Origin of the sequence: Lysinibacillus sp. A4 (assembly GCF_024919535.1) — a bacterium.
Lineage (GTDB): Bacteria > Bacillota > Bacilli > Bacillales_A > Planococcaceae > Lysinibacillus > Lysinibacillus capsici.
This window is the reverse complement of record NZ_JANWTB010000010.1, coordinates 115,343-168,509: the sequence shown is the minus strand read 5'-3', so window position 1 is coordinate 168,509 and position 53,167 is coordinate 115,343. Positions and strand designations below refer to the sequence as shown.

At 38.0% G+C, this 53,167-nt stretch carries 53 protein-coding genes, 1 pseudogene and 1 riboswitch (1 of these 55 only partly in view); of the genes and pseudogenes, 42 read left to right on the top strand and 12 right to left on the bottom strand.

Annotation, left to right across the window (positions count from 1 at the left end; translation table 11 throughout):
- Positions 1-140: 140 nt before the first annotated feature.
- Positions 141-1,298 carry a Ger(x)C family spore germination protein gene (locus tag NY607_RS19120; RefSeq protein ID WP_131520283.1) on the bottom strand — a complete coding sequence of 386 codons (1,158 nt, stop codon included), beginning with the start codon at positions 1,296-1,298 and terminating at the stop codon, positions 141-143.
- Between the two features lie 155 nt (positions 1,299-1,453).
- Between NY607_RS19120 and NY607_RS19115 the strand changes: the two genes are divergently transcribed.
- Complete coding sequence (locus NY607_RS19115) at positions 1,454-2,248, top strand: PhzF family phenazine biosynthesis protein (protein WP_259420172.1); 795 nt, start codon at positions 1,454-1,456, stop codon at positions 2,246-2,248.
- A 285-nt stretch (positions 2,249-2,533) separates the two neighbouring features.
- On the opposite strand, the gene NY607_RS19110 is transcribed toward NY607_RS19115, so the two are convergent.
- On the bottom strand, positions 2,534-3,913 hold the full coding sequence (locus tag NY607_RS19110) for an MATE family efflux transporter (protein ID WP_259420171.1): 1,380 nt from the start codon (positions 3,911-3,913) through the stop codon (positions 2,534-2,536).
- 17 nt (positions 3,914-3,930) lie between these two features.
- Positions 3,931-4,410, bottom strand: a complete 480-nt coding sequence (locus tag NY607_RS19105) for a DUF6530 family protein (protein WP_016994140.1) — start codon at positions 4,408-4,410, stop codon at positions 3,931-3,933.
- 243 nt (positions 4,411-4,653) lie between these two features.
- Here NY607_RS19105 and NY607_RS19100 point away from each other — a divergent pair, with 243 nt between their 5' ends.
- The 11 genes and pseudogenes from NY607_RS19100 to NY607_RS19050 all read left to right on the top strand — a co-directional run bounded on the left by NY607_RS19100 (position 4,654) and on the right by NY607_RS19050 (position 15,238).
- Complete coding sequence (locus NY607_RS19100) at positions 4,654-6,285, top strand: diguanylate cyclase (protein WP_259420170.1); 1,632 nt, start codon at positions 4,654-4,656, stop codon at positions 6,283-6,285.
- 23 nt (positions 6,286-6,308) lie between these two features.
- Positions 6,309-6,671 (top strand): response regulator transcription factor, encoded by a 363-nt coding sequence (locus NY607_RS19095; protein ID WP_048392951.1) that lies wholly within the window; start codon positions 6,309-6,311, stop codon positions 6,669-6,671.
- Positions 6,664-9,459: an ATP-binding protein gene (locus NY607_RS19090; RefSeq protein ID WP_259420169.1), complete on the top strand. Its 2,796-nt coding sequence runs from the start codon at positions 6,664-6,666 to the stop codon at positions 9,457-9,459. Before NY607_RS19095 ends, NY607_RS19090 begins: the two co-directional genes overlap by 8 nt.
- Positions 9,460-10,139: 680 nt before the next feature.
- A complete protein-coding gene (locus tag NY607_RS19085) occupies positions 10,140-11,825 on the top strand; it encodes a methyl-accepting chemotaxis protein (RefSeq protein WP_131520279.1) in 1,686 nt (561 codons plus the stop codon).
- 204 nt (positions 11,826-12,029) lie between these two features.
- Positions 12,030-12,368 (top strand): hypothetical protein, encoded by a 339-nt coding sequence (locus NY607_RS19080; RefSeq protein ID WP_131520278.1) that lies wholly within the window; start codon positions 12,030-12,032, stop codon positions 12,366-12,368.
- Positions 12,355-12,981, top strand: a pseudogene (locus tag NY607_RS19075) (histidine phosphatase family protein). The gene NY607_RS19080 and the pseudogene NY607_RS19075 overlap by 14 nt, the downstream one beginning before the upstream one ends.
- Positions 12,982-13,221: 240 nt before the next feature.
- Positions 13,222-13,365 (top strand): hypothetical protein, encoded by a 144-nt coding sequence (locus tag NY607_RS19070; protein WP_237900727.1) that lies wholly within the window; start codon positions 13,222-13,224, stop codon positions 13,363-13,365.
- A gap of 143 nt (positions 13,366-13,508) precedes the next feature.
- Positions 13,509-13,676 (top strand): hypothetical protein, encoded by a 168-nt coding sequence (locus NY607_RS19065; protein ID WP_259420168.1) that lies wholly within the window; start codon positions 13,509-13,511, stop codon positions 13,674-13,676.
- Between the two features lie 117 nt (positions 13,677-13,793).
- Positions 13,794-14,330 (top strand): TlpA family protein disulfide reductase, encoded by a 537-nt coding sequence (locus NY607_RS19060; RefSeq protein ID WP_259420167.1) that lies wholly within the window; start codon positions 13,794-13,796, stop codon positions 14,328-14,330.
- 99 nt (positions 14,331-14,429) lie between these two features.
- Positions 14,430-14,768: a hypothetical protein gene (locus tag NY607_RS19055; protein ID WP_048392945.1), complete on the top strand. Its 339-nt coding sequence runs from the start codon at positions 14,430-14,432 to the stop codon at positions 14,766-14,768.
- 221 nt (positions 14,769-14,989) lie between these two features.
- Positions 14,990-15,238, top strand: a complete 249-nt coding sequence (locus tag NY607_RS19050; RefSeq protein ID WP_233436400.1) for a hypothetical protein — start codon at positions 14,990-14,992, stop codon at positions 15,236-15,238.
- 47 nt (positions 15,239-15,285) lie between these two features.
- Here the strand turns inward: NY607_RS19050 and NY607_RS19045 are convergent, their stop codons facing one another.
- A complete protein-coding gene (locus NY607_RS19045) occupies positions 15,286-15,798 on the bottom strand; it encodes a GNAT family N-acetyltransferase (RefSeq protein WP_259420174.1) in 513 nt (170 codons plus the stop codon).
- 415 nt (positions 15,799-16,213) lie between these two features.
- Here NY607_RS19045 and NY607_RS19040 point away from each other — a divergent pair, with 415 nt between their 5' ends.
- Both NY607_RS19040 and NY607_RS19035 read left to right on the top strand, forming a co-directional pair.
- Positions 16,214-16,429 carry a hypothetical protein gene (locus tag NY607_RS19040; protein ID WP_259420166.1) on the top strand — a complete coding sequence of 72 codons (216 nt, stop codon included), beginning with the start codon at positions 16,214-16,216 and terminating at the stop codon, positions 16,427-16,429.
- A 31-nt stretch (positions 16,430-16,460) separates the two neighbouring features.
- Positions 16,461-16,655, top strand: a complete 195-nt coding sequence (locus NY607_RS19035) for a hypothetical protein (RefSeq protein WP_237900731.1) — start codon at positions 16,461-16,463, stop codon at positions 16,653-16,655.
- A gap of 11 nt (positions 16,656-16,666) precedes the next feature.
- On the opposite strand, the gene NY607_RS19030 is transcribed toward NY607_RS19035, so the two are convergent.
- Positions 16,667-17,542, bottom strand: coding sequence for a DMT family transporter (locus NY607_RS19030; protein ID WP_259420173.1), 876 nt, complete (start codon positions 17,540-17,542; stop codon positions 16,667-16,669).
- Positions 17,543-17,748: 206 nt separating this feature from the next.
- Between NY607_RS19030 and NY607_RS19025 the strand changes: the two genes are divergently transcribed.
- From NY607_RS19025 to NY607_RS19015, 3 genes are all read left to right on the top strand, one after another.
- On the top strand, positions 17,749-18,237 hold the full coding sequence (locus NY607_RS19025; protein WP_259420165.1) for an Lrp/AsnC family transcriptional regulator: 489 nt from the start codon (positions 17,749-17,751) through the stop codon (positions 18,235-18,237).
- Between the two features lie 329 nt (positions 18,238-18,566).
- The gene (locus tag NY607_RS19020) at positions 18,567-18,845 is read left to right on the top strand and encodes an ArsR/SmtB family transcription factor (RefSeq protein ID WP_054548639.1); all 279 of its coding nucleotides are present in this window, start codon (positions 18,567-18,569) and stop codon (positions 18,843-18,845) included.
- 51 nt (positions 18,846-18,896) lie between these two features.
- Complete coding sequence (locus NY607_RS19015; protein WP_054548625.1) at positions 18,897-19,280, top strand: VOC family protein; 384 nt, start codon at positions 18,897-18,899, stop codon at positions 19,278-19,280.
- Between the two features lie 47 nt (positions 19,281-19,327).
- Here NY607_RS19015 and NY607_RS19010 read toward each other — a convergent pair whose 3' ends face one another.
- Positions 19,328-19,501, bottom strand: coding sequence for a hypothetical protein (locus NY607_RS19010; RefSeq protein WP_175400719.1), 174 nt, complete (start codon positions 19,499-19,501; stop codon positions 19,328-19,330).
- Positions 19,502-19,592: 91 nt separating this feature from the next.
- The gene (locus tag NY607_RS19005) at positions 19,593-20,438 is read right to left on the bottom strand and encodes a copper amine oxidase N-terminal domain-containing protein (RefSeq protein ID WP_259420164.1); all 846 of its coding nucleotides are present in this window, start codon (positions 20,436-20,438) and stop codon (positions 19,593-19,595) included.
- A 221-nt stretch (positions 20,439-20,659) separates the two neighbouring features.
- Between NY607_RS19005 and NY607_RS19000 the strand changes: the two genes are divergently transcribed.
- From NY607_RS19000 to NY607_RS18990, 3 genes are all read left to right on the top strand, one after another.
- The gene (locus tag NY607_RS19000) at positions 20,660-20,824 is read left to right on the top strand and encodes a hypothetical protein (protein WP_004230164.1); all 165 of its coding nucleotides are present in this window, start codon (positions 20,660-20,662) and stop codon (positions 20,822-20,824) included.
- 99 nt (positions 20,825-20,923) lie between these two features.
- Positions 20,924-21,415 carry a GNAT family N-acetyltransferase gene (locus tag NY607_RS18995; protein WP_259420163.1) on the top strand — a complete coding sequence of 164 codons (492 nt, stop codon included), beginning with the start codon at positions 20,924-20,926 and terminating at the stop codon, positions 21,413-21,415.
- Between the two features lie 5 nt (positions 21,416-21,420).
- Positions 21,421-22,359, top strand: a complete 939-nt coding sequence (locus NY607_RS18990) for a DUF2268 domain-containing putative Zn-dependent protease (RefSeq protein ID WP_237900737.1) — start codon at positions 21,421-21,423, stop codon at positions 22,357-22,359.
- Between the two features lie 23 nt (positions 22,360-22,382).
- Here NY607_RS18990 and NY607_RS18985 read toward each other — a convergent pair whose 3' ends face one another.
- On the bottom strand, positions 22,383-22,862 hold the full coding sequence (locus NY607_RS18985) for a DinB family protein (protein WP_259420162.1): 480 nt from the start codon (positions 22,860-22,862) through the stop codon (positions 22,383-22,385).
- 86 nt (positions 22,863-22,948) lie between these two features.
- The gene (locus NY607_RS18980) at positions 22,949-23,566 is read right to left on the bottom strand and encodes a LysE family translocator (protein ID WP_004230157.1); all 618 of its coding nucleotides are present in this window, start codon (positions 23,564-23,566) and stop codon (positions 22,949-22,951) included.
- Between the two features lie 212 nt (positions 23,567-23,778).
- On the opposite strand from NY607_RS18980, the gene fabZ reads away from it, so the two are divergent.
- The 5 genes from fabZ to NY607_RS18955 all read left to right on the top strand — a co-directional run bounded on the left by fabZ (position 23,779) and on the right by NY607_RS18955 (position 26,239).
- Positions 23,779-24,204, top strand: a complete 426-nt coding sequence (fabZ, locus tag NY607_RS18975) for a 3-hydroxyacyl-ACP dehydratase FabZ (RefSeq protein ID WP_048392930.1) — start codon at positions 23,779-23,781, stop codon at positions 24,202-24,204.
- A gap of 17 nt (positions 24,205-24,221) precedes the next feature.
- Entirely contained in the window at positions 24,222-24,404 is a 183-nt protein-coding gene (locus NY607_RS18970) for a hypothetical protein (protein ID WP_131520265.1), read from the top strand.
- An 88-nt stretch (positions 24,405-24,492) separates the two neighbouring features.
- Positions 24,493-24,987 (top strand): hydroxymyristoyl-ACP dehydratase, encoded by a 495-nt coding sequence (locus tag NY607_RS18965; protein WP_259420161.1) that lies wholly within the window; start codon positions 24,493-24,495, stop codon positions 24,985-24,987.
- A complete protein-coding gene (locus NY607_RS18960) occupies positions 24,971-25,429 on the top strand; it encodes a DinB family protein (RefSeq protein WP_259420160.1) in 459 nt (152 codons plus the stop codon). The genes NY607_RS18965 and NY607_RS18960 overlap by 17 nt, the downstream gene beginning before the upstream one ends.
- Before the next feature lie 63 nt (positions 25,430-25,492).
- Positions 25,493-26,239, top strand: coding sequence for a polysaccharide deacetylase family protein (locus NY607_RS18955; protein ID WP_259420159.1), 747 nt, complete (start codon positions 25,493-25,495; stop codon positions 26,237-26,239).
- A gap of 43 nt (positions 26,240-26,282) precedes the next feature.
- On the opposite strand, the gene NY607_RS18950 is transcribed toward NY607_RS18955, so the two are convergent.
- Positions 26,283-26,561 carry a translation initiation factor 2 gene (locus NY607_RS18950; protein WP_131520261.1) on the bottom strand — a complete coding sequence of 93 codons (279 nt, stop codon included), beginning with the start codon at positions 26,559-26,561 and terminating at the stop codon, positions 26,283-26,285.
- Positions 26,562-26,692: 131 nt separating this feature from the next.
- Between NY607_RS18950 and NY607_RS18945 the strand changes: the two genes are divergently transcribed.
- From NY607_RS18945 to NY607_RS18905, 9 genes are all read left to right on the top strand, one after another.
- Positions 26,693-27,466 (top strand): GNAT family N-acetyltransferase, encoded by a 774-nt coding sequence (locus NY607_RS18945; RefSeq protein ID WP_259420158.1) that lies wholly within the window; start codon positions 26,693-26,695, stop codon positions 27,464-27,466.
- Between the two features lie 300 nt (positions 27,467-27,766).
- Positions 27,767-29,281: a lmo1851 family serine protease gene (locus NY607_RS18940; protein WP_048392917.1), complete on the top strand. Its 1,515-nt coding sequence runs from the start codon at positions 27,767-27,769 to the stop codon at positions 29,279-29,281.
- Between the two features lie 68 nt (positions 29,282-29,349).
- Entirely contained in the window at positions 29,350-30,252 is a 903-nt protein-coding gene (locus tag NY607_RS18935) for a CobW family GTP-binding protein (RefSeq protein WP_131520259.1), read from the top strand.
- A 443-nt stretch (positions 30,253-30,695) separates the two neighbouring features.
- Entirely contained in the window at positions 30,696-31,385 is a 690-nt protein-coding gene (locus NY607_RS18930) for a CAP domain-containing protein (RefSeq protein ID WP_048392912.1), read from the top strand.
- A 102-nt stretch (positions 31,386-31,487) separates the two neighbouring features.
- Positions 31,488-31,799: a helix-turn-helix domain-containing protein gene (locus tag NY607_RS18925; RefSeq protein ID WP_259420157.1), complete on the top strand. Its 312-nt coding sequence runs from the start codon at positions 31,488-31,490 to the stop codon at positions 31,797-31,799.
- A 162-nt stretch (positions 31,800-31,961) separates the two neighbouring features.
- Positions 31,962-34,916 carry an EAL domain-containing protein gene (locus NY607_RS18920; RefSeq protein WP_259420156.1) on the top strand — a complete coding sequence of 985 codons (2,955 nt, stop codon included), beginning with the start codon at positions 31,962-31,964 and terminating at the stop codon, positions 34,914-34,916.
- Positions 34,917-35,037: 121 nt separating this feature from the next.
- The gene (locus tag NY607_RS18915) at positions 35,038-36,471 is read left to right on the top strand and encodes a spore germination protein (RefSeq protein ID WP_048392906.1); all 1,434 of its coding nucleotides are present in this window, start codon (positions 35,038-35,040) and stop codon (positions 36,469-36,471) included.
- Positions 36,468-37,496 carry a GerAB/ArcD/ProY family transporter gene (locus NY607_RS18910; RefSeq protein WP_259420155.1) on the top strand — a complete coding sequence of 343 codons (1,029 nt, stop codon included), beginning with the start codon at positions 36,468-36,470 and terminating at the stop codon, positions 37,494-37,496. Before NY607_RS18915 ends, NY607_RS18910 begins: the two co-directional genes overlap by 4 nt.
- Complete coding sequence (locus NY607_RS18905) at positions 37,486-38,562, top strand: Ger(x)C family spore germination protein (protein WP_259420154.1); 1,077 nt, start codon at positions 37,486-37,488, stop codon at positions 38,560-38,562. The genes NY607_RS18910 and NY607_RS18905 overlap by 11 nt, the downstream gene beginning before the upstream one ends.
- 43 nt (positions 38,563-38,605) lie before the next feature.
- On the opposite strand, the gene NY607_RS18900 is transcribed toward NY607_RS18905, so the two are convergent.
- The gene (locus NY607_RS18900) at positions 38,606-39,952 is read right to left on the bottom strand and encodes an MATE family efflux transporter (protein WP_259420153.1); all 1,347 of its coding nucleotides are present in this window, start codon (positions 39,950-39,952) and stop codon (positions 38,606-38,608) included.
- A gap of 171 nt (positions 39,953-40,123) precedes the next feature.
- On the opposite strand from NY607_RS18900, the gene NY607_RS18895 reads away from it, so the two are divergent.
- Positions 40,124-41,200, top strand: coding sequence for an undecaprenyldiphospho-muramoylpentapeptide beta-N-acetylglucosaminyltransferase (locus NY607_RS18895; protein ID WP_048392899.1), 1,077 nt, complete (start codon positions 40,124-40,126; stop codon positions 41,198-41,200).
- 80 nt (positions 41,201-41,280) lie between these two features.
- Here NY607_RS18895 and NY607_RS18890 read toward each other — a convergent pair whose 3' ends face one another.
- On the bottom strand, positions 41,281-41,829 hold the full coding sequence (locus tag NY607_RS18890) for a GNAT family N-acetyltransferase (RefSeq protein WP_004230128.1): 549 nt from the start codon (positions 41,827-41,829) through the stop codon (positions 41,281-41,283).
- A 542-nt stretch (positions 41,830-42,371) separates the two neighbouring features.
- Between NY607_RS18890 and NY607_RS18885 the strand changes: the two genes are divergently transcribed.
- The 7 genes from NY607_RS18885 to NY607_RS18855 all read left to right on the top strand — a co-directional run.
- Entirely contained in the window at positions 42,372-44,399 is a 2,028-nt protein-coding gene (locus tag NY607_RS18885) for a diguanylate cyclase domain-containing protein (RefSeq protein ID WP_259420152.1), read from the top strand.
- A gap of 112 nt (positions 44,400-44,511) precedes the next feature.
- Positions 44,512-45,186: a response regulator transcription factor gene (locus NY607_RS18880; RefSeq protein ID WP_048392894.1), complete on the top strand. Its 675-nt coding sequence runs from the start codon at positions 44,512-44,514 to the stop codon at positions 45,184-45,186.
- Positions 45,183-46,568, top strand: coding sequence for a HAMP domain-containing sensor histidine kinase (locus NY607_RS18875; protein ID WP_259420151.1), 1,386 nt, complete (start codon positions 45,183-45,185; stop codon positions 46,566-46,568). Before NY607_RS18880 ends, NY607_RS18875 begins: the two co-directional genes overlap by 4 nt.
- Before the next feature lie 232 nt (positions 46,569-46,800).
- Positions 46,801-49,626 carry a 2-oxoglutarate dehydrogenase E1 component gene (locus NY607_RS18870; protein WP_237900757.1) on the top strand — a complete coding sequence of 942 codons (2,826 nt, stop codon included), beginning with the start codon at positions 46,801-46,803 and terminating at the stop codon, positions 49,624-49,626.
- Positions 49,627-49,716: 90 nt separating this feature from the next.
- On the top strand, positions 49,717-50,979 hold the full coding sequence (odhB, locus tag NY607_RS18865) for a 2-oxoglutarate dehydrogenase complex dihydrolipoyllysine-residue succinyltransferase (RefSeq protein ID WP_237900759.1): 1,263 nt from the start codon (positions 49,717-49,719) through the stop codon (positions 50,977-50,979).
- Between the two features lie 340 nt (positions 50,980-51,319).
- A riboswitch (Lysine riboswitch) is annotated at positions 51,320-51,506 on the top strand.
- Between the two features lie 119 nt (positions 51,507-51,625).
- Positions 51,626-52,483 (top strand): transporter substrate-binding domain-containing protein, encoded by an 858-nt coding sequence (locus NY607_RS18860; RefSeq protein WP_259420150.1) that lies wholly within the window; start codon positions 51,626-51,628, stop codon positions 52,481-52,483.
- Positions 52,484-52,653: 170 nt separating this feature from the next.
- A protein-coding gene (locus NY607_RS18855; protein ID WP_259420149.1) for an amino acid ABC transporter permease crosses the window boundary here: on the top strand, positions 52,654-53,167 show its 5' portion. 212 nt of this gene lie beyond the right edge of the window; only the first 514 of its 726 coding nucleotides appear in the window; it begins with the start codon at positions 52,654-52,656; its stop codon lies beyond the right edge, outside the window.

Sequence of the window (53,167 nt, the reverse complement as noted above, 5' to 3'; positions counted from 1 at the left end):
ATTCATTTTTATAATTACTATCGTTATCAGAAACGATTAAGCGGTTTAAGTCCGTTAGAATTCAGGACTCAAGCCGCTTAATACATTTTTTATTATTTCAACTGTCTACTTGACGGGGTGCAGTTCATAAGGACATCTGGTCATTTTTTTATTGTTTCTGTAAAAGTTTTTCGACCTGGATTGATTTTGGCTACATCCACATCAATTTTACTAATCGAATCCTCTGATAATGGGATTTTTCCATCTTTCTCAAGCTTTTTCCAAGCCTTGACGTTATCGCGGTAGAGATATTCTGACAATCGATAGATATCCACATCTAATTTTAGGCCTTCTTTAAAGGTTTCCTGGATTTCCTTTTTCACTTCTTTTACAATAAGCTCTTTCAGCTCCTGCTCGGTTACTTTTCCTTTAAAACCATTGATGGTCGCATTGATTCTCAATTTGACTTCAAATGTAACAGCCTCTTGTTTGACAAATGGTTCCACATCGACATGTATTTTCTCAATACTGACCGTTAGTTCTTCCTGGTCACTTGTGTTTAATTGAAAGGTAATCTCCCCACGATTTGTATAGTTATGCATCCATTGACTGCCGCGAGCCGCAGTGTCTTGCACGAACCCCTTAAAGCCATCTTTCGATAGGACACCAACCCCTGAAAAATAGGTTTCCTCAACTTGCTCCTCATCTGTTTCCCAATCGTCTTTAATGGACACATAAGGAATTGTTACTTCATGACTTGGTTCATTTAAGCCAATGACAACATCTCTTAAGTCTTTTGGTTCAATAAATGTTTCTTGTTCTGTTGGGTTGATTGGGTTACTTAATTTTGATGAGGATAACGAATTTCTTAAGATAGGTGTGACAAGCAGTATGTCTTCTACTGGGTTTTTTGTACAATACACCCAAATTTGATACCTAGTATCGCGAAAGCGTATGAATGTATCGATGACAGGAATAATCCGTTCATTTTCCATAGCCTGCTCTGAAAAGACCATATATCGCATATGCCCCCAAAAAATTTCTTGATCCGAGGAGCGATATAATTTGTAAATGGCCTCTTCTACTGTTTTACCAGTGGCACGTCCTACTTCAGCAGGCGCCACCGTTGCGCTAGGTTGTATAGATTTCGCGACATCAGCGAAATTAATCACTTGTAAATAGACAATATACTCGTCGTTTTCATAGTCTACACCTACTGCATTTATATAGTACATTCTTTGCGGCTCTGTAATATCCCAGCATCCAGCGAGTAAGGTCGTCAATCCGATGATCATTATAAATTTGAAATAAGTTTTCATGGTTTCTCCACTCGAATTGCTCTTCGGTTGTATTTTATAGTGTTAGCTTAGACAAAAGATGGCTTTTTTATAAAGTGCTAGCTGAGGAAATGGGACTTGGAAAATTATATCCAATAAGACGATTTTTAGGTATGATGAGGTAAGGAGGGAAGAACGTGACTAGTATTTCATATTGTCTAATTAATACATTTACGAATGAACTATATAAAGGGAATCCTGCAGCAATATGTCTATTAGATGAAGAAGTTTCTGAGGAGGCCATGCAAAAAATTGCACAGGAGATACCTGTCCCGACAACAGCCTTTATTGAAAAAAAACAGGTTGATTTTTCGCTGAAATGGTTTTCACCAAATAGGGAAATACCCATTTGTGGTCATGGCACCCTTGCTAGTGCCTTTGTGCTTTGGCAGCAAGGAATTGTGCCAAAGGAGCACACAATTACATTTCATACAGCAAGTGGTCCTTTACATGCCAAGTGGCAACATGATCGAGTGGAAATCGCCATCAAAACGTATCCAATTGCTGAAATGGAATGTCCTTCAGCATTGGAGGAATGGTTAGGATGTAAGCCCATCTTTGTAGGGAGGACCGAATTGGATTATATCGTGGAAGTAGGCAATGAAAGCCTAATTGCACAGTTTAAACCTGACTTTTCTGCGATGAAGCAGTTTCCTGTTCGAGGTATATGCCTAACTAGTCAATCGAAGGAAGTAGGTATTGATATCGTATCTCGCTTTTTTTCTCCAGCACAAGGCATTGATGAGGATCATGTAAATGGATCAAGTCATGGCGCACTAGCACCTTATTGGTGTGAGAAATTATCTAAACAACAGCTTGTCAGCAAGCAGCTTTCTAAACGTGGAGGTGTAATCTATGTGACCCCTCATCACAACAAGGTATTAATTGCAGGCGCAGCAGTTACAGTATTGCATGGGGAATTAAACATCTAGATACGGTTTAGAAGGAGATTTGTATTCAAAGTAAATAGTTCGTTTCCTATATTTTTTCCTTATTTTGGTTATTACTATGATTGCGAAAAGCGAGAGAAAAATTTGAAATTTGTTGTAACCTTTTTCAATGGTAAACGACTACTCTATTAGTAGAATACAAATTAAACTAAAGCAAGTAGTAACATTCACTTTTCACAAAATGACCAGGGCTCAATTTTGAGTGCCTGGTTATTTTGTTGCCATAATAAAAAGAGGGCACGCACATATGGCATGCCCTCTTCCATTTTATTCGCTCAACATAGCTTTTAATGTTCGTTTTTGCCAGCCTAGCTTGAAGTATGCATATTGCATAATGAAGTGGACGCAGAAGGTGATTGGATAGGCTAACCAAACGCCATTTAGTTCTAGTGACGTATGGTGAGATAATAGGAACGCCAATGGTACCTGTACAACCCAAATCGTAATGACTAAGAAGATAGTTGGCCATAATACGACACCAGTGGCACGCATTGTAGCAGAAACAGTTTGTGTGTGTCCAAAAATTAAATAGCTCCAAAAGGCGATATATAAATAATTCTTGGCAATAAGTACAGTCTCATGTGAATCGATAAAGAAAGCCAAAATAGGCTCTGCAAACAGATACATAATGAGTATGATCGCGCCACCTAGAAGATAATTAATGCGCACACCCATTTGTCGGATTTTTTTAATCATCTCTGTAGAATTAGCCCCTAACGCCTGTGCTACAAAGACAGATGTTGCAATGGCAATACTCATTGCTGGGACTTGTGCATAGCTAGCTACCTGATTGACAACGCCATAAGCGGCAGTAGCATCCGAACCATAGCCATTCACAAAGCCAATAACGGCAATTTCGGCTACTGAAATGGCAACCATGCTAATACTGGATGGAATGGCTAGCTTTAATAAGGACGTTAAAATATCTTTCTTTAATTTAAAATGCTGTAAGATTGTTTTATCAAAACGTAGTAAATGCTTTGTCTTATGCAAATAGGCTAACAACAGCATCATTGTCACCAGGTTTGATAACACAGAAGCATAGGCAGCCCCATTTAAGCCGAACGCAGGCAACCCCAACCATCCGAATACTAAAGGGGGGAGGAAGGCGATATTTAACACAACACTAATTACTAAAAATAGAAAAGGTGTTTTGGAATCGCCGACTCCTCGCATAAAGGTTGTATACACCAAATACCAAAACATAATCGGTAACGTGAAGAAAAGTATTTGGGCATAACTAATACTCATGTCTAAAATATTCGCAGGTGTCTGCATAAAACGTAAAATCCATTCGATGAAAAAGCCACCAAAAATCGCGACAGCGATGGATAAAATAGTTGTAAAGGCGAGTGTTACACCAACAACCTCTTTCATTTTGGCATGATTACCAGCCCCAAATGTTTGCCCGACTAAAATAGAGCTTCCTGAACCAATGCCAATTGCAAAGGCCATTAAAAAGAAGAAAAATGGAAAAAATGCCGAAATGGCTGCTAGGGCATCGACCCCTAAATTGCGTCCGACGATAAACATAGCAAAAACTTGGCCAACAGATTGCAGCACATTCGCTAGCATCACGGGAATTAAGAAATTAAAAAAAGCTTTGCGTAGCTGTTGATCATCCTGTAACATTTGTTCGTTCATCATTAAGTTCCTCTTGAGTTTTAATAACCCATTTCTTTTAAGATTCTTGATAGTGTGCGTAGGCGTTCACCAATGAGCTCACCATCATTATTAAGTGCTTGCTGAAAAAGCTGAATATCCTCTTTAATCTGTTCATTTTCTGTGCAAACTTCCACTGTCATGGCATCTCCCTGTAGGCCTACACGATTAATTACAGGGTTTTCTTCATCATATAAATGCTCATGACGATAAGCCTCCTTAAAATAAAGTTCCGTTTCACACACTAAAATAGCGAGATCAAGTACGCGGTGTAGGGGAAGTTCTTCTGATTGGCGAGACCACTTGCCACCTGTATGCCGCCAAACCTTCGCAGAAATATCAACCTTTCCTCGATCATTCCATTGTGCCAGACCAAGGGAAAGCCCTTGTGCATCTGTTTGATAAGCTGTGCGCCCATCAATATTGGCATAATTTTCTGCCACGATGACAGGTTTATGTTTTAAATGTGTTGGAATTTTCATGTATCCGTACTCCTTATCATTTCGAATTTAGTAATTTAGTAAATTACTGCTTTAGTAAATTTAGCATTAAACGCTTCCATAAGTCAATCGAAAAGGGCAAAGTTTGAACCCTTTCTTTTAAGACCAGCTAAAGATGGGCTTAGAGTAAGGGATTCATTACAATAAACGTTCAAAATCTGCCGTGGTTTTTACAAAATAGTAAGTTATAATTTATAGAAGTATGATTGATTGGAGAGAAATAGGATGGAAACAGCTAAATATCACCGAATGGTTTATACACGTATATGTGAAAATTTACAAAAATGGGCTAATAGTGACTTTGTTAGAGAAGACGAGCTCTATTCATTTTTACATACGTTAAAAGGCACCGCTGGATCAATCGGTTTACATGAATTAATGTCGATTGCTCATGAAAAGCTAGAGCTTTTGAATGAAGACAGCAACAAGCAATGGACCCAATCAGAATGGAAAAAGTTTCTTGCTCCATTTATTGAAAGCGTCCATTTTTATAAAGAAAATGATTCAATGACACAACATATGGAACATCCTACAACCATCATTAAAAATCCAGCAAAACAAAATTTTATTCTGATAATAGATGATGATGTTGTATTTATTTCCTATTTAAAAAATGTTTTAGAGAAAAAGGGCTACTCTGTCATTGCAGCTCATAATGGTAAACGAGGATTAGCGTTAATTTATGAATTGCAACCATCCATCGTATTTCTAGATATCATGCTTCCAGATTCTAATGGCTTTTCTATTTTAGACAATATTAAAAAGACGAAAAAAGAGCTCATGTTTGTGACAGTGATTAGTAGTAATGATTGTAAAGAAAATCGTATTCGCACATTGGAGATGGGTGCTATGGATTTTATGGCAAAGCCCATTGATGAAGAGGTATTAATCGCTTATGTTTCCAATCGCTTAGCCTATAAAAGAGAATTAGAACAGGCTATCGTCATTGACGAATTAACCCAAATTTATAATCGTAAATTTATGGAATCGCAAATGAAGCTTTTCATTAAACACCATCAGCAAAACAAAGAACATTTTTCAATTGCGATGATCGATTTAGATTATTTTAAAAAAGTAAATGATACATATGGTCACCTAGTGGGGGATGAGGTGCTCAAGGGTTTTGCTTCATTGGTGAAGGAGCTAAAAGGGGCTGACGAAATTGCTTGTCGCTATGGTGGAGAAGAATTTGTGATTTTAATGCCTCGTACAACTAAAAAAGAGGCATTTATTTTTATTGAAAAACTTCGTACCTCCATGGAGGTAAAAACATTCATAGCAAATGAAAATAAATTCCATGTTACATTTTCGAGTGGAATTACGGAAGCCACTTCTACCAATTTACATCCTAAAAAGATGCTAGAAGAGGCAGATCAAGCACTTTATACGGCCAAGCAACTAGGGAGAAATCAAACGATCATCTTTGATAACGTAGCTGCTGTGGAGAAAAGAAAGGTGAAAATCAAGGTCGTTGTCATTGATGATGTGTATATTATTCGTGATCTGATTACCAATCATTTTAAGCATTTGGAGGAAAAGGACGATTATAGGATTGAAACACTGGCATTTCCTGATGGCATTAGTTTTCTAGAATCCAATTGGTATGACCCTACATGCAAATACATTATCTTATTAGATTGGATATTGCCGAAAATGGACGGCATCGAGGTGCTGAGTAAGATAAGAGAGCAGCATGCTTCAAGTAATGTAATCGTCTCCATGCTAACTTCACGTGTGGGGGAAGAATACGTCATGAAGGCTTTCATTAATGGGGCGGATGATTATATTGTGAAGCCGTTTAATGTGGCTGAAGTATCAGAACGTATTGTTCGTTTAATTCATCAAATGTTTCTTTAATGGGAAAGGGAGAAAAAGACAGGATGGCTAGAATTTTAGTAGTAGATGATGAAGAAATATTACGCATGTTAATACGTGAAACATTAGAAGATTTAGAATTTGATATTGATGAGGCAGAGGATGGCGAAGAAGCCCTAAAAAAAATGATGGAAAGCTCCTATGATTTAATGATACTCGACTATATGATGCCGAATTTAACAGGAATTGAGGTGATCGAGCTTCTCCCACAAGAGATTAAAATGTCGATGCCTATTCTCATGCTGACAGCAAAATCACAGGAAAGTGATCGTCAAAAGGTATTTGATTTAGGGGCAGATTACTTTATGTCCAAACCGTTTAGTCCCATTAAGCTAATGAATCTGGTGGAGGACATCTTAAATGATTAAGTCGACACCCTTGCTGAATAAAAGTATACGCAGCCAATTCTTTAAAATGCTGCTTTTTCTAGTTGTTAGCTTTTTAATCATCATTGCTGCCTTTCTTGTCGTAGTCAATGCAAGTCAAAATGCCCTACAGCAGAAGAGAGAGCAAATGTATGAAAAATCAATGCTTGTGGATGAATTGGAAGAAAATTTTAATGGCATATTTTTTCGAGCAAGGGGCTACTATGCCTTTCAAAATGAGCAGGAATTAAAGTTATTGTATGAAAATTTGGAGAATTTCGAAGTTCTATTACAGAAGTTTTCGCAACTGGATTTAACGGAAGAAGAACGAGGGCTCTATAATGAGCTAGTTGATTTTCATTATAATTATAAAACGGTTACTCTCCCAAAAGGGTTAAGCTTTGCGAAGATGGGGGATTATGAGGCTTTGCGAGAGCTTTCGAATAGTGGCGCAAATGACCTTGTCAATAAATTTATTGCCTATACAAAATCCTATAAGAAAAAAACAGACCACTCCTTAAACCAAATTTTTAGCAAGACAGTGGAGCAGGGGCAATTATTTACTTTTATTTCGCTCATGATTAGCGGTCTCATTTTACTATTTGTTGGGGTCATTTTACGAAGAGTGCTGAATAATATGATTCGACCAATTGAACAATTAACACTTGCGACAAACGCTTTGGCGTCAGGGAAATCCATTGATTTAGGTAATCTTGTACAAAAGGAGGATGAGTTAGGCATTCTAGCGAACTCATTTCTTAAAATGATACTCTCCATTCAGGATAAGGAAGAGGTACTGACCACTCAAAATGAGGAGCTTTTAGCGCAGCAGGACGAGCTTCAAGAAAATCAACTACAATTACAAAATTCATTAAATTATTTAGAAAAGTATAATCAATTAAATCATGTACTAACCTTTACGTTAAATAAACAGAAACTAATCGATAATCTCCATAATTATTTAAATGACATTTATCAATATGATACGAGTGTGCTGTATTGGATGGAGGGTAATGTGTATGCAACAAAAGGCTTATCACATCAATCTGCTGCAGCCCTAGTTGATAATTTTGACATGGATAAACAAGCGCGATTAAAGCAGGAAAAATCCTTTGTTATTAAACGTCAATTAACAGCTAATGAAAAAGGAATTGCACAAGATTCTTATTATGCCTACGATTTGTATTCGTCCGTGTTTAATTCTAAACGAGAGCTAGTCGCTATTTTAATGGCGACACGAGAGGGGCATCCCCACAATGATCGGGATATAGATAGTTTAAACGGACTATTAAATCGTGTGTCCATCGCATTTGAACGTATTCTTATGTATGAAGAAGTAGAAAAATCGAGGACGTTAAATCAAACGATTATTGATAATGTCAACGAAGGAATCCAATTAGTTTCTGCTACAGGCGATACCGTTCTTATCAATAGAGCGCTATGTGGTATTGTCAACCTCCTTAACTTGACAACAGAAACAAGTATCTCTAAAAAGGATTGGCTCCAGCATTTCCAAAAATGTAGTGCCCAATCAGATGAATTAATTGAATTTTTAGAGGCATCTATTATGGAAAGTTTTGAGGATACACGAAAATACCGCTATTGTATGACGGCTGAACATGAAATCTTTGTCGAGGTATATGCAACCTGTCTTTTTGATGGACAGGAAAAAGTAGGCACAATTTTTGTGCATCGTGATATTACAAGAGAATATGAAGTAGATCAAATGAAATCCGAATTAGTGAGTACGGTAAGTCATGAACTGCGAACGCCTTTATCGAGCGTACTTGGCTTTACAGAGCTTCTGTTAACGAAAAATATAAAACCCGAACGACAAAATAAATATATCGATACAATTCATAGAGAAGCGGTGCGACTAACCAATCTTATAAATGACTTCTTGGATTTACAGCGAATGGAGTCAGGCAAGCAGCAATATAACATGGAGACACTACAATTAAATGAAATAGCTTTTGAAATTGTCAATCGCTTCCGACATGAGCAAAAGCATAATGTCCATCTAATTGATAAGGCAAGAGAGGTCCATGTCAATGCAGATCAAGATAGACTCGTTCAATTATTTATTAATTTAATAGGAAATGCGATTAAATTTTCTCCCCAAGGTGGGGATGTGGAAATTTTGTTAGAAAACAAAAATAATAAAATTCAAGTGAGCATAAAAGATGAGGGCATTGGCATATCTAAACAGGATATTGCTCAGTTGTTCCAAAAATTCAAACGAATCGATAATAGTTTAAGACGTAAAATAGGAGGCACTGGACTGGGTCTCTCCATTTGTAGAGAAATCATCTTAAAGCATGAAGGAGAAATATGGATAGAGTCGGAAGAGGGACAAGGTACTACTGTGTACTTTACTTTACCACTTGCAAATAACACTATCACCTTCGATGAAGAGGATGTAATGGAGGATAGCAAAGGCTTAAACATTATGATCGTCGAGGATGACTTAAGCTTAGCTCTATTGTTGTCTGAAGAGCTTAAAAGCAAGGGCTTTACCGTAATTCATCATCATGACCCAAAAAAAGCTTTTGAAGATACACTCAATACGCCTTTACTTGGTATTGTGATTGACATAATGCTTGGCGAAGAAATGAGCGGCTGGGATTTAGTCCATGCACTAAGAGAAAGAGAGCATACAAAAGAGATACCGATTATTATATCCTCAGCATTAGATGAGGTAAAAGAAATGGTGGACCAATTTCAAATTAAAAAATACTTAACCAAACCATACCCACCTGAAGAAATATCAAAACTGTTTGTATTAGGATAGCTGGATTCATTGTCCGTAGCATTATATTGTAAATAAAATGTGAGTGCAGTAGCGCAACGATAAACAACTTATGATAAAGCTTACGTCATATTTAGCCTGTTAAATATTTTTTCTGTATATTATAGTGGTATAGAGTAAAGTGCAGACAGTCTTCTTATTAGAATGTCTCTGCTTCTATAATAGAAGTCTCTTAAAAAATAGTGAATAAGGTTCTTTCTCTACCAATAAAATAGAAAAATAAGTTTCCCATAAAACCAGGTATTGTTTAACAGTACCTGGTTTTTTTAGTAATCCAGTGTTAATTAAATTAATGTATAAAAATACATCTATTAAAAAAATTAATTTACACCCTTTCCAATTTAGGGGATTTGAAGTAAAATAATTCTTACAAAAATACTGCATGTTTATTTCTAAATTCCTAGGGATTATGTGTAAGTACCTGTTTTTTTAGAATGGTGGTGAAAAAATTATGAATAATAAAAGTTATAATAGTGATTTTTTGCGGAAAAGTAAAAATATCATAAATGGCATGTAAAAATAGTAAAAGAATGCATCACTGGTACATAGTAGCAAATAACGGCTTATTCCCTTGTTTGTTCATAGGGAAAGTATTACCAGATTAGTAAGTGTAAAAATTTTCATTTTAAGGTTTATTTTTGAATGAAAGAGGGGGGATCGTTATGAAGTTCAAATCATTGCGGACAAAAATCTTATTCGGATTTTTCATCATTCTAATAGGGATTATGATACAAAGTGGATATATTATTTATTCAAATATCCAAATGAATAAAGAGATTGAAGATATGGTGCATCGGGAGCTGGAATTGTCTATTGTCGATCAGCACTTAGCCAACTCTATTTCGGTGAGAATCGGTGCTGCCAGAGGATATGTATTAACAGGCAAGAAAGTATATAAAGATACATATGAAGAATATACAAAATTGTCTTTAGCAAACGAGGAAAAAGCTCGGCAAATACTTGAATCGCCAGAACTGGAGGTAGTTGCGGCAAGAGCAAAGGAATGGCGTCAATATGTGGAGGAAAATGTCTTTCCAATCTATGAAGGTGGCAATAAAGAATTAGCCGTTAATAACCTAATTAGTAAAGAGGATGAAATTAGGGCAGTACGTGAAGGCTTTGAAGCGCTGGCAAGCTCACGCGAGGAGTCGATTCGCCAGGCTGGACAAACATTAATAGAGAATAATGAACGTCTCAATACAATTAGTATTGGGGCATTTGGTATCGTTGTTTTATTAGCAATTGGAGCCGGTCTCACTTCGGCATTATCAATTTCTAGACCTGTTCAGCAAATTTCAGAACGAGTGAAGCTGATTGCGCAGGGTGATTTAAGCCATGAGATGCTAGCTATTAAGGCAAAAGATGAAATTGGAGAATTAAGTGCTTCCACCAATACGATGACTACGAGAATGAAGGACATGCTTCAGCGAATTCAAGATGTGTCCAATGAGGTAGCTGCACACAGTGAACAACTTCTACAATCCTCGATTGAAATTAAGTCAGGAACCGGGCAGGTAGCACTGACAATGAATGATATTGCAGAGGGAACAGAATCACAGGCAAATAATACGAGTGACCTATCCAATTTGATGAGTGATTTTGTCATTCGAATGAATGAGGCAAGTCAAAACGGTCAACACGTCCAGAGTAATTCCAATCATGTTCTTTCTCTAACAAATTCAGGTCAACATTTAATTAAAGCGTCTACCAATCAAATGACAAAGATTGATGCCATCGTCCATGATGCAGTTGATAAAGTAGAGGGATTAAATCATAAATCTCAGGATATCTCCAAGCTTGTCGTTGTCATAAATGATATTGCCAAACAAACGAATTTATTGGCACTCAATGCAGCAATTGAGGCGGCACGGGCAGGTGTGCAAGGTCAGGGCTTTGCCGTGGTGGCAGAAGAAGTCCGTAAATTGGCAGAGCAGGTGTCAGTGTCAGTTATCGATATTGAGCTCATCGTCGGGCAAATTATAGAGGAAACCAATGATGTCACAATTTCTTTAAAACGGAGCTATGAAGAGGTACAGCAAGGGACAGAACAAATCTCTCTCACGAGTCAAACATTTATCGAAATTGACCAGGCTGTAACAGAGATGGCCACAAACATTACGAGTGTCTCTCAAAACTTAAATCAGCTGGTAGAAAACTCTGTAAGAATAGATGAAGGCATTGAGGAAATTGCAGCGATATCTCAGGAATCTGCTGCAGGGGTGGAAGAAACCTCCGCAACGATGCAGCAAACTTCGAGTGCGATGGAGGAAATTTCGAATAGCTCCAATCAGCTTGCAAAAATGGCGGAAGAATTAAATAGCCAGGTAGGCCAGTTTAAGCTTAACTAAGCATGAACCCAGGACTCATCAAAATGGTGAGCCCTGGGTTCAGTTTTGGATACCGCATCTCATGGCTTAGATCAAACCAATACACGGTTTCTCCTTTTGTATGACATGGGTTTTATAATTCACTCGTTTTGAAAAATCCTCTTTAAAAGGGTATGATTGGTATCGTTGTAAGTTCAGATTTAGTGAAAAGGAGTCGACTCACACATGGAATGTGCATGTCCATCACAAATGACCGATCAGCTAAGAGTAGAAGGGGATATAGGGGCAGACCCAATTTGGTGTCATCGTTGTTTTTGTAATTTAAATATAGAGGATGTCCCACTATCAGCTCAATTAAAACACGAATTAGAAATATGGATTCGACAATATGGAGAATGGATTGATTGGAAGAATGACGGCATTTTTCCGTATGGAGTTGAATTAGAGGAACGATTTAATCAGCAAGGAATGCAGCTAACAGAACGGGTGAGAGCAGAGCTTGCCGATACATACAAGGTATTCTATAAGCCTTCAACTTTTGCGAGGAGATATGCGGATAAGTAATAAGGCGAGGGGGATCGCAATGGAAACAACCGTTTTAATGATTCGACATGCAGAATCACCATTTATCTTTGGAAAGGAACGGACAAGAGGCTTATCTAAAAAGGGTAAGGCAGATGCAAGTGCAATAACGACAGTGCTCCATTCATTTAACATAGATGTGATTGTTTCAAGTCCTTATACACGAGCTATTCAAACAATCCAAGGATTGGCTGATGATCACATGCTGGAGATACATATAATTGAAGGTTTATGAGAAAAACAGTTAAAGGGAGCTTATCAACTTCCTACCGAAGAAATAGATGAAGCGATAAAAAAATCATTTCAAGACCTCGATTACTGTTTGGAGGGTGGTGAATCAAGCAGAAATGTCCAAAATCGAGCCATTCCAGAAATCATTCATCTATTAGAGAAATATGCAGGTCAAACAATCGTCATTTGTACACATGGTAATATTATGGCAATCATCTTCCATTATTTCGATACCCGTTATGGCTATGATTTTTGGAAAAATACATCTAAACCGGATATCTATCAACTCATTTTTGAAGGCGTACAACTAAATACAGTTCAAAGATTAAACGAGGAAAATACGTTTTGCAAATTTCCTTTATAAATGTGTAACCTTTGCCAAGCTGGCACGACTACTGTACTAGTAGAATACAAAACACTAAAGCAAACTAGTAGGTTTCACTTTTCACAAAAAGATCAGGGCTCCAATTTTTTGAGAACACCTGGTCTTTTTGTGTTCTGGCAACAAAGTGGAAGTAATGCTAAAATAAGAAAAAATTTTAGAATTTTCTTGAAATTTAATCAAAATCACGCATAGAAATTGAAAAAATGAAATCCCCCATCGATGGCAGGTGTAGTGTGGGGCGCAGCGATTTTACTTGTCTTTGTAGACGAAGCATTGCAGGCTTCTTCTCAACGGTATTTTTTTTATTGGCATGATTATAGGGCGTATGATTTGTTTAAAATGGACCAAAGTTATCGAGCGTAAAAAAGCTATGTTCATAAGTGGAGGTGCGCTGTTATCCGCTATTTTTACATTATTCTTTGCGGATTGGCTAATGTGGCCAATTAAAAAACATTCCACAGCAAACCATGATTCAAACAAGTGTCTCAAAGGAGAAATTACCAACGGTGTATACATCGTTGAATGTCATTGTGACAGGGGTATTCGGCCTTTCATCTTTAATGATGGGCATGTTGTCAGAATGGTATGGGATACGAGTTGTTTTTTTCCTTTCAGCTAGTATGCTACTTCTCGTAAGTGTAATTGCCTATAAAAATAAAACATCTTTCACGTAAGAAAGAGTAGCCCTTACTTTTTGAGTAGGGGCTATTTTTTATAAAAAGTCCATATCCTGTTAGTTGATAGTATGGTAAAATATACAAATATTTGTATATTTTAAAAGGAGAGTTAGTATGAATCGTAAAAAAATTAGTTTCATTATCTCTGCACTTATCATAGCAATCTTTATTGGTGTGGCATTAAAAAATGTTTTTTTCCAAGCATCTCTTACACCATCTATGACTGTTTTGGAGGATGGCACCAAACAAATTAATTATGAAACTGCTTTAACAAAGCTAGATCAATCCTCCACAACGTTTGAAGCATATAAAGGCAAAATAGTAGTAGTGAATTTTTGGGCGTCCTGGTGTGGGCCTTGTCAACAGGAAGCACCTGAACTAGAGGCATTCTATCAACAAAAATCAAAGGATGTCGAGCTGCTAGCCATCAATGCCACAGCCTATGATAGCTATAAGAAGGCGGCAGCATTTAAGGATACTAATGCTTTATCATTTCCTATCTTCCTAGACGAAGAGGGAGTACTACAGAAAACGTTTGAAGTGGTGAATTATCCTAGTACATTTATCTTTGATAAAGAAGGAAAATTACAGCACAGCGTGAAAGGCGAACTCACTCAACAACAATTAATACAATTGATTGATGATCTCTAAGAACAGAATAAGTCTTATAGACAATATATTTAGAAAAATGAAACTTTTTCTAAAAAGATGCGTAGAAGTAGCTAAAGAAAAAAGGAAGGGGCTCCCTTAATGCCACGGAAACACATGATTATTATCATCATTGCATGGATTGTAGAAATATCGTTGACGTACTGGGTTGCCACAATATTCTCTGTGCGATTTATCGAAGTGATGTTTTTCACGGGCATTGCCTTTACCTTAGGAACGTTTTACTTTTCGAGTAGCGGTGGAGCGATGTCAAGACTTTATACATCTCAAGTGAGTGCACAAACAGGGATCATTCATGAGCGAGAACGGTTCAAGGTTAAACTTGGGCCCGTATTTATAGCGTCACTGATATTTTTCCTTATTGGATTGGTATTCTTTATTTTACTTGTAACAGGCATTATTCCACCACAAAAGGTGTGAAAGTTATTGGCTTCCACCTTCAAAAAAATCAAGATGGCTAGGTGCTCATTTTGATTTTTTTGCGTTGTATAGAATTTGTAGAGTGCTATATTATAAAATAGGCTTCGATAATTGTATTTTTACAATTATAAAGGAATAAAAAGGTAACTATTATACTATAATTACCCTTTGTTATTAGTAATTTGTCATGCAAAATATGTATATCTATGGAGGTATACAATATGTTAAAGGAGTTATCAAACCGAGTGCCCCAAAATCGAAACCAACAAAATAGAGAGAAGAGTAGACCTCAAGAACCTGACGTTCAGTATAATGCTATGCTAGAAATTCAAACAATGGAAAGTAGCATAAAAAGATACATAACAGTGCATGGTGATCACTTGAATGCAGCTGAATATCATTCTTTACTGCAAATGATTAAGAGTTTAGAGGAATTGAAAACAGCGATTAAAGGGGTCTCATTAGATTAGGCACATTCTTTATTGGATGATCTGACAATACGGTTTGTCAGATCATCCTAGGAATTAATCCACCGGTAATAAGTAAAAGTGAGGTTTTGACCATTCATTTCAAATGATTCTCCGCTTCTATCCAATGGTTTAAAACCATTTTTTTCTAATACTTTTTGAGAGGCTATATTGTTCGTTGTTGTTTGTGCCTCAATGATGAGTATGCCTTGCTGGCGCATAAGGTCTAATATTAATTCTAAGGCTGTATGGGCAACCCCTTTCCCACTAAATTCTTGTCCTACTCTATAACCGATATGGCCTAATCGTTGATCCTTATCAATATCGATTACATTGATTCTTCCTATAATTTCTTCAAGTTCATTTTTTATTAGATAGAAATAGGATAGCTGTTGTGCTTGTTCCTCTAAAAGCATGTCATTTTTTCTTATGAAATTTGGTAATTCGTAATAGTCATCCCCTCGACTTGGGACTGTTTTTTCAAAATAGGCCCTATTTTTAACCTCAAATGCATATAAGTTTTCAAAATCACCCTGTGTTAATGTTTCTAATCGAATTTTCATGGCATCTCCAATCAATTTTGGTTTTTCTTTCATTATACCTGTAGTCTAGGGCTAATATCATCTGTTTTTTGATTGTTCAGTTTTGTAGATGTGCGATTAGTACAATGGTTGCGTTCATGGAACGTACGTTAGTTATTATTGGAGCGTAACCTAGGAGGTGAAATAGGCAAAAGTGAATAATGTGTTTTTGGTATTGAGCGCATTGGGGTCAGGGATAGACATGAATACTGGTTTGCTTCTTTCAGACATCCACTTAAAAAGGACCGTCCTTAAAAAGACCTACTTCCTGTCGGGTTAAGTGAATTAGATAGTGAGCGGACAAGTAAATTAGTAGAGGCATTGAGTGATTTTTTAAGAGAGTCCAGTAATTTTCAAAATGTGGAAGCACTTGTTCCACTAGTTAAATGAACTTAGGTTGGTTCAAGCCTACCTCTATATTCAGCAGGAGCGTTTTGGCAAGCGTATTCAGGTTGTATGGCAACTAGAGTCGGAGACAAATGTCTTCATTTCAGCACTGACTATCCAGCCATTAATTGAAAATGCATTAAAGCATGGAATGTTAAAGCGTTCTGACGGGGAACGATACATATTCGTATTATCAATTTTGATACCCATCTTGAAATCACCGTAACGGATAATGCGTTGGAATGGATGAAGAGCAATTGGCAAAACTACTACAGCCTAAAGAACGCTCATCCATCAGATGGCAACACCATTATGGTCAAGGTCTACGTATTACAAGCAAGCTTCACGAAGGAACGGTGGTTTCATTTTGTGGTAGTAGCAAAAAAACGTCTTCGTCATTAGATGCATTGCCTCCTGATGAGCAAAGCATCTTTTATTATTTGCAAGTTTGAAAAATAGAAATTTAGAGCACAGCCTGAGGCGTCTTCGTTTTAAAATGTGTGAATAAGTAGCAGCCCAAAATCACGATGATTCCCCCAATGCCTTGCAGCCAGCTTAGCTGTTCACCGATAAATAAAAAGGCGAGTAATGCTGTAAAAATAGGATTAAAGTTTAGAAAAATACCAGAGGTTGTAGCACCTAATTGTTGAACGCCAATATTCCAAAATACCATACAAACTACTGTAGAGATGACCCCTGTATAAAGAAGCGAAAGGATGAAAGAGGAGTCGATTTCGGAGAAGGTAAAATCCGTAAACGTGAATGGGACTAGGATGAGTACCCCAAACAAACCTGCATACAAAGTCGCCATTAACGGAGAGGTTGTTTGCATAGCCCACTTACTACATACAGAATAAAGTCCCCATACGCAAACGGCTGCCACCATCCATAAATCTCCTATATTCAATTGGAAGTGCCATAGCAGCTGCCAATCTCCTTTCGATAGGACAAGAAAAACACCAATTAAAGAGAGTACCATCGCCAGAAGCTGCAAGCCATTTATTTTTTCTTTCAGAAAGGCGAAGGAAAAAAGGGCGATGGACATGGTATTCATTGTAGAAATAAGACCAGCATTCGTGGATGTTGTTCGTTCCAACGCTAAAAATTGAAATATATTAAACAAGGCAACACCTGTAATGCCCATCAGAAATAATGGCACAAGAGCGGCCTTAGCAGGAACCAATCTCTTCTCTTTCCACCAAACTAACGGTAGCAGGACGATCACGGCGATCAGCCATCTGACCAACGTTAAGGTCATTGGAGAGGCATGAGCCACTAGCGTCTTAGCCACAACAAAATTGCCTCCCCATAGTAAGCTCGTGACAAGCATTAAGCCCATATAAAATTTAACCACAGTATAGGTACACTCCTTTTGCTTTTGTGTATAATAAGAATCATAGCACTATTAGTGATTTATCAGTATAATATTTTGTATAATTGAATAAAATCAAAATAATCGAAAGTTATTTAATGAATATCAAAATAATATTTTGAAATCGCATTAAAAACTTCCTTGTCTAAAAATAATCAAAAGAGGAGAAAACAATGGAGGATATCAAAAATAAAGGATTAGATCATGTGGATCTGCAAATATTAGCGATTTTGCAGCGAGAGGTTCACATTAGCAATGCGGAATTAGCTAGACGTGTGAATCTGTCCCCACCAGCAACCCATACAAGGGTGAAACGTCTAGAAAATGAAGGCTATATTGATCAACAAGTCGCAATTTTAAATCAGGAGAAACTAGGGTTTGATTTATTGTGCTATATATTTATGAGCACAAATATTCATCAGGAGAAGGAAATAGAGGAGTTAGAAAACAGCTTGAAAACAATGACCGAAATTTTGGAATGTCATTGCTTAACAGGTGCCTATGATTATTTGTTAAAGGTCGTAATTCGAGACCGCCAAGACTTAAATCAATTTATTCGAAAATTAAATAAGCTTGGCGTTTCTAGAATTCAAACGAATTTATCCTTACGAGAAATTAAATATTCTACAGTGTTACCGATCGAAGAAAAACAGCAAGTCTGAGTAAGCTAACTCAGGCTTGCTGTTTTTTACTCATGATAGGTAAGCAGCCGCTCCAAATGAGTAGAGAAGCGCTCGAAAAAGGTAAGCAGCCGCTTTAAACGAGTAGAAAATCGTCCTAAAAAAAGTTAGTTACCACTCTAAATGAGTAGTGACCCGCTCTTAAAAAGTTAGTTGCCGCTCTAAATGAGTAGAATTCCGCTTTAAAAAGAATAGACCCCGCTCCTAAAGATTCATCCTGTTCAAATAAGGAGACCATACGTACAAAAATCATACAACCCACAAGTTGCTTAGAGTTGACATGCAACCATATAGTTGCCTATAATCAAGCTATGAATTGGGATAAAGACGCTGTTTTTAAAGCACTAGGGGACTCGACTCGTAGACTTATATTAGATGAACTGGCTGAGTGTGATGAGATGACATTGTATGAATTGACGGTGCGTCTTCTAATGAAACATGAACTTTCAATTTCGAGACAGGGGATTGCTAAGCATCTGTCTGTCTTGGAGAGTGCTGGACTCGTCCTATCACAGCGGAAGGGAAAATATCGAGTCATTCTTTTCAATAAGGAACCACTTAAAGATTTACTGAAAGGATGGGTAGAGTAAAGTTTACGTGTGAAGGATGCTTCTTAAACGACTTAAAAGGAGGAAAAGCAATTGAATATTATTGTTAACAGTATCTTTGTACAAGATCAGGAAAAGGCACTGGCATTTTATACGGAAAAGCTAGGGTTTGTAAAAAAGGAGGATGTCCCAGTAGGGAAACATAGATGGCTAACGCTTGTGTCGCCTGATGATTTAGAGGGCACTGAGCTATTACTTGAGCCAGATGAGCATCCTGCAGCAAAGGACTATCAAAGGAGGATTTTCGCTGAAGGCATTCCAGCAACAATGTTTGGAGTTGCTGATTTAGAAAAGGAGTATAGCCGTTTACTGGAGAAAGGCGTTGAATTTACACTTAAGCCGACAAAAGCGGGAGAAGTCACAATAGCAGTTTTTAATGATACATGTGGCAACCTTATTCAGATTATACAAAAATAGTGTAGAAAAGCGTGTTTGATAAAAAATATCAAAACACGCTTTTCTCATTACTCAGCCATTACCCAACCTTTATCATCGTTCAAAACGTTTAGATTTTCTTTTGGCTGCGCATTTACGGTCTGTTCTTTGGCTTCTGCTTCCTCGCTGGGCGGAGCTTCTTCCGACGAACAAGCAGATAAAAGGAATAGTAGCGCTATACTTAATGATAGGAATTTCTGCATGAGGCAAACCTCCATCAATCAATCGTTGATATGAATATTTTGCACATCTTTTTACAGAATATGTTGTGTATAGCTGCCATTAAAAATTTTTTTAAGCGACTGTATTACTAATTATTTTGCTAAAGCCATTATGATCTGCGCTATTCATCAGCTGCTGTATTGACTTTACAGCTTGTTCAGAGAATAGATACCAGTTATCCTCTGATGCATCATGTAGTAGAACTTTAGGATAGCCCTGTAATAGTTCCTCAGGGAAAGGTTGATTTAATGTATAGATATCATATTGTTTGACACTGTTATTATCATGGCTCATAAAATCGAATTGGCCAAGCTTATAATAAGATCCAGGTGCTTCTAAATTGAAGTGCCAATAATATTCTTTCGGAGCCTCAACTTTGTCACCTTTCATTTCTTGGAAAATTTTGTAAAGCGCTTGGTGATAGGCATTGCCCTTGATGTCCTGAATGATCCCACCCATTGTCATATGGTATTCATAGCGTAGTACCTTGATTTTTTCATCTTCGATTAGCAATGGTTCAGTCGTAATATTTACTGTGCCTTGATTGTAATACACTTGACTGCCAAATGTTTCAGCAATAAAGCGGATTGGTACATAGGTGCGATTGTTTTTCATGTATGGTTGTACATCCAATTGTTCTTTTTCACCATTTTTAATGACTGTTCGGTTATTAAGATTCAATTTAATGGTTGTTTGATCCATTGCAAGGGTGATTTGTGAATCCTGCCAATGAACTTGTGCACCAAGATTTTCGCTGATCACTCGTAATGGCACCATTGTTCGATTGTTTTTTTGCTCGGGTGCTGTATCAGATTTTACCACAACATCGTCGATTTTGATTTGTGTTGTTGCAGCTTCCGCGGGTGTTGCCATCCACAGCATCGTTGTTAGACATAGCCCTGTAAAAATTTTCTTCATGGTAATAAACCTCCTTTACTTAAAACACTTACCACCTCGAAATTTTACCATAATATTCTTTAGTATATAATAAAAATCTTACTATTTTTTCACTGAATTCGATAAACGTTTTAATTATTAGATGCATAATGACACAAAGTCACCATCGCTAATAGCAACTTTTTGACAGCGTATAATCTGTATTTGTTCTCGAATACTAATGCTGAAAGGAGGTTTTTTAAATGAAGTTTTTGACATGGGGCATTGTTGGTGCAGCATTATTTGCTGTGATGAAAGGCTACGGGAAATCGAATCAAGGACAAAAGGATAGCTTTCAACAAACAACGACGCCTGTACAATTAGTCGCCAATGCAAACCCGCTAACAGCCAATACACCGAAACAGTAAAACAAAAGCTTATAGATTATAGGGATCTATAAGCTTGCTATAATTTTACATAAATATCCTATCATTGGTATAATAGATTGCGAGAAAAGGGGTGTATAGATGCTTCATTTTACAAACTATCATGACGATGATTTAGAAGAAATTCTGCAATTATTTTACGAAACCGTACATAGTGTAAACTCAAAAGATTATTCACAGGCCCAATTGGAGGCTTGGGCACCGTTAGCAATACAGCCAGTTAAAGTAGCGACTTGGCAAAAGACTTTAAGACATAATAAGACCTATGTCGCACGGAAGCATCATCAAATTGTTGGCTTTGGGGATATGACAATGGAGGGCTATTTAGATCGACTTTATGTCCATAAGGATTTTCAAGGACAGGGGATTGCATCAGCCATCGTAGATTTACTAGAAGCAGACGCAAAAAAGCTTGGTCTTACCCATATTTACACGGATGCTAGTCTTACAGCGAGACCATTTTTTGAACGGAAAGGGTACCAAATCATGCAAACACAAACAGTCGAGCGACAAGGCATATCGTTGACGAACGTTAGCATGGTTAAATTATTACCTGATGAAAAGGACGGATGAAAAGGATGAATTATGTAAAGGGTTTTGTTGTATTAATGATGTTATGCTTCATACTTAGTGCCTGTGCACAAACAGAAAAGCCTTCCCATGAAAAACGGGATGTAGATAATATCACGGTTTCATTCGAACATCCAGAAACGAAGCAACCATATAAAATAGTTCATGCTTATGAGCTTTTTCAAAACTATACGGAAAAGGTAGAAAAGGACCCAGATCGTTCACCATTGGATGTCTATCGAAAAGAGGTCATTGATCCTGTTTATAGTGCCTGTTTTGAGAATGGTGAATATATAAATATGGCTGAGACGGTGTTGAATATCACACCCAAACAATTGAAAGAAAATCAATTATTAAGCGAAAAAATTGATAGGGAAGCAACTGAAAAGAGTATCAAAGAGGGTCTATTCAAATCTTCTGAATTTCTTCCAACTAATAATGAAACAACGGTATGTGTGTTTCCAGCCACAGACGTTAACGCGAATATGGTAACGATTGGTGCAGGTAAAATAACAGCACTCTATAATAAATATTATACTGATGAATCTATCAGGGCCATTATCGCTCATGAATATCATCATAGCGTTGCAGCTGAAAAACGTCCACGTGGTGAAAATAAGGTGCTAGACCATCTCATATTTGAAGGAAGGGCTGTGATGTTTGAAAAATTAGTTTATCCTGATTTGAACTTTACGCGAGTTGATTTAGATGACAACAAAGTCTACTGGGCAGATGTTGCAGCAGATTTGGATAAGCCTGATCTGCATCGTGCATTAGATATAATTAGAGGTGGAAATGGTTTACCCTATCAATATGGGTATAGTGAGGGATATAAAATGGTAAAATCCTATCTTGATTTGCATCCAAATGTATCGATAGAGGAGTGGACTGCTTTAAGTCCGAAAGAAATTTTTGAAAAAGGAAACTATCTTGAAAACTATCAATAAACAAGCAAGCAACAGACCCAGTATCAAACTCGGTCTGTTGCTTCGTTTAGGCATCGATGAATGGTTAAAATTGCTTGTAAATGCATCCCTTCATGAAAGATGGTGCGTAACAGTACTTGTTCAATGGTTTGCATACCCATGTCAATAGGAGGGAATTCCTCTGATAATCGATGACCATACTGTTCCTTTAATTGTTCAGGCTGCTGAGCCAAATACAATTTTAACACCTCAAAAGACGGCGTTTCGTCGTCAAAATGCTTTGGTGATGTCCCAAAGCCAAACCATTTCTTGAAAGCTTCTAAATCTGCATCCTTTACTTTTGTTAATGCCTCTATCCATAAATATTGATCGAGATAAACATGACCCATATTCCAGCGAATATTATTATGAAATCCAGCTGGAATGATATTCGCTTTTTCTTCTGACACATGCTCGAGTAAGTGAAGCAGCTCGCCACGATAATTGGCTAGCTGCTGAAATAAATTTTCTTGACGTTGATTCAAATGGAACCCTCCTTTTTAATATTATTGGCTATAATCCTCCATTTTCCTGCAAAAAAAGAAGAACACTTTTTGTGTTCTTCTCCAAATTATCTGCTTTGTGTCTGTAATGCTAAACGGACACCGAGACCGATATAAACGAAGCCAACTGTCTTTTCGAGCCAGCGTGAGCTACCGCTTGTTTTTGTAAAGATTTTTTCGCCAATGAAGCTTGTAATAACTGCGAGTAGGATTGTATATAAAGCACTCATCACGACAAAGGTTATACCGAGCGTTAGCAATTGGCTTGTGACAGATTGCTCGTTATGCTGAACAAATTGCGGTAGGAAGGCTAGGAAAAACAGTGCCGTCTTTGGATTGAGGATTTCTGCTAAAAAGCCTTGACGGAATGAAGTACTAGCAGGACTTTGTTCGACAGTCGGTTGCTCAATTTTCTTTGGCTTTGTGAGGAGCATCTGAATGCCTAAGTACACAAGGTATGCCACACCAATATATTTCACCACTTCAAAGGCAGTGGCCGATTTCATTAGAATAGCAGAGAGACCTAAAACAGCCGCTAATGTATGAACCAAGTCACCAAGACCAATACCTAAAGCTGTATAAATACCATTCTTTTTTCCGCTTTTTAATGTTTGCGTAATGGTAATAATAACTGCAGGACCTGGAATTAAAAATAATAAAAGAACTATTGCGATAAAAGATAACATGCGAAACCATCCTATTCTAATAAACTAATCATTCTAGGGTGAATGCATGGAATATTATATTCTAGCTATTGTGTGGCTGTCGATAAAGAAATATTGAAAAAATAATGAAAAATAATTCAGAAAACTAATGGATAATACTAATAAAATTTTATTACCTAGTACTAATATTTAGTGTTAGAATAAGATTATAAAAATACATTGGAGGAATTCATATGTTAACAAGTCAACAATTACAAGCTATTTTGCCACACCGATATCCATTTCTTTTGGTAGACCGTATTGTGGAGTTAGAAGAGGGCAAGCGCGCAGTGGGGTTGAAAAATGTAACGATTAATGAAGAGTTTTTTAAAGGTCATTTTCCACAGTATCCTGTGATGCCAGGTGTACTAATTGTTGAAGCATTAGCACAGGTTAGTGCAGTGATTATGCTGACAAAGGCTGGGAATGAGGGAAGATTAGGTTTATTGGCAGGAATCGATCATTGTCGCTTTAAAAAGCAAGTAAAGCCTGGTGATCAGCTACATCTAGAAGTGGAGATTACACGTGTGAAGGGCGCTGTTGGGAAAGGCAGAGGGATTGCAATGGTAGATGGAGAAATAGTTTGCGAGACGGATCTTGTTTTCGCTTTTGGATCTTAGAAAATGGAGATTCTCAGTTGAATTACACATTTATGCTTTATATCGCCGTTTGTATCATGCAAATAGCGCTATTAGCGAATATTACGATTGCTAAAGGCGCTTGGAATGGGTTGACAATGTGGCTTTGTACGGTAGTTTTTGTTTTCGCAACAGCTATTTTTGGATTAAGTAGAGCGCGGCAAAAAGACACTCAAAAATAAACGACTTTGTTTCAATTCGTACTACACGGCTCTCTTTCCTTCATATAGTAAATGGAGTGAAAGTTTTAATATGAGAGGGTGAGGAGGTTTGAGGGTCGCTTTTATAGAACATAAAGAAGAACAGCTACAGCCAGAGCAAGCGTTGGCGCACGATTTCTGTGATCAATTTGTGCAAAAGATGCATAAAAATATATTGCATAAAAAGCTTGATAAGGATGTATATCAGTCCTATTTTGTTATCCTTCAACAACAATATACAAGGCAAGAGCTTCGATTGATTGTCCATCTGTTAAAGGTACAGGCAAATGAGATAATACGCATGAAGCCCATGTTTATTACTATGAGTGGTGTTATTTTATCCGTGTTTACATTGCTTGCTACAACCATGAATAGCAAACTCATGAACGGCATGTCGCTTGTCCAAATTGTTGCATTAGCCGTCTTGAGTTTTAATGTCGCCATTATATGGATTTCCTTTAAAATTGAAATCGAACATAAGCGAGTGCAGGCAGTGATTGCATTATTAGATTATTACGTAACAATTGTTTCAGAAGGGAGTGACCTTCGTGCAAAAGACAGTTGAACAATTACATTATTGGCTTATAAAAGTACCAGAAGTATTTCGTGTGATGACAGAAGCGGAAATAACACAACGACCTGCTCCAAAAAAATGGTCCAAAAAAGAAGTAATCGGTCATTTATGTGATTCGGCTATTGTCAATCTTGAACGATTTCTTCAAGTTCAGAATGAAGCTTCACCCTATGTAGTAACTACATACGACCAAGTACAATGGGTCGCGTTACAGGGCTATCAGGAATTACCAATAGAAGATATTTTAATGTTGTGGACAAGCATCAACAAAAAAATCATGTATGTACTGGAACACCTCGATGAAGAGACATTGGCCCAGCCATGTGTGATGAATCAACAACAAAGGACATTGGGATGGTTGATAGAGGAGTATATGCACCATCTGGCACATCATATCCACCATCAAATTTTAATGAATGGATGCGAAACATAAGCATTTTTTTAGGAAATCCTCAAATAATAAAGTACGAAAATAATTATTTGGGGACGTGAAAATGTGAAAAAGTTTTTATTGCTTTTACTACCACTTAGTCTAATCACGGTGTCGCTTTTTTATGTAAAAGTGAGTTCTTCTGAAAATAAAGGAAGAAAGTTTTATGAGGAAGCAGGTCAAATTCTTTGGGAAATTCAGACAGATGAAAAGATCATTGCCCTAACTTTTGATGATGGACCACATCGCAAATATACAGCGGATATCCTTGATGTATTGGAAAAATATAATGCAAAAGCAACCTTTTTTATTGTCGGTCAAAATGCCGAGAAAAATCCTGAACTGATTACAAGAATGTATGAAGAAGGACATGAATTGGCCAATCATACCTATACACACCCTTTAAGAACAAATGTTACCAATTTAATGAAAGAAATACAGCAAACAGATGAAGTGATTGCAGGGGTCACAGGCTATCAGCCAACATTATTTAGACCAGTTGAAGGACAATATACCGATGCGATGATTGATGCAATTGCCAAAAAAGGCTATAAGGTTGTGATGTGGTCTTGGCATTTAGATACGCTTGACTGGAAAAGCCCTGGTGTTCAGCGCATCGTGAATACCGTTTTAAAAGGTGTGAAAGCAGGCAATATTGTCCTATTTCATGACGGTGGGGGAAATCGAGCACAAACGGTTCAGGCAATGGAACAAATCATACCGGAGCTTGAAAAACAGGGCTATCAGTTTGTGACGGTTTCTGAATTATTGGAAATCCAAAGGACACATAAGAAAATGGAAAAAAAACAGTAGTGTTGAAGCAGAAACGTCTTCAACACTTTTCTTTATGTAAAGGTTATTTAAACATTTTTTTGATGTGTTTAAGCTCAGCAATTAAATAATCAATTTGTTTCTGCATATTATCTATTTTAACTGTTTGATGCCCATTTCCATTGCCATTATTCGTTTGAGAAGAATCATTGTTCGCGTTTTGGAGCGCTTCTAATGCGAGTCCCGCTGCAATGGTTTGTAAACCATCCCCTAATGTTGAAATGGCTGTGCCAATATAGGATAGCTTAGCCGCATAAATTTCTATGGATTCATTGCCTTGGGTCGGTTTATTATTTCTCCCCATTATTCTTCCTCCTTACATTTGTCATTACTTGCATCATATGCGACAACAAGTGAAAAGGCGATTACTATGATCGTTGAATGATTCACTAAAAATGGTAAAATTAGTACAATCAACGGATGGGGGGACTAGCATTGACACAACATATAGAGCTGATTGAAATGAATAGTGAGCTGTTAGAGGGGAAGGGCAGCTTTTGTTTACGAAGCAAGAAGAAAACAGAGGGCTACCAGAACAAAAACAAATGGCTTAATCAACAATTTGAAAAGGGCTTACATTACATACAAGTACTTGAAAATCAAAAACAAGTAGGTTTTATAGAATATACGGACGCGGAATACTCTTCAAGAGTTGTACATGCAGATGGCTATGTGGTGATTCACTGTTTATGGGTAAGTGCAGTGGGCAAGGGCTATGGTACACAATTACTGAAGAGATGCTTAAAGGATGCCAAGGAACGTGGAAAAAAGGGAGTGGTGGTCATTACGAATGACCAAACTTCCTGGACGCCAAGCAAGGATTTATTTTTACAGCACCAGTTTCAACATATGGCAACAGCACTCAATGATTTTGAATTATGGGCCTTTCCATTTCATGAAAGCGTTGAACGGCCATACTTTCCTGATAATTGGCAGGAACGATTAACGAGATTTCCTCATTTAACGATTTTACGTTCCTTTCAATGTCCATATGTAGACGTCGCCACGGAAAATATTCAATTAGCTGCCGAAAAATTAGGATTGCAGCCAGTGCTGGTGGATCTTCAAACGAGAGAAGATCTGATGGAGAAATCACCGACACCATATGGTATTTTTTCAGTGGTTTATAAAGGTCAATTGATTGCCTTTCATCGATTAACCGTGCATTCCGTATATAAAAAACTGCAAAAACTCATGAATAATTCCTGATAGGATGCAACTTTTTTGGATACTGGCACGTTATATTCTTATAGCATTTCTATGATTCTTTGAGTTTTTTGTTGACTGCTACTAGGAAATGAGTAAAATTAAAAGGCAGTACCATAATATGCCTAAACTTAGTAGTATGATGGCTGAATAGGTGCTGGAATGCTAGTTAGAATGAAGCATGATCGGACAAGGTCTGTCATGAAATTTTGACAGTCTTTTTCTTTTCGTCTTCTGGATAACCTGTTAAGATGGTAGTAGTGTGACAACAAGTTAGTGTAAATGAGAGTGGTGACAATCAAGATGGATGAACAGAAAAAAGAAAGTACAGAACAGCAGCAGGAGCCGACTCCAGCTGAAATAAAGCCGGCAGGACAATTTATACAACTGAAACCGTTTAAATTTATCATGCTAATGTTCTTTACAATTCTTATTACGGCAGGTTTAACGATTTTTGCGTTAACCTTTGGTGATAAGAAAGTAGTAGAAGTGAAAGTTCCGATTGAACGAGAGGAATTTACAAAATTATATGAAGCATTTGATTTACTGAAAAATAACTATTACCAAGATATTGACGATGAAAAAGTGGTCGATGGTGCGATCAATGGTATGTTTGATGCATTAGGCGATCCTTATTCCGATTTCATGGTAAAGGAAGAAGCGGATCAATTTAATTCTGGCCTATCTTCAAGCTTCCAAGGAATTGGTGCAGAAATCCAAGAACGTAATGGTTATATTACAGTTGTGTCACCTATCAAAAATTCTCCTGCTGAAAAGGCAGGCTTATTACCAAAAGATATTATCTTAACAGTTGATGGGAAAAGTATTCAGGGCTTAAGTGCAACAGAGGCAGTTGCACTGATTCGTGGCGAAAAAGGAACACCCGTAAAATTAACGGTAAAACGTGGCGAAAATACGGAACCTATTCAAATGACGATTGTTCGTGATGACATCCCAGTCGAAACCGTTTATGGTGAAATGCTGGATGGCAATATTGCCCATATTCAAGTAACATCATTTAGTGAACAAACTGCCCAAGAGCTTGAAAAAATCCTTACTGAGTATGAAGGCAAAGGAATGAAGGGCATTGTCTTAGATTTACGTCAAAATCCTGGTGGCTACCTAAAGGCTGCAGTCGATATCTCTAATTTCTTTGTACCAGAAGGAAAGGCGATTGTTCAGGTACAAGAAAAAGATGCGGAGCCTCAAATTACAAATGCCATTGCAGGTAAAAAATATAACCTACCGATTACGGTACTAGTTGATAGTGGCAGTGCTTCAGCCTCTGAGATTTTGGCAGGAGCATTAAAAGAGTCAGTTGGTGCTAAAGTTGTTGGTGAAACATCATTCGGTAAAGGAACTGTCCAAAATGTTACACCGTTAAAAGACGGCTCTAATTTGAAATTTACGACAGGTAAATGGTTAACACCGAAGGGCAACTGGATTAATGAAAAAGGAATTGAGCCTGATGTCAAAGTTGCGTATCCATCCTATGCCTCTTTACCATACTTGAATGCCTCTTTAGAAATGAAGACAGGCCTACAATCTGACTCTGTGAAAGCAGCAGAGGAGATGCTTCAGGTGCTAGGGTATGAGCCTGGTGAAGTAGATGGGATCTTTGATGACAATACCGCACAGGCAGTAGAAAAACTACAAGCAGCGAACAACCTTGAAGAAACAGGCATTCTAACAGGTAATACAACGTATGCTTTAATGGATGCGTTACGTGCAAAAATGAAAGCCGATGATCCTCAGTTACTAAAAGCGAAAGAGCTTCTTGTAGGAACAGCCGAAAAAACAGAGGAAACAACAAACTAACAATGTAGCTGTCGCAACAGTTGTCTTTCACGGCATCTGCGACAGCTTTTTTGATGGGAGGAACTACTATGAAAGATGTGTACCTATTTAGTGGCTTTTTAGGGAGTGGCAAAACATCCATGCTGACAGATGTCATTCGCCAGCTAAAAGAAAAGAAATTAAAGCCTGCTGTTATTATGAATGAGCTCGGGAAGCTGCCATTTGACTCGCAGGCAGTGGAAAAGGATATCCCGCTAAAGGAGATGCTAGAGGGCTGTATTTGCTGTTCGGGTGCTGAAAAAACAGAGGCACAAATTCAATCTCTTCTATTAGATAGTGATTTTGATGTGCTCATTATCGAGACAACAGGTGCAGCACATCCTGTAGAAGCTTTGGATGCCGTTTTTTCACCGCTTTTTGCAGATCAGCTCAATGTGAAAGGCATTATCACGGTGGCGGATTCTAAGCTCTGGCTACAACGTAATACATTAACACCACAAGTGCGCTCTTTATTTCTGGAGCAAATTCGCCATGCACATCTATTGTTAGCAAATAAAACAGACTTATTAACAGAGGCAGAGCAAGGTCAGGTCGTCTATGAACTGCAGGGCCTGAACCCTCATGCCTTTATATTGCAAACGACAAATGGACGCGTACCACTCAGCTTATTAGAGGGGCTGAAGGCAACAACACAGGTCGATAAAGCAGATATAGTTAAAGCGCCAATAGCCTCTATGCAGCTGGGCTCTCGCTTAGTAGATTTTACAGATCAGGAATTTACACAGGAGCAGTTTGAAGATTGGGTGCGTGCATTACCTGAAACGATTTATCGTATGAAAGGCTATGTACCAATTAAGGGCATCAAAAACCCAATGTTGTTCCAATATGCTTATGGAATGGTGCAATGGCTCCCAGAATATCTGAAAATGCCAGCAAAACTTGTTATTATTGGAGAGAATGTTAGTGCTTTACCTATTATTGGGGCGAATTGAAGAATAAAACAACCAGTGAATTTCTGCACGTGAACAACCTGTGTAGCTTTACACAGGTTGTTTTATTTTTATGTAAATGAAATGTAACGCTCTTGTAACACAATTGTAATATTAGGCTGACATGAGGCTACGACACTAGCCATCTCTAGGGTGATGCATTGAAAGTAATGAAGAAAGGCGATTAAAAAATGAGTGTATAAAACATACATTTTTTATTCATATCAGCTGTTTATTTTCTAAAATATTTACGAGTTTAGGAGGGGTGTCAACCCTCTTTCAAACGTAAGTATTTCATAGATTGGTGAAACCTGCTAAAAAATAACGCGAAAAAAACGTGGTTTTTCGCGCATTTTCTTCTTCGTTGGCGTAGTTAGCAGATGTTGGTAAGATTTTAATGAAAATCATCCCTTACGATTAGTGGCAGAGAAGGAGGAATTGCAAACATGAAAAAAACACTAACTGCAATTTGTGCAACATTTCTTTTAGCAGCTCCAATTCAAATAGCTTCTGCTGCTGCAAATACAACAGAGGGGAATTCCGTACAGCAATCAACAAACTGTAATGTTTATTATTATAAATGGTCAAACAATAATCATAAGTGGACGATTAAACTTCCACAGGCATCTACACCATCTAATGAGACGCCAACAACAAATAATACAACACCAACAAAGCCAAATAATAATCAATCATCACAAAATGAAAAGCCAGCAACACCACCAACTACTTCAACACCATCAACAACAACTTCAGATGTGGACGCATTTGAACAAGAAGTAGTAAAATTAACAAACGCTGAGCGTACAAAAGCTGGTTTATCACCACTTCAAACAGATGCGAAATTAATGGCTGCAGCTCGTGAAAAATCACAAGATATGCAAACAAATAAATATTTCTCACATACGAGCCCAACATTTGGTTCACCATTTGATCGTATGAAAGCTTTAGGCATCGCTTATAAAGCTGCAGGTGAAAACATTGCTCAAGGTCAACGTTCACCACAAGAAGTAGTACAAGCGTGGATGGACTCACCAGGACACCGTGCGAACATTTTAAACGGTAAATTTACGCACATCGGTGTAGGTTATGTGAAATCAGGTAACTACTGGACACAACAATTTATCCAAAAATAATCATTTATTAATAGAAAGATGCTCTATAAGTCTATAAAGGCTTATAGAGCATCTTTTTTTATTGAATTAATGGTAAAATTTGATGAGAAAGGGAGGATAGAATTGAAACAATATAGCATAGCAATGGCGATTTTCTCATTAGCCGTGTCGTTTTTAATAGGAAGCTGGCTCATCGCCACTAGTTTAAAAGAGCAGCCAAAGGAATCCGTGCAACACCAGCTATTGTCACAGCAAGAGGCGGCTGATTATTTAGGAATCAGTGTAGTGGAAGTGCTAAAATTAACAGAAGTGCAAGATGGATCAAATAGTTACATAAGCGAAATCCCTCATGTAAAGGTAGGGGACAAAGTCTATTATCCAAAGCAAGCCATTGATCGCTGGCTATTGGATATGGAATTAATCGTAGTACCTTAAGAAAAATTGGATAGGGGCATCCCCTAATAAAAAAGAGTGCTTCTCCAGCGAAAAACGGTCGATGAAACTTTTCTTTCTCTTTTATAAATAGTAGTTTTTAAACTGTATTTTGGGGGAATTGATAAATAAGTAGTGGGTAAAAAGTAGGGAGAGGTGAGATGGATGAAAAAGCCGAATCTATTAAAGCAGTTTTTTACAAAAGAAGAAAGACCGCATACGTTTGCGCTGGCAACAGCTCAAGACCATCGTTTATTTTCATATGCCATGTCCTTTGCCAAGTATCACCCCGATATGATGATTGTGTTTGCGGCAGATGGCGAAATTATTTACGTCAATCAAGAAGCACTCTATGAGCTATTACAATATCGACCTAGTCATGCGGAAGATTTCAAGAAAATTCTGACTGATGTAGATTATAAACGATTAAAAAGAGCGTTCAATCGAACATTACGAGGAAAGTCGGTCAAGATTGATATTGAAAGACTACAGCATCAAGGACAAAACCTAAGCCTCGTACTGACGTTTATACCAATCAAAAATGACGACAATCAGGCGGAGGGGCTCCATTTAATCATTGAAGATATGTCCACGTATTCAGCCATGAAGCATCAGTTAATGCTACATGAGAAGCATTTAAATTACGCCCAGCATATTGCGGCAGTTGGGAGCTGGGAGTACTTTATTCAGCATGACAAACTGTTTTGCTCAGATAACTTTTATCATATTTTTGGCTTTGCACGTTCAGATAACGATGGTATTGAGCACGTTTTCCAGTTCATTCATCCAGATGATTATGAAAGGACATATGATGCATTTAATCATGCTCGAAAAGGGACTAATTTTGACAGTGATTTCCGAATTTATCACGGTAAAACCAATGAACTGCGTTTTCTACAGGCAGCTGCCGAAGTCATATGGAAGGATGACAAGCCCTTTAAGATGATTGGGGTTGTCAAAGACGAAACGGCTTTCAAACTACTTGAGAAAACACTAAATGATACATTAGCCAACTATCATTCTATCTTTGACAATTTAGATGCAGGGATTTGGATGCGAGATTCCATTCGTGGCAATATGCTGTTCGCCTCTAAAGGGTTGGAAGGAATTCTTGGTATTCCATTAGCTAAGCTTTATGATGACTCAGAAGTATGGATTAATATGATTCATCCTGCACATCGTGAGGAGGTATTAGCGTATACTGATCATCTCGCTTCAGGCAAAAGCTATCAAGTGATTTATCGTATCCGAACGGGGGAGAATCAGATAAAGTGGTTGCTGGAGCAAATTGTGCCGAGACTAGATCAGCAAGGGGAGGTCAACCATATTTTCGGCTTAGTAACTGATATGACAAAGGAGATTGAACGAGAAAAGAAGCTTAATTATTTAGTGTATTATGATGAATTGACAGGTTTACCAAATCGCTTGAGCTTACATGATAAAGTTGATACCTTATGCTTAGCTGGCGAACCCTTCGCACTATTATATATTTCGATTAACCGCTTTCATATCTTAAATAATGCGCTAGGTACGAAAATCGGTGATGAGCTTCTGCGCACGGTGACCAACTACTTTTCAACACTAACAGATGATCACAGTTACATGGCACGTTTAGACAATCAGCATTTTATCATTGTCATGAAAAAATATGTGAGCAAGCAACATATTTACGCGCTGGCTAGCCGTGTACTGAAAACCTTTGATACACCTTTTTCGATAAAAGACTATCACTTGCACCTATCTGCTAGTATTGGTATTGCTTTTTACCCAGAGGAGGGCTTAACGAGAAACATTTTATTAGAAAATGCATATTCAGCTTTATGCTATGCGCAACAGCAGGGAAGGAATCGTTTTCATATTTATGCCTTTACAGAGGATATTACTTCCTATAAACAGTATGTGTTAGACCGAGATATGCGACAAGCCATGTTAAATGAGGAATTCGAATTATATTTCCAACCAATGGTGGAGCCGCAAAAGGGGGTTATCAACGGTGCAGAAGCGTTAATTCGTTGGCATCATAAAGAATGGGGCCTTGTGTCACCTGGTGAATTTATTCCATTAGCGGAAGAAAACCATATGATTCACATCATTACAGATTGGGTGATTAAAAAAGCATGTGCGTTGTTACAGCACTGGAAGCAGCAAGGGCATGTGCTGCGAACAATTAGTATTAAGATATCGCCAATCCGTCTGATGAAAAAGGGCTTTATTCAGTTTGTCCAAGAGCAATTACAGGTAAATTCAATTGACGCTCACTATATACAGTTCGAGATTAGCGAAAGTACCATCTTAAAAAATAGTACAAGTGTGATGACCGTTCTTAAAGAATTACAAGACATCGGTGTTAAAATTGCTATTGGTGATTTTGGAACAGGCTACTCTTCCTTAGAATCATTGCGAACATTCCAACCAACGACACTCCATATCTATGAAGCGTTTATCCGTGAAATTCGTCATGATCGTCCGATTGAAAATGGACTCATTTCAGCAACGATTTATTTAGCCAAAATGCTTGGTATTCAGGTTGTGGCAAAAGGAGTTGAAAGTTACGAGCAATTTATCTTTTTAAAGCAGCAACAATGTGATTATTTGCAAGGTAGTATTTATACGAAGGCTGTTCCCGCGAAAGCCTTTGAAAAAATGCTGGCACAAGGCATTTTAACACCACAAAAAGCCATTGTTCATATAAAACCTGTGGTGGAACGACGCAAATATTATCGTTTTCAATTCCCGGCCTATGTGAAGGGCTTCATGACAATTATCGAAATGAATGAGCAAAAAATTAATATCGGTCATACACCTATCATCATTGAAAATATTAGCTTAGGCGGCATGAAGATTCGCTCTTCTTTGAAGCTACCCGTTAATCAAACGATGAAATTTAAATTTAGCTTTATTTTAATGAATCAATCATTTAACCTAGAGGGTACTTTTAGATGGACCTTAGAAGAAAAATACCAAATCTATTCTTATGGCGTCGCCTTTAATTTGACGCAGGAGGATGAAGGAAAATTAGCCCCGATCATCAATCGAATGACAGCCTTGCATAATCACCATGAAAAAATAGAGGGAACGCCCTTTATGTATGAGGATATTGAAGCTTATTTTAAAAAATAGCTGATCATGAAGATGCCCAAATGTTCTAGAGGGCATCTTTTTTTCATGGCGTGGAATCACACGAACTAAGCGTTTGAAATACACGAAAAATGCTTATACTCTCCAGTAGAGGAGGCGTTTTATGGATAAAGTGGAGTATATGATCAAAAGCCTACAAAAAGCATTCTACCATTCCTCGGATTTGACCGTCAGACAAATAGATTGGCATGAAGGGGACACGGCTATTTTATGCTTTTACGCTTCTCTTGTTGATGCGAAGGAAGTACAAAAAATACTGGATACAATTTATGCACGTTTAGATACAGAAAAACCTTTTTGGAGTGAAACCCTACTTACAACACTCGATAATTTTGCGCTACCGCAAGCGATTGAACGGGTTTGCCAAGGTGAAACGCTCGTGATTTTGCCTGATACGGGAAAAATGCTGACGTTAGCGATTACCAATGAAGTTCGTCGTAATCTTGAGGAGCCAAACAATGAACATATTCTGCGAGGCTCCCATGAGGGTCTTGTGGAGCGGGCGGATACCAATTTAACATTGATACGAAAGCGAGTGAATAATCCCGCTCTTGTGGTCAAATCTTTTACAATTGGACAACAAACTAACACTAAAGCTTATTATCTCTATATGGATGGGGTTATACAGCCTGAAACCTTACAAGAGATGGAAAAGCGGATTGCGGACATTAAAATCGACTATTTTTATAGTATTGGCCAGTTAAGTGATGCACTAGAGGATTCCGTGTTATCGCCATTTCCACAATTGTTAAATACAGAGCATCCAGATCGTGTGGTAGCCCACTTAGTGGAGGGTAAAGTTGTGGTCATGACCAATATTTCGCCGTCTGCCTTGATTGGCCCTGTGACATTTTTCTCTTTCTATCAAACACCTGATGACTATAATAGTCGGGTAGTGGTTGGCTCTTTTTATAAAATAGTGCGTTTGCTGTCGTTTGTAACGGCGGTTTTTTTACCAGCATTTTATATTGCTGTGATTAGCTTTCACTTTGAGGTATTACCCTTAGAATTAAGTAATCAAGTAAAAAATGATGTTAATGATATACCTTATCGACCGTTAATTGAAGCACTGATACTTGAGATTATTATGGAGCTCATTCGAGAATCAAGTATTCGGTTACCACAATCAGTAGGGCAAACGATTGGGATCGTAGGGGGATTAGTGATAGGAGATGCCATTGTAAGTGCGGGACTCGTGTCGAACTTAATGGTCATTGTTGTCGCCTTAACGGCCATTTCAAGCTATGTTGTCCCGTCCGTTGAATTGAATAGCACGATTCGCATGATCCGTTTTCCGTTTATGCTACTTGCCTCATTATTTGGGTTTTTAGGCATTGTGGTAGGAGTTGTCATCCTATTAATTCATTTAATTAGTTTAACGTCATTGAAACAGCCGTATTTTTCACCTATCGTACCATTTCAACCGAAAGCTGTTTATAAAATTTTTTTACGCTGGCCATTTATTAGACCGACAGTCCAAGTTACTTCCTTTCAACCACCGAAGGATGAAAAGGGAAAAAATGAGGATACACCATGAATTTTTCTCTATCAAAGGCACAATTTTTTTTACTACTCTTTATCATTCAGACAGGTGTTGTCTACATTGCCTTTCAAACACCGTTAATCATATACAGTCAACATAGTGCATGGTATGTCTTCTTCCTTGCTAGCATCTTCCATTACGGCTTGCTGTTATTTTTTGAACGCTATTATCAATTTTTCTTTTTAAATGGGTTCTTTCGCTGGGTCTATCTGATCTATTGGTTATTAATAACAGCTGTATTAATTGCCTATATGGGGTATGTTCTGGCCTCATGGGTCTTGCCCCGAACACCTGAATGGATTGTTGTCATGATGATTGTAGGGCTATCTTTGTATGCCAATTTAGTTAGACCAGAAACCATCATCAATATTGGTGTCATGCTAATTCCTATCATTTTCCTCTTTGTCATTTTTTTAATGCTGGCTATTCCAGATTTAACGTGGAGTAATCTTTTTCCCGTTGAGTGGAACAATACTAGGCAAATCATGGCGGGCATGATTCATAGCATGTATGCCTTTTTTGGGATTGAAATGTACCTCCTTTATCGTCCATTTCTCAAACAGGATTTACAGGTGAAGGGAAAGCCCTTATTGATTTATCAACTTGTCATTTTTATCTTTTATTTTATTTCGGTTGTCTTTACACAAATGTTCTTTGCTTTGGAGGAGGTTCAACTAATACCAGAGCCTATTATGTATATTTTAAAATCACAGGAAGTGAATTTTGTAAAACGGCTGGATATTTTTTTCATCTATATTTGGCTTTCTTGGTCCATTGTTACGGTCATGATCTACGGTTTGTCCCTTCGTGTGCTTTATTTGTCAAAAAAACGGAAGCATCCGAAACGAAGTATTGTTTTTTTTCATCTTCTCTTAGCCATCCTGCCGCTATTTGTCATGCAATTTCAGCGCATTGAGTTTATCAAAAATTCTATACACTACGTACTCATTGTGTTTACGATTCTACTACCAATGATGATAATTTGTTGGAATAAATGGAGGGGAAAACGTGTATCGTAAAGGGATTATGCTCCTCTTGTCTATGTTACTTTTAGCTGGCTGTTGGGATGAACGACTTTATAAAAACGCTTCCGTTGTGACGCTCGTTGGGGTGGACGGATATATAGGGGCGTACAAGGGATATTATGCCTATCCGAATACAGCAGCTCAGCAAAATGAAGTGATTGAAGCGGACGGCATTTCACCAAGAGATGTACGGAATCAAGCCAATTTAAAAGTAGAACAAACACTTGATTTATCTGAGCTATCGACCATCCTTGTATCGGACCAAACGGTAAGAGAGCCTCTTTATGATATTTTGGATATTTATTTTCGTGATCCCCAAAACCCGATTTCGATAAAAATTGCTGTAACAGAAGGGGATGTCAAGCCGTTTATAGAGCTAACAAAGGATTTAGCAGGGGGGGCAGGAGGCTATTATGAACGTTTTATGGAAAGCACAGAGGAAAATACAATTTTTCCGAAATTAGATTTACAGACGGTTGGCTCCATGCTATTTGAACAGACAATTGATATAGCACTTCCGTATATTCAGTTAAGTGAGGATAAAAAGCATGCTGTTGCGGCAGGTGTCGCTTTGTTCTCAGGTCAAACGTTTACGGGTACAATATTAACACCAAAACAATCTCTCACGATGCTTCTCTTAATGAATCAACCTAGCAAACAAGCGCGGATGAGCTATATGTGGAAGCATGATGGAAAATCGATGCCAATCACGGCTGATGTTATTCATATCAAGCGTCAATGGACGGTGAATGAGGAATTAAAAAGAATAGACATGGATTATCTCATAGAGGTAGAAATTGAGGAATTTGCACATGACCATTTATATAAAGACCCCGTTTTCAAGGAGGTTCAGCAGTCGATTCAAGATCATGTGCAGGCAGAGTTTGAGGAGGTTTTGCGGATTCTTCAAAGTCAGCAATCGGATACGTTGGGGATTGGTCGATATATTCGTGCCTATCACCCCAAAATGTTTCAGAAGGATTGGCATGCTGTCTATGCATCCTTACAGCTAGTGCCGTCTGTTCAAGTGAAAATCATTCGTACAGGTGTTTTACGCTAAAAAAATCGCCTTTCTCAAGTTAGAGAAAAGCGATTTTTTGTTGTTAAACAGTGACTCTTTTTTGAACAACCAATAGACGAATTAAAAGAGTAATTGCGCCCATTGTTAAACCTGCCACAAGGCCAATCCAATAGCCAAATGGGCCGAAATCCGTATGTGTGGCAAGGGTATACCCAACTGGCAAGCCAATCACCCAATAAGATATAATGGCCATGATAAACGTGATCGTAACATCTTTATAGCCTCTCAATGCGCCTTGTACTGGTGCTTGTATTGCATCAGATAGCTGGAAAATGGCTGCGTAGACTAAAAATTGTACGGCATACTCAAGTACCATCTGATCTGTCGTATACATATGTGCTACAGGTTCACGTAAAATAAACAAGATGCAAGCTGATATAAAGCTAAATAAAATGGCTGTGCCTACACATAGATAACTATACATACGAGCATCTCGCATGCGACCAGCGCCGATCTCAAAACCTACTAATATGGTGACACCCATAGAAATACTGAGCGGAACCATGTATAACAGAGAAGTGAAATTGATGGCAATCTGATGGGCTGCGATGATTTCTGTGCTAAAATTACTCATCATCATGGTCACAGCAGAAAAAATACTTGTTTCTGCAAATAGGGAAATACCGATCGGTACCCCAATCAATAAAATTTCCTTCCATCGAAGCCATTCAAGCTTTGGCCAATCATGAAACAGACGGAATCGTTCGAACGGTACTCGTTTAGCGATGATCCATACTGTAATCATGAATATTAGCCAGTACGTTATTGCTGTCGCTACACCAGCTCCGATGCCGCCAAGCTCAGGCGCACCAAATTTGCCGAAAATAAAGATATAGTTCAGCACGATATTAATGGGTGTTGTCATTAAGGTAATGATCATCGTGACCCGTGTCTGACCAAGGGCGTCAATAAAGCAACGCATAACAAAAAATAAGAAAAGTGGCAAAAGACCCGCACACATCGCATAGATGTAGCCTTTTGCAATGCTATGTACAGCAGACTCTAAGTTCATCTTACTAAGTATCCAATCAATGCCAAAGAAGAGTCCTGTAAAAATAAGGATCGCCAGCAATATGGCGACATAAATGCCTTGCTGGACTGCCTTTTTTGCATCCATCTCTTTTTTCGCTCCCACAAGCTGTGAGACAATTGGCGTAATAGCTAGGAGTATACCTGAAAGTCCAGTATAAATCGGCATCCAGATAGAGGAACCAATCGAAACACCTGCTAAATCAACCGTCCCGTAACGACTGGACATTAAAATATCAAAAAATGAAATAAGATAAATAGCTACCTGTGTCACTAAAATAGGGACAATCATTTTTAAGAGTAGCACGTATTTTTCCTTAATTGTGGATGTTTGATACATATTTTCTACTTCCTTCATGAACATAATGAACAAGTATAGCATATGTAAAGAGAGAAAAGCTGAAATTTTCATGCTTCATCTATATCTTTTCGTCAGCATATAGTAAAATAGAACACTGTAAACAAAAAGTAGTGCTAACTACAATGGTTTTTAAGGAATAGGAGAATTTGTGTGAAACAACAAACAATCATTTTAACCGGTGGTGGGACAGCTGGCCATGTATCGTTAAATCAGGCGATACTCCCGTCTTTACTAGAACTTGGTTATGATGTCCACTATATTGGCTCAGAGCAAGGTATTGAAAAAGAATTAATTGGCGAGGCGTTCCCCGATGTTCCGTTTTATGGCATTGCGAGTGGTAAATTGCGTCGTTATTTCTCCATGAAAAATTTTACAGATCCATTTAAAGTGCTTGCTGGAATGATGCAGGCTTTTCGTATTATTAAAAAAGTGAAGCCACAGGTTGTCTTTTCAAAGGGAGGGTTTGTCTCTGTACCCGTTGTGATGGCAGCGAAATTAGCAGGTGTGCCAGTCGTCATCCATGAATCTGATGTAACACCTGGTCTTGCTAATAAAATAGCCTTACCTTTTGCTTCACATGTATTCACAATTTTTGAAGAAACTCTGAAGCATTTACCTCAAGAGAAGGCTACTTGCACAGGCTCCATTATTCGTCCTGAGTTATTTGAGGGAGAAAGAGCAAGGGGGCTAGCTTTCTGCGGCTTTTCTACTTTAAAGCCTGTTTTACTTGTTATGGGAGGGAGTTTAGGCTCTGTTGTCTTAAATGAGGCACTACGTAAAAACTTACCAGAGCTCCTCAAGCAATTTCACATCATTCATTTATGTGGGAAGGGGAATTATGATGAAGCACTGGAGGCAATGCCAGGCTACAAGCAATTTGAGTATGTGACAACTGAGTTACCTGATTTATTGCATGCTGCAGACTTTATTGTGTCACGAGCAGGCTCTAACTCCATTTTTGAATTTTTAGCGCTTCACAAGCCGATGCTATTAGTGCCTCTCTCAGCGCAAAAAAGCCGTGGAGATCAAATTTTAAATGCCAACTTGTTTAAAAAACAAGGTTACGCAGAAGTGTTACAGGAAGACGAGTTGACGAAGGAATCTTTTATGAAGTCTGTTCATACACTAACAGAGCGTAAAGTGGAAATGGTGGAGACAATGGCAAAAACTCAAAAACCAAAAACACCAGATGAAATGGCGTCATTAATTTTACGGTACAAGAAATAAGTGCTATTTGAAAAAAGAAAAGAAGCTATGAGGTAGGTCGAAATGACAAAACCTTATAGCTTCTCTTTTATATATACACACTACATTGCTTGCTCTTCGCCTTCTTGCATTTGATGTGCAGTTGTTAGGTAGAATAAATCTTTTGGAATTTTAAATAAATTAAATTGTGCCTCACCGCTATTAACCTGCGCTAATAATGTTGGATGACTTTCATTGGCACTCACCACATAGGGAAGCTTTAAAGCAGCACGCTGTGATTTTAAATTTTCAACACGTATACGGAGAAAGACCGTATGAAAATTATAGTCAAAAAATAACTCGTTCAAAAATAACATTTTTGCTTTTTGATTATAACCTTTACCTTGGTAAGGGAGTCCAATCCACGTTCCTAGAAAGCCTGCACCGTCCTCCACATCGTGAATACTAATGGTGCCGATTGGTTGACCCCAATCATCAGTTATGGTCCTCGAGATAGCGAGTCCTCTCGCTTCCTCTTCAATCAGTTGTTTTGTCATAAACCAATATTCATCAGCGGATGTGGCTTTTTGACGGACAAAAGGGAATACAGAAGGGTGTGATAATAGCTCATAAAGCTCTGTACATTCATGCAGGTCTCGATGTTTAAGCATACGAAACGCCTCCTTTACTAGGGTAGTTAAAACAATTCCGTTGAAGCATAAAGAAGAAAACTAAAATTCGTACTGGAATTAAAACCCAAAGAACTAGACGTTATAACTATGATATTCCATAATCTCCCGCTGTCTTACTGATTTCGACCATACCGAAAAAAGGCTAGTTTTTTAAATATAATATAACATATAAACTGCTTGATGCAATCATTTTGCTCGTAAAAAAACAAAATTTGAGTTTAATAGTCAGTAAATTCTGATAAATGAAATGTGATTATCCATAATATTGTTGTTTTTTAGCATTAAGACTAACCTATCAATTTTAACTAATATTAATCATTTATCTACATCTTTAGTAGGATTGTTGGCTTGTTATAATAGGTAATATATCAAATATTATCCTTAAAAGGATATAATTTTTACGATTCTAGAAAGGTAATTTTTTATTTTTATGTTATAATAGTAGTATTATTTTTAATCTAACAACACATACATACGAACATTTCTATCATGATGGCAATGGCTTTTCTGGAGGTGACAGCATGGAGTATATTTTAAGCGAAGATTTCTTTAACTCATTATTTATTGGCAAGGATTTTGTTTTTCTCGTGAAAAAAGTAGGGGACGATTATCAATATATTCGCTTAAATCAAGCAGCTCAAGATCTGTTATCGAATGAGGCGATTGGTAAAATGATTTCGACCGTTACCTCAAAGCGTAATTTTTTGATCATTCAGAAAAATTACCATGAGGCCATTAGAGAACATAAACAGGTTGACTATGTAGATTATGCATATGTTCAGTCGGAGGTTCGTAAATATGAAACATCCGTCAGACCGTTGAAATATAAGAACGAAGACTATATTTTAGCCATCACGAAGGAAATACTTTATGACCGCAGTATTGAAGATAAATTTTTATTTATGCGGTCCATGTTTGACCATGCCTTTTTCTCAACAGTCATTTTATCGGCTGAAGGAATGATATACGAAGTGAATTCAAGCTTTATGGAAGATTTTCAATTAGATAATGAAACCGTCAAACAGAAAATGTTTGTGGATTTACCGATTATTCCAAAGGAAGAAGTTGAACAAATAAAAATTTGTTTGCAGAAAGCTGCAAGAGGGGAAAACGTTGGCGAGAAGTTTATTAAATTGCATACATTGGACCAGCAGGAACGCATGTATTTACTGTCACTATCACCAGTGATGCAGGATGATAATTCCTTTGCCATATTTCTTATCATGCAAGATTTTACACAATTTACTTTACAAAAAGCAGAATTACGCTCGAAGTCTCACGGGCTAGAAGTATTTAAATCTGCATTAAATTCAGCTACAGCCATTGCTGTATTAGATCATAATTGTAACATTACCGAAGTGAGTGAGATGTTTTTACAGGCTTCTGGCTACACGGCGGAGGAGTTAATCGGTCAGCCCTACGCATTGATTGAACCACGATTCCGTGGGCAAGACCTTTTTCAAATAATTGAAGATAAGCTGGACACGATGGGAATGTGGCGTGGAGAACTTTGCTATCGAACGAAATATCATGCAGATTACTGGGTAGAAACTACCATCGTTCCATTAAAAGATGAGTTTGGTCAAATCGAACAAATTTTAACCATTAACTATGATATTACGGATAAGAAAAGAATGTTCACAGAATTAAAAAATATTGAACGTACTTTCAGACTCATCACAGAAAATACAAATGATTTAATTGTGATTACAAATGAGGATGGCATCATTATTTATGCTTCCCCGTCCTATGGTATTTATTTAGGTTATGAAAATGTAGAGCTACAAGGACAGTTTTACAGTGACATTATTGATCGAGAAAGTAAAGGCGAATGGCAAACATTCTTGAATAATTATACAGGGCAAACAGATTCACAGTTTGAACTTTTACTGAAGGCGAAAGATGGAACACCAATATGGACAGAAGGAAATGTCACGGTTGTGCACGACCCTGAACGTGAAAAAGTTTCTCAAATTATGATGGTGTCTCGTGAAATTACACATCGCAAAGAAAGGGAAAATGATTTGCTGTATTTAGCCTATCACGACGCTTTAACACAGCTACCTAATCGGCGTTTTTTAGAAAAGGAGTTTCCTAAAATCCTAGCAGAAGCAAATGAAAATCAAACCTGTGTGGCGATGCTCTATATAGATGGTGATGATTTTAAAGAAGTAAATGATCGCTTTGGCCATGAGACGGGCGATGCGTTTATTCAGCGATTCGGCAGTTCCTTGAACAAAACAGTTCGAAGCCATGATATGGTTATTCGAATAGGTGGCGATGAATTTATTGTCATCTTAACTGGCTTAACAAGAGATCAGGAAAAAAGACATCATCAAATTATGCATATTATTCGACGGATTCGTGATGAATTAGCAGAAGGCTGGATGATAGAGGACAATCTTTTTACACCAACTGCTTCAATTGGCATTGCCTATTACCCAGACCATGCTCGAACATTGGATGAGCTAATGGATTTAGCTGACCAAGCATTATATAAATCAAAAGAGTCGGGGAAAAACAACCTCTCCATTTCAGATATACACTAAAAAGTCTGTCCACAAGGTTTTCCTTGTGAGACAGACTTTTTATTTGATGTTATGCTATAACAGTATAGGGATAAAAATCCTACATCGTTATTTTGGAATAGAAGGTGATATGATGCCTAAGAAGATATTGTTGGTAGAAGATGAAAAGCATATCGCTCGCTTTGTCGAACTTGAATTACAACACGAAGGCTATGAAGTAAAAACTGCCTTTGATGGTCGAGAAGGATTGGCTTTGGCAACATCGGAAAATTTTGATGTACTTTTACTGGATGTGATGTTACCAAGTATTAATGGGATTGAGATTTGCCGTCGTATCCGAACACAATCACAAGTACCAATCATTTTATTAACGGCACGAGATGCTGTGATGGATCGTGTAGCAGGACTCGATGCAGGGGCTGATGACTATATCGTCAAACCTTTTGCGATAGAAGAGCTGCTGGCTAGGATACGGACGATTTTACGTCGTGTCACGCCAGAGCAGACAAGCAGTGAATCTTTATGCCTACGTGATATTGAAATAGATGTAGCTGCCTATGAAGTTTTCGTTCAGGGGAATAAACTTGATCTAACAAAGACAGAATATGACTTATTGAAACTATTAATCGAGCACAAAAATAGAGTATGTACACGAGAGCATATTTTAACATCCGTTTGGGGCTATGATACGGATATCGAGACCAACGTAGTAGATGTTTATATCAGACATTTACGTACAAAGCTCCCTGGGGCGATGAATGATTATATTGAAACCGTTCGCGGTGTTGGGTATGTGATGCGAGAATGAATAAGTTAAGAAATTATTTACGTCAGCAGTCCCTGCAAAAAAAATGGATGCTGACCTCAAGCAGTGTCATCTTTATTAGCTTTACGATTATTTGTGTAGTCGTCTATCTTTCTCTGCATACATGGTTATTAAACGATGAGGAGAGTAAAGTCAATCGGACAAGTAAGGATATCATCTCTTTTTTAGAGTCCCAGGGTCCTACAATTACGATTCAGCAAATTCAGCAAAATACAGGCTTGCTTAAATCGATTGCGGATCGTGATGAAACGGTCCGAATATTTAATGCTGATGGGGTGGATATTTTACGAATTAATGATACCTCTGCTGCTGCACCACTTAATTCGTTGCAAGAAATTTTTGAGATGACCATTGATAAGCAGGATGTATTGGTCATCAATGAACCGATTCGGATGGGCTTTTTCCAAGGCTATATTCAAGTGATTCATCCGTTAACTAGTTTTCAATCTCTCATGCGTTATCTCTTGACAGCCATGCTGATTGCAGGGATAGGAGCCTTAGTGTTATCTGGCTCTATTGGCTATTATCTAGCGAACTATTTAATGAAGCCACTACACGAATTGCGTGCATCCATGAAAACCGTGATGGATCAAGGATTTAAGGAGCCTATACAGCTAACCTATACATCACATGACGAAATTGGTGATTTACTGAAGATGTACAATGCCATGATGAATGAGCTGCAAATCTCATTTACCCAGCAGCAGCAATTTGTCGCCGATGCTTCTCATGAGCTGCGTACGCCGATTCAAGCAATTGAAGGGCATCTTTCTCTTTTAAAAAGATGGGGCAAACATGATCCTGCCATATTAGAGGAATCTATTAATACCTCCTTAACAGAAATTGCTCGTATGCGCAAAATGATTGAGGAATTATTAGAACTTGCACGGCGTGAGGAAAAAGATGAAACAAGTGAGGCCAATGCATTAGTGGTCATCGAAGCAGTGATGGATGAGGTAAAGCTTGTTCATCCACAAGCGCGAATATCGCTGTCGAAACATGGTGAAATTGGTCCGTTATTTATCACCGAAAATGCACTAAGTCAAATCGTTCGTAATATAATAGAGAATGCCATTCGTTATTGTGAAAAAATTCCTGAGATACAAATTTCTATTTCTGTTGCTGGAAATTATGCATGTTTAGAAATTGCTGATAATGGTATAGGAATAGCACAAGACAATATTCCGTTTATCTTTGATCGTTTTTATCGAGTGGATGAAGCAAGAAATCGCCAAATTGGGGGCACAGGCTTAGGACTTAGTATTTCGAAGATGTTACTTGAAAAATACAATGCCACAGTAGAAGTCAAGAGTGAGGTTAATATTGGAACCGTTTTCTTGCTGAAAATCCCGCTAAAATATTAAGAAAAATACACGCTTTATTTCATTATTCTATCCTTTGCGAAAAAAATTGCTTAATTTGCTAAAAAGAGTTGTATTTTTTGTGAAGAGTAGTAAGATTGAGATGGAAAAAACGTTCTTTAAAATATGGAAAAGTAGTGTGAAACATTCTTTTAAAGAACGGCTAAATATTATATAATTAATTGCAATTTAATTAATGGAACTGCCGAAAGGCAAAATTTGGAGGTCATTTTTCATGTCGAACAACGTTACAACTGTAAGTTCTCCATGGTCAGCTTTCTCTGGTCCTAACCTAGGATATGTGATGGAGCAATACGACTTATTCTTACAGTCTCCTGAAGAAGTAGAACCGGAGTTAGTTTCTTTATTCCAACAATTTGGTGCACCAGTAGTAGTAGAAGGTGAAGTAGCTGTAGCTAGTCATACAGCAGCGGCTCCTGCTGGCGATTACAAAAAAGTGTTAGCCGCTGTAAAACTAGCAGATACAATTCGTTCACGCGGTCATTTAGCGGCAGATATCTATCCTCTGAAAAACCGTGAACTACAAACAGCTCAAATTGAAGAAAGCGCGTTCAACTTAAGCGCTGCAGATTTAGCTGAAATTCCTGCAGCAATCTTCTTCAAAGATGTGCCAGCAAACGTGAAAAATGGTAAGGATGCAATCGACTATTTAAAAGCTATTTATACAGACAAAGTAGCATTTGAATATGGTCACGTAGTAGCTACTGAAGAACGTGATTGGATTCAAGCGCAAATTGAATCAGGCTCATTCAAACAAGCATTATCTGCGGATGAGAAGAAAGCCTTATTAGATCGTTTAACTCGCGTTGAAAATTTTGAGAAATTTATTCATAAAACATTTGTAGGACAAAAGCGTTTCTCTGGTGAGGGCTTAGATACGCAAATCGTACTATTTGATGAAATCATTAAAACAGCAGAAGCAAAAAATGTGGAAAACGTACGTATTGGTATGGCACACCGTGGTCGCTTAAACGTTTTAACACACATTTTAAATAAACCTTATGACATGATGTTCTCTGATTTTGCACATGTTTCCAATGATTTATTTATGCCAGAGCATGGCCGCCTTGAAATTACAAAAGGTTGGACAGGTGATGTGAAATACCACATGGGTGCTTCTTTCAACCGTGAATCCGGTATGAATGTGAAATTGGCTTACAACCCATCTCACTTAGAAGTGGGCAATCCAGTAGTACTTGGGGCTACTCGTGCCACACAAGATGATACATCTAAACCAGGGCAACCTATTTTTGACCGTACAAAGGGCTTAGGCATTCTTGTACACGGTGATGCTGCATTCCCAGGTCAAGGGATTGTAACAGAAGTGTTAAACTTCGCTAAAACAGAAGGCTTTACAACAGGTGGAACAATCCATATTATCGCAAACAATATGATTGGATTCACAACAGAACATTATGATTCTCGTTCTTCTGTGTATTCTTCTGACCCTGCAAAAGGCTATGAAGTACCAGTAATCCATGTCAATGCAGATAGCCCAGAGGCAGTAGTGCAAGTCGGACGTTTTGCGGCAAACTACCGTCAAACATTTGGCAAAGACATTATTGTGGACTTAGTAGGTTACCGTCGCCATGGTCATAATGAAACAGATGACCCAACAGTGACAAACCCAGAAACATACAAATTAGTGTCTAAACATGAAACAGTTCGTGCATTATATGGTGCACAATTAGTGGCAGAAGGTCTTGTAACTGCTGATGATGTAGCAGCACTAGATACAGCTATCTATGCAGAAATGCAAGCAGCCTATGACCACGTCAAAGAAATGGCTGAAAAAGATGACCATCATCATTTAGAAATGCCAGAAGAATTAAAAGTAGAGTTCCCACAAATTGATACAGCAGTAGGTGCGGAACGTTTAGAAAAAATCAATGAAGAGCTTTTAGTGTTTGAAGAAAACTTCGAACCACAGAAAAAGCTTGGTAAAATCTTAGAAAAACGCCGTGATGCGTATGCGTCTGCAAAAGTTGACTGGGGTCATGCTGAAACATTAGCATATGCAACGATTATTCAAGATGGCACACCAGTACGCTTTACAGGTCAAGATGCACAACGTGGTACATTCTCTCAACGTCACTTAGTACTGCATGATAAAAACAACGGCAATGTCTTCACACCACTACACCATATTTCTGGTGCGAACGCATCCTTTACAGTACACAATTCCCCGCTGACTGAAGCTGGGGTGGTAGGCTTTGAGTATGGTTACAACCTAGAAAATAGCCATGTACTAACAGTATGGGAAGCACAATTCGGTGACTTTGCCAATATGGCACAAGTGATGTTTGATAACTTTATTTCAGGGGCACGCTCAAAATGGGGCCAAAAATCTGGTCTAGTAATCCTTTTACCTCATGGTTATGAAGGTCAAGGTCCAGAGCACTCTTCAAGCCGTATGGAACGCTATTTACAAATGTCAGCTGAAAATAACTGGTTTGTAGCGAACTGTTCAAATGCAGGAAACTACTACCACTTATTACGCCGTCAAGCAGCATTATTAGGTACAGAAGGGGTACGTCCACTTGTAGTCGTATCACCAAAATCATTATTACGTCACCCACTAGCAGCGGCGAATGCTGAGCAATTAGCAAATGGTTCATTCCAAGAAGTGATTGAACAACCAGGCTTAGGGGCTAAACCAGAAGCTGTAGAGCGTATCGTTTTAGGTACAGGTAAAGTGATGATCGACTTAGCAGAGCGCGTGAAAGATGGCGAAGGCTTCGATCACCTACACATTATTCGTGTAGAACAACTTTACCCATTCCCAAAAGAGCAAGTAGCTGGTATCATTGCTAAGTATCCTAATGCAAAAGAGATAGTTTGGGTACAAGAAGAACCTAAAAACCAAGGCTCATGGAATTATGCATTAGAAACATTATATGAACTTTCAGAAGGTAAAAAACTTCGCTATGTAGGCCGTCCTGCAATGAGCTCAACTTCTGAAGGGGATGCAGATTCTCATAAAGCAGCACAAGCAGCTCTTATTGAAGAAGCGGTTGCTGAGCCAGTAAAGGTTAAATAATATATATCAATTTTTGAAACCGGGCTACTTGCCCTTAAGCAGTAGCCCTTCTATGTGCGTCATGCACGTTAATCAAAGGAGGAAATGAAAGTGGCTGAAATTAAAGTCCCTGAATTAGCAGAATCGATTACAGAAGGTAGTATCGCACAGTGGGTAAAAAAAGTGGGCGATCGCGTTGAAAAAGGTGAATTCATCGTTGAACTTGAAACAGATAAAGTAAACGCTGAGATCATTTCTGAAGAAGCAGGTGTATTAACACAAATTTTAGCTGAAGAAGGCGATACTGTACTAGTTGGTCAAGTTATCGCAGTAGTAGAAGCAGGCGAAGGCGCAGCAGCAGCTCCAGCAGCGGCAGTACCAACTGAGGCAGCACCTGCACCAGCAGCGCCACAAGCAGCACCTGCACCAGTTGCAGCAGCTCCAGTAGTAGAAGAAACTTCTGGTGAGCGTGTAGTTGCATCTCCAGCAGCACGTCGTCTTGCACGTGAAAAAGGTATTGACCTTGCAGCGGTATCTCCAGTAGATCCACAAGGACGTGTACGTGTACAAGATGTAGCAGCTCATGGTACAGCACCAGCTGTAGCACCAGCAGCAGCACCTACATCCGTAGCAACTTCAGGTGGCCCAGTAGTATTCACACCAGCAGCTAATTCTGACCGTGTAACAATTGAAAAAATGAGCCGTCGTCGCCAAACAATTGCAAAACGTTTATTAGAAGTTAAACAATCAACAGCAATGTTAACAACATTCAACGAAATTGACATGACAAACATCATGGCACTTCGTAAACGTAAACAAGAAGAGTTTGTAAAAGCAAACGACATCAAACTTGGTTTCATGTCATTCTTCACTAAAGCTGTTGTTGCAGCATTGAAAAAATATCCATACGTAAACGCTCAAATCTCTGGCGATGAAATTCATTTAAATAACTTCTTTGATATCGGTATTGCTGTATCAACTGAAGAAGGTTTAGTCGTACCAGTTGTACGCGATGCAAATAGCAAAAACTTTGCAGAAATCGAAAAAGATATTGCTAACTTAGCGACAAAAGCTCGTGATAAAAAATTAGGCTTAAATGATATGGCTGGTGGATCATTCACAATCACAAATGGTGGTGTATTCGGTTCATTAATGTCAACACCAATTATGAACGGTACGCAAGCTGGTATTTTAGGTATGCACTCAATTGTAAACCGTCCAGTTGCAGTAAATGGTGAAGTTCAAATCCGTCCAATGATGTATGTAGCACTTTCATACGATCACCGTATCATCGATGGTAAAGATTCTGTAGGATTCTTAAAAACAGTTAAAGAATTAATCGAAAATCCTGAAGATTTATTATTAAATTCATAATGCCATTAAACCCTGCGAACAATGTTCAGCAGGGTTTTTTGTATGACGAAAGGTATTGATCGATTCTATGCTTGAAAGAGTACGAATGTTACATCGTTTAGAGGAGCAAAGAAAGAAAAAAACGCAACTTTTCTCACATATAGAACATACGCTATAATAAATATTTGTTGTAATTTTCAGAAATATCAATAAAAGTTTAATGATTTAAAGTGGAAGCAGAACGCACAATATCCTAATATTGTCATTAGTCAGAAAAATGTTAAAATCGTCTTGACGAACATATTAGTTTTATAGTAGTATCTAAATATCAATTAAATAAACAAACCTCACGAATTGTTACCAGTGAGGTAGAGGCGCGGTATTTATTAGTTCATTGTTGAGTAAAAGCAAGCGAAGACGCAATGAAGAAGGAAATATCGCCGAAGTATAAAAGGAGCTCGTACTTTTATACTGGGTCTGCAGTGAATAAGTGCAGGACTGTCCTAGTAAATGGATTTCCAGATTTACTAGGTTGTGCTATCTCGGAAACATGGAAATTATAGTGAGGATTTGGGCAACTGTCATAAAAGGTAAGACCTAAGTTCAATATACTTAGGTCTTTTTTAGTACAGTTGTCTTATTTTTTTACAGAAAAGGGGAGTTTTTCATGAAAAGAAAATGGTTGTTAGTAATGATCTCTATCATGACGGCAATTGTGCTAGCTGCATGTGGCACAAGTGACAAAAAAGAGGGCGGTTCAAGTGATGCTGGAACTGACAAAGAAGAAGGCGGCGGTGAATTCCGAATTGGAATGGAGGCTGGCTACCCACCGTTCAACTGGACACAGCAAGACGATGCAAATGGCGCAGTGAAAATTGCGGATAATGCAGAGTACGCAGGTGGCTATGATGTACAAATGGCAAAGAAAATCGCTGAAGGTCTAGGCAAAGAGTTAGTCATTGTTAAAATGGAGTGGGACGGTTTAGTTCCAGCGCTACAATCAAACAAAATTGATGCAATTATTGCAGGTATGTCACCAACAGAAGAACGCAAGAAAACAATTGATTTTACAGAAAACTATTATACTTCTGATTTTGTTATGGTTATTAAAAAAGGTAGCAAATATGAAGGCGCAAAATCGATTCAAGACTTCTCAGGTGCTAAAATTACATCACAATTAAATACATCAAACTACACAGTTATCGATCAAATTAAAGGCGTAGAAAAGCAAACAGCAATGGAGAGCTTCCCAGCAATGCGTGTGGCGTTAGAAGCAGGTAAAATTGATGGCTATGTAGCTGAACGTCCAGAGGGCATTTCCGCTGCTGCTGCCAACGATAAATTCACCTATGTAGCATTTGAAGAAGGCTTTGATACAGACCTATCAAATACTTCAATTGCTGTAGGCTTACGTAAAGATGACGCAAATCGTGAAAAAATCAATGAAATCCTAAAAGGCATTTCAGAAGATGATCGTCAAGCGATTATGGAAGAAGCTATTTCTCAACAACCCGCAGCACAATAATGACAGGGCACGGACTAGCAATTAGTCCGTGCATGATCATTTCATCATTATCAAAATGAGAACCTCTCTACATAATGATAATGTCCTAGCGTGACAAATCATAGAATGGTAGAAAGAGCTAGGACACAAAAGAAATAAGCGAGCAAGATGACATTGTTAGGAGGAACATCATGAGTCTTGAATGGATACTTTCAATTATTGAAAACAACTGGCAAATGTTTTTACGAGGTGCGTATTATACGTTACTGATTTCAAGTATTAGTACAATTATTGGTGCATTTATCGGATTTTTCATCGGAATTATGCATACGATTCCAGTTCGTAAAAAAGGTGTGAAATTTTATAGCTTACAGCTCATTAATTTTATACTAACATGCTATGTTGAATTTTTCCGTGGTACACCAATGATTGTACAAGCTATGGTTGTCTACTACGGATTAGATATCGCATTCGGTATCGATATGCACTTTATTACTGCAGGTATTTTAGTCGTTTCCCTCAATACAGGGGCCTATATGGCAGAAATTGTTCGTGGCGGTATTGTATCCATTGATAATGGTCAATACGAGGCAGCATCAGCAATTGGCATGAACCACTTCCAAATTATGCTTCATGTTGTCTTACCACAAGTAGCGCGTAATGTTTTACCAGCGACAGGTAACCAATTAATCATGAATATTAAAG

Bases quoted from the DNA above. Each gene is read 5' to 3' on its own strand.
- NY607_RS18980 (WP_004230157.1), bottom strand. From the start codon at position 23,566: ATGTTATCTTTTATCGCAATAGTTCTTTTATTATTTTTAATTCCAGGT.
- NY607_RS18920 (WP_259420156.1), top strand. From the start codon at position 31,962: ATGAAAAAGCCGAATCTATTAAAGCAGTTTTTTACAAAAGAAGAAAGA.
- NY607_RS19045 (WP_259420174.1), bottom strand. From the start codon at position 15,798: ATGAAAATTCGATTAGAAACATTAACACAGGGTGATTTTGAAAACTTA.
- NY607_RS19120 (WP_131520283.1), bottom strand. From the start codon at position 1,298: ATGAAAACTTATTTCAAATTTATAATGATCATCGGATTGACGACCTTA.
- NY607_RS19085 (WP_131520279.1), top strand. From the start codon at position 10,140: ATGAAGTTCAAATCATTGCGGACAAAAATCTTATTCGGATTTTTCATC.
- NY607_RS18990 (WP_237900737.1), top strand. From the start codon at position 21,421: ATGAATTATGTAAAGGGTTTTGTTGTATTAATGATGTTATGCTTCATA.
- NY607_RS19030 (WP_259420173.1), bottom strand. From the start codon at position 17,542: ATGGGCTTAATGCTTGTCACGAGCTTACTATGGGGAGGCAATTTTGTT.
- NY607_RS18870 (WP_237900757.1), top strand. From the start codon at position 46,801: ATGTCGAACAACGTTACAACTGTAAGTTCTCCATGGTCAGCTTTCTCT.
- NY607_RS19070 (WP_237900727.1), top strand. From the start codon at position 13,222: ATGGCAGGTGTAGTGTGGGGCGCAGCGATTTTACTTGTCTTTGTAGAC.
- fabZ (WP_048392930.1), top strand. From the start codon at position 23,779: ATGTTAACAAGTCAACAATTACAAGCTATTTTGCCACACCGATATCCA.
- NY607_RS18885 (WP_259420152.1), top strand. From the start codon at position 42,372: ATGGAGTATATTTTAAGCGAAGATTTCTTTAACTCATTATTTATTGGC.
- NY607_RS19025 (WP_259420165.1), top strand. From the start codon at position 17,749: ATGGAGGATATCAAAAATAAAGGATTAGATCATGTGGATCTGCAAATA.
- NY607_RS19010 (WP_175400719.1), bottom strand. From the start codon at position 19,501: ATGCAGAAATTCCTATCATTAAGTATAGCGCTACTATTCCTTTTATCT.
- NY607_RS19080 (WP_131520278.1), top strand. From the start codon at position 12,030: ATGGAATGTGCATGTCCATCACAAATGACCGATCAGCTAAGAGTAGAA.
- NY607_RS19090 (WP_259420169.1), top strand. From the start codon at position 6,664: ATGATTAAGTCGACACCCTTGCTGAATAAAAGTATACGCAGCCAATTC.
- NY607_RS19095 (WP_048392951.1), top strand. From the start codon at position 6,309: ATGGCTAGAATTTTAGTAGTAGATGATGAAGAAATATTACGCATGTTA.
- NY607_RS19110 (WP_259420171.1), bottom strand. From the start codon at position 3,913: ATGATGAACGAACAAATGTTACAGGATGATCAACAGCTACGCAAAGCT.
- NY607_RS18875 (WP_259420151.1), top strand. From the start codon at position 45,183: ATGAATAAGTTAAGAAATTATTTACGTCAGCAGTCCCTGCAAAAAAAA.
- NY607_RS19020 (WP_054548639.1), top strand. From the start codon at position 18,567: ATGAATTGGGATAAAGACGCTGTTTTTAAAGCACTAGGGGACTCGACT.
- NY607_RS18915 (WP_048392906.1), top strand. From the start codon at position 35,038: ATGGATAAAGTGGAGTATATGATCAAAAGCCTACAAAAAGCATTCTAC.
- NY607_RS19060 (WP_259420167.1), top strand. From the start codon at position 13,794: ATGAATCGTAAAAAAATTAGTTTCATTATCTCTGCACTTATCATAGCA.
- NY607_RS19055 (WP_048392945.1), top strand. From the start codon at position 14,430: ATGCCACGGAAACACATGATTATTATCATCATTGCATGGATTGTAGAA.
- NY607_RS18930 (WP_048392912.1), top strand. From the start codon at position 30,696: ATGAAAAAAACACTAACTGCAATTTGTGCAACATTTCTTTTAGCAGCT.
- NY607_RS19105 (WP_016994140.1), bottom strand. From the start codon at position 4,410: ATGAAAATTCCAACACATTTAAAACATAAACCTGTCATCGTGGCAGAA.
- NY607_RS18880 (WP_048392894.1), top strand. From the start codon at position 44,512: ATGCCTAAGAAGATATTGTTGGTAGAAGATGAAAAGCATATCGCTCGC.
- NY607_RS18910 (WP_259420155.1), top strand. From the start codon at position 36,468: ATGAATTTTTCTCTATCAAAGGCACAATTTTTTTTACTACTCTTTATC.
- NY607_RS18935 (WP_131520259.1), top strand. From the start codon at position 29,350: ATGAAAGATGTGTACCTATTTAGTGGCTTTTTAGGGAGTGGCAAAACA.
- NY607_RS18900 (WP_259420153.1), bottom strand. From the start codon at position 39,952: ATGTATCAAACATCCACAATTAAGGAAAAATACGTGCTACTCTTAAAA.
- NY607_RS19050 (WP_233436400.1), top strand. From the start codon at position 14,990: ATGTTAAAGGAGTTATCAAACCGAGTGCCCCAAAATCGAAACCAACAA.
- NY607_RS18940 (WP_048392917.1), top strand. From the start codon at position 27,767: ATGGATGAACAGAAAAAAGAAAGTACAGAACAGCAGCAGGAGCCGACT.
- NY607_RS18995 (WP_259420163.1), top strand. From the start codon at position 20,924: ATGCTTCATTTTACAAACTATCATGACGATGATTTAGAAGAAATTCTG.
- NY607_RS18950 (WP_131520261.1), bottom strand. From the start codon at position 26,561: ATGGGGAGAAATAATAAACCGACCCAAGGCAATGAATCCATAGAAATT.
- NY607_RS19005 (WP_259420164.1), bottom strand. From the start codon at position 20,438: ATGAAGAAAATTTTTACAGGGCTATGTCTAACAACGATGCTGTGGATG.
- NY607_RS18890 (WP_004230128.1), bottom strand. From the start codon at position 41,829: ATGCTTAAACATCGAGACCTGCATGAATGTACAGAGCTTTATGAGCTA.
- NY607_RS19100 (WP_259420170.1), top strand. From the start codon at position 4,654: ATGGAAACAGCTAAATATCACCGAATGGTTTATACACGTATATGTGAA.
- NY607_RS18860 (WP_259420150.1), top strand. From the start codon at position 51,626: ATGAAAAGAAAATGGTTGTTAGTAATGATCTCTATCATGACGGCAATT.
- NY607_RS19000 (WP_004230164.1), top strand. From the start codon at position 20,660: ATGAAGTTTTTGACATGGGGCATTGTTGGTGCAGCATTATTTGCTGTG.